Annotated in this window: 34 protein-coding genes, 12 pseudogenes and 1 other annotated feature; of the genes and pseudogenes, 26 read left to right on the forward strand and 20 right to left on the reverse strand. The window is 55.8% G+C overall.

Annotated elements, in window-relative coordinates; genetic code table 11:
- The 7 genes and pseudogenes from DWB67_RS14680 to DWB67_RS14710 all read right to left on the reverse strand — a co-directional run.
- Positions 1–402: transposase (locus DWB67_RS14680; RefSeq protein WP_147385941.1), on the reverse strand; the 402-nt coding region annotated here is incomplete at its 3' end.
- Between the two features lie 185 nt (positions 403–587).
- A complete protein-coding gene (locus DWB67_RS14685; protein ID WP_119808355.1) occupies positions 588–1,013 on the reverse strand; it encodes a hypothetical protein in 426 nt (141 codons plus the stop codon).
- A gap of 118 nt (positions 1,014–1,131) precedes the next feature.
- Positions 1,132–1,934, reverse strand: a pseudogene (locus tag DWB67_RS14690) (IS5 family transposase).
- A gap of 450 nt (positions 1,935–2,384) precedes the next feature.
- Entirely contained in the window at positions 2,385–2,786 is a 402-nt protein-coding gene (locus DWB67_RS14695) for a RidA family protein (protein WP_119808356.1), read from the reverse strand.
- A gap of 121 nt (positions 2,787–2,907) precedes the next feature.
- Positions 2,908–3,708, reverse strand: a complete 801-nt coding sequence (locus DWB67_RS14700) for an FCD domain-containing protein (RefSeq protein WP_119808357.1) — start codon at positions 3,706–3,708, stop codon at positions 2,908–2,910.
- Entirely contained in the window at positions 3,705–5,492 is a 1,788-nt protein-coding gene (locus DWB67_RS14705) for a glycoside hydrolase family 2 protein (RefSeq protein WP_119808358.1), read from the reverse strand. The genes DWB67_RS14700 and DWB67_RS14705 overlap by 4 nt, the downstream gene beginning before the upstream one ends.
- 16 nt (positions 5,493–5,508) lie before the next feature.
- Positions 5,509–6,489, reverse strand: a complete 981-nt coding sequence (locus DWB67_RS14710) for a TRAP transporter substrate-binding protein (protein WP_255418695.1) — start codon at positions 6,487–6,489, stop codon at positions 5,509–5,511.
- A 220-nt stretch (positions 6,490–6,709) separates the two neighbouring features.
- On the opposite strand from DWB67_RS14710, the gene DWB67_RS14715 reads away from it, so the two are divergent.
- The 4 genes and pseudogenes from DWB67_RS14715 to DWB67_RS18655 form a co-directional block, all read left to right on the forward strand.
- Positions 6,710–7,231 (forward strand): TRAP transporter small permease, encoded by a 522-nt coding sequence (locus DWB67_RS14715; protein ID WP_119808359.1) that lies wholly within the window; start codon positions 6,710–6,712, stop codon positions 7,229–7,231.
- On the forward strand, positions 7,228–8,532 hold the full coding sequence (locus DWB67_RS14720; RefSeq protein WP_119808360.1) for a TRAP transporter large permease: 1,305 nt from the start codon (positions 7,228–7,230) through the stop codon (positions 8,530–8,532). The genes DWB67_RS14715 and DWB67_RS14720 overlap by 4 nt, the downstream gene beginning before the upstream one ends.
- Position 8,533: 1 nt before the next feature.
- Positions 8,534–10,921 (forward strand): glycoside hydrolase family 31 protein, encoded by a 2,388-nt coding sequence (locus DWB67_RS14725; protein WP_119808361.1) that lies wholly within the window; start codon positions 8,534–8,536, stop codon positions 10,919–10,921.
- Between the two features lie 191 nt (positions 10,922–11,112).
- Positions 11,113–11,238: pseudogene (locus DWB67_RS18655) on the forward strand (IS6 family transposase); the annotation flags it as partial.
- A gap of 85 nt (positions 11,239–11,323) precedes the next feature.
- Here the strand turns inward: DWB67_RS18655 and DWB67_RS14735 are convergent.
- A pseudogene (locus DWB67_RS14735) lies at positions 11,324–11,807 on the reverse strand (transposase); the annotation flags it as partial.
- On the opposite strand from DWB67_RS14735, the pseudogene DWB67_RS18195 reads away from it, so the two are divergent.
- Positions 11,802–11,963: pseudogene (locus DWB67_RS18195) on the forward strand (IS3 family transposase); the annotation flags it as partial. The pseudogenes DWB67_RS14735 and DWB67_RS18195 sit on opposite strands and share 6 nt — an antisense overlap.
- A gap of 218 nt (positions 11,964–12,181) precedes the next feature.
- Here DWB67_RS18195 and DWB67_RS14740 read toward each other — a convergent pair.
- Complete coding sequence (locus DWB67_RS14740; protein ID WP_119808362.1) at positions 12,182–13,540, reverse strand: HAMP domain-containing sensor histidine kinase; 1,359 nt, start codon at positions 13,538–13,540, stop codon at positions 12,182–12,184.
- Complete coding sequence (locus DWB67_RS14745) at positions 13,518–14,201, reverse strand: response regulator transcription factor (protein WP_119808363.1); 684 nt, start codon at positions 14,199–14,201, stop codon at positions 13,518–13,520. The genes DWB67_RS14740 and DWB67_RS14745 overlap by 23 nt, the downstream gene beginning before the upstream one ends.
- Before the next feature lie 185 nt (positions 14,202–14,386).
- Between DWB67_RS14745 and DWB67_RS14750 the strand changes: the two genes are divergently transcribed.
- From DWB67_RS14750 to DWB67_RS14760, 3 genes are all read left to right on the forward strand, one after another.
- Positions 14,387–15,028 (forward strand): PEBP family protein, encoded by a 642-nt coding sequence (locus tag DWB67_RS14750; RefSeq protein WP_119808382.1) that lies wholly within the window; start codon positions 14,387–14,389, stop codon positions 15,026–15,028.
- Between the two features lie 79 nt (positions 15,029–15,107).
- On the forward strand, positions 15,108–16,118 hold the full coding sequence (locus DWB67_RS14755; RefSeq protein WP_119808364.1) for a YHYH protein: 1,011 nt from the start codon (positions 15,108–15,110) through the stop codon (positions 16,116–16,118).
- A gap of 44 nt (positions 16,119–16,162) precedes the next feature.
- Positions 16,163–16,678: a YbhB/YbcL family Raf kinase inhibitor-like protein gene (locus DWB67_RS14760; protein ID WP_182911599.1), complete on the forward strand. Its 516-nt coding sequence runs from the start codon at positions 16,163–16,165 to the stop codon at positions 16,676–16,678.
- Positions 16,679–16,698: 20 nt separating this feature from the next.
- Here DWB67_RS14760 and DWB67_RS14765 read toward each other — a convergent pair.
- A pseudogene (locus DWB67_RS14765) lies at positions 16,699–17,633 on the reverse strand (IS5 family transposase).
- Positions 17,634–17,748: 115 nt separating this feature from the next.
- On the opposite strand from DWB67_RS14765, the pseudogene DWB67_RS18410 reads away from it, so the two are divergent.
- From DWB67_RS18410 to DWB67_RS14790, 5 genes and pseudogenes are all read left to right on the forward strand, one after another.
- Positions 17,749–17,853: pseudogene (locus tag DWB67_RS18410) on the forward strand (IS6 family transposase); the annotation flags it as partial.
- Positions 17,854–18,192: 339 nt separating this feature from the next.
- On the forward strand, positions 18,193–19,284 hold the full coding sequence (locus DWB67_RS14775; protein ID WP_119808366.1) for a PotD/PotF family extracellular solute-binding protein: 1,092 nt from the start codon (positions 18,193–18,195) through the stop codon (positions 19,282–19,284).
- Positions 19,285–19,314: 30 nt separating this feature from the next.
- Positions 19,315–20,166, forward strand: coding sequence for an ABC transporter permease (locus tag DWB67_RS14780; protein WP_119808367.1), 852 nt, complete (start codon positions 19,315–19,317; stop codon positions 20,164–20,166).
- 1 nt (position 20,167) lies between these two features.
- On the forward strand, positions 20,168–21,010 hold the full coding sequence (locus tag DWB67_RS14785) for an ABC transporter permease (protein ID WP_119808368.1): 843 nt from the start codon (positions 20,168–20,170) through the stop codon (positions 21,008–21,010).
- Positions 21,011–21,024: 14 nt separating this feature from the next.
- Positions 21,025–22,083: an ABC transporter ATP-binding protein gene (locus tag DWB67_RS14790; protein WP_220475148.1), complete on the forward strand. Its 1,059-nt coding sequence runs from the start codon at positions 21,025–21,027 to the stop codon at positions 22,081–22,083.
- 54 nt (positions 22,084–22,137) lie between these two features.
- On the opposite strand, the gene speB is transcribed toward DWB67_RS14790, so the two are convergent.
- Complete coding sequence (speB, locus tag DWB67_RS14795; protein WP_119808369.1) at positions 22,138–23,190, reverse strand: agmatinase; 1,053 nt, start codon at positions 23,188–23,190, stop codon at positions 22,138–22,140.
- 68 nt (positions 23,191–23,258) lie between these two features.
- Between speB and DWB67_RS14800 the strand changes: the two genes are divergently transcribed.
- The 3 genes and pseudogenes from DWB67_RS14800 (at position 23,259) to DWB67_RS14810 (ending at position 26,353) form a co-directional block, all read left to right on the forward strand.
- Entirely contained in the window at positions 23,259–24,230 is a 972-nt protein-coding gene (locus tag DWB67_RS14800) for a LysR family transcriptional regulator (RefSeq protein WP_119808370.1), read from the forward strand.
- A gap of 73 nt (positions 24,231–24,303) precedes the next feature.
- A pseudogene (locus DWB67_RS14805) lies at positions 24,304–25,411 on the forward strand (IS3 family transposase); the annotation flags it as partial.
- Positions 25,412–25,599: 188 nt separating this feature from the next.
- A pseudogene (locus tag DWB67_RS14810) lies at positions 25,600–26,353 on the forward strand (IS5 family transposase).
- A gap of 219 nt (positions 26,354–26,572) precedes the next feature.
- Here DWB67_RS14810 and DWB67_RS18415 read toward each other — a convergent pair.
- The 4 genes from DWB67_RS18415 to DWB67_RS18420 all read right to left on the reverse strand — a co-directional run bounded on the left by DWB67_RS18415 (position 26,573) and on the right by DWB67_RS18420 (position 28,654).
- Positions 26,573–26,689, reverse strand: a complete 117-nt coding sequence (locus DWB67_RS18415) for a transposase domain-containing protein (protein WP_255418696.1) — start codon at positions 26,687–26,689, stop codon at positions 26,573–26,575.
- A complete protein-coding gene (locus tag DWB67_RS14815) occupies positions 26,686–28,098 on the reverse strand; it encodes an IS66 family transposase (RefSeq protein ID WP_255418698.1) in 1,413 nt (470 codons plus the stop codon). The genes DWB67_RS18415 and DWB67_RS14815 overlap by 4 nt, the downstream gene beginning before the upstream one ends.
- Before the next feature lie 77 nt (positions 28,099–28,175).
- Positions 28,176–28,523, reverse strand: coding sequence for an IS66 family insertion sequence element accessory protein TnpB (tnpB, locus tag DWB67_RS14820; protein WP_119808371.1), 348 nt, complete (start codon positions 28,521–28,523; stop codon positions 28,176–28,178).
- Complete coding sequence (locus tag DWB67_RS18420; protein WP_182911601.1) at positions 28,520–28,654, reverse strand: oxidoreductase; 135 nt, start codon at positions 28,652–28,654, stop codon at positions 28,520–28,522. Before DWB67_RS18420 ends, tnpB begins: the two co-directional genes overlap by 4 nt.
- Before the next feature lie 275 nt (positions 28,655–28,929).
- Here DWB67_RS18420 and DWB67_RS14825 point away from each other — a divergent pair.
- A pseudogene (locus tag DWB67_RS14825) lies at positions 28,930–30,282 on the forward strand (IS1182 family transposase).
- A 369-nt stretch (positions 30,283–30,651) separates the two neighbouring features.
- On the opposite strand, the gene DWB67_RS14830 reads toward DWB67_RS14825, so the two are convergent.
- Complete coding sequence (locus tag DWB67_RS14830; RefSeq protein WP_119808372.1) at positions 30,652–31,671, reverse strand: LacI family DNA-binding transcriptional regulator; 1,020 nt, start codon at positions 31,669–31,671, stop codon at positions 30,652–30,654.
- A 145-nt stretch (positions 31,672–31,816) separates the two neighbouring features.
- Between DWB67_RS14830 and DWB67_RS14835 the strand changes: the two genes are divergently transcribed.
- From DWB67_RS14835 to DWB67_RS14870, 8 genes are all read left to right on the forward strand, one after another.
- A complete protein-coding gene (locus DWB67_RS14835) occupies positions 31,817–33,049 on the forward strand; it encodes an ABC transporter substrate-binding protein (protein WP_119808373.1) in 1,233 nt (410 codons plus the stop codon).
- 79 nt (positions 33,050–33,128) lie between these two features.
- The gene (locus tag DWB67_RS14840; RefSeq protein WP_119808374.1) at positions 33,129–34,055 is read left to right on the forward strand and encodes a carbohydrate ABC transporter permease; all 927 of its coding nucleotides are present in this window, start codon (positions 33,129–33,131) and stop codon (positions 34,053–34,055) included.
- Between the two features lie 4 nt (positions 34,056–34,059).
- Positions 34,060–34,941, forward strand: a complete 882-nt coding sequence (locus tag DWB67_RS14845) for a carbohydrate ABC transporter permease (RefSeq protein ID WP_119808384.1) — start codon at positions 34,060–34,062, stop codon at positions 34,939–34,941.
- An 8-nt stretch (positions 34,942–34,949) separates the two neighbouring features.
- The gene (locus DWB67_RS14850) at positions 34,950–36,029 is read left to right on the forward strand and encodes an ABC transporter ATP-binding protein (protein WP_119808375.1); all 1,080 of its coding nucleotides are present in this window, start codon (positions 34,950–34,952) and stop codon (positions 36,027–36,029) included.
- A gap of 16 nt (positions 36,030–36,045) precedes the next feature.
- A complete protein-coding gene (locus DWB67_RS14855) occupies positions 36,046–36,810 on the forward strand; it encodes a sugar phosphate isomerase/epimerase (protein ID WP_119808376.1) in 765 nt (254 codons plus the stop codon).
- Positions 36,803–37,924: a Gfo/Idh/MocA family protein gene (locus DWB67_RS14860; protein WP_119808377.1), complete on the forward strand. Its 1,122-nt coding sequence runs from the start codon at positions 36,803–36,805 to the stop codon at positions 37,922–37,924. The genes DWB67_RS14855 and DWB67_RS14860 overlap by 8 nt, the downstream gene beginning before the upstream one ends.
- 17 nt (positions 37,925–37,941) lie before the next feature.
- Positions 37,942–38,997: a sugar phosphate isomerase/epimerase gene (locus DWB67_RS14865; protein ID WP_119808378.1), complete on the forward strand. Its 1,056-nt coding sequence runs from the start codon at positions 37,942–37,944 to the stop codon at positions 38,995–38,997.
- Between the two features lies 1 nt (position 38,998).
- Positions 38,999–40,126 carry a Gfo/Idh/MocA family protein gene (locus DWB67_RS14870; protein WP_119808379.1) on the forward strand — a complete coding sequence of 376 codons (1,128 nt, stop codon included), beginning with the start codon at positions 38,999–39,001 and terminating at the stop codon, positions 40,124–40,126.
- Between the two features lie 368 nt (positions 40,127–40,494).
- On the opposite strand, the pseudogene DWB67_RS14875 reads toward DWB67_RS14870, so the two are convergent.
- Together DWB67_RS14875 and DWB67_RS14880 are read right to left on the reverse strand one after the other, a co-directional pair.
- Positions 40,495–41,258, reverse strand: a pseudogene (locus DWB67_RS14875) (IS3 family transposase); the annotation flags it as partial.
- Positions 40,855–40,971 (reverse strand) — a sequence feature (AL1L pseudoknot). (Overlaps the previous pseudogene by 117 nt.)
- A 53-nt stretch (positions 41,259–41,311) precedes the next feature.
- A pseudogene (locus DWB67_RS14880) lies at positions 41,312–41,877 on the reverse strand (IS5 family transposase); the annotation flags it as partial.
- A 115-nt stretch (positions 41,878–41,992) separates the two neighbouring features.
- Between DWB67_RS14880 and DWB67_RS14885 the strand changes: the two are divergent.
- Positions 41,993–43,122: pseudogene (locus tag DWB67_RS14885) on the forward strand (IS110 family transposase).
- Between the two features lie 183 nt (positions 43,123–43,305).
- Here the strand turns inward: DWB67_RS14885 and DWB67_RS18200 are convergent.
- A partial coding sequence (locus DWB67_RS18200) for a hypothetical protein (protein WP_220475149.1) occupies positions 43,306–43,510 on the reverse strand: 205 nt, incomplete at its 5' end.

The raw sequence follows: 43,510 nt of genomic DNA on the forward strand, positions 1-43,510 counted from the left end.
GCTATCCACGAGCAGATGCAGCGGCCCCTTGGAACCACGATACGGGATCGTCACGTTCAAGGTCTTCTGGCGACGTGACAGAGTGCTGAAATCCGGCACGGACCAGCCGAGCCCGGACAGTTCGAGCAAGCTCGCCACGAAACCGCGTGCCATTGTTCTCGGACCAATGGCGAACAACGGCACGCCTTGGCGGAGCGGCAGCCCGAGGAGGGTCTTAAGAGTGAGGCAGGCCTGGATCGCAGCGTCGCTATAGGCCTGCTGACGACCGCGACGCCCCGACGGAATGGCTTCCCACTGCATCGAGGGATCAAACCAAACGGTCAGTGATCCGCGCTGCCTCAGCGCCTGATTGTAACTTTTCCAGTTGGTGGTCTTGTAGGTCGTCTTCGGAGGTCTGCTCATGCCTTCGAGCTACTACACTGGATTCGCAAGGTGAATCCCTCATCCCTTTGTGCAACAACGCCCTGCTATGTCGCCACTTTGATGTGCTCATGCCAACCGTAGGTCTGCGAAAGCATCCAGTTTGGAGGTTCACCGGGCGGATCAAAATGGGTCAATACGGAGCCATCCTGATCCACCTGATGTTATCAGGCAGATTTTACGTGTTCCCGTGATGAATCCAGTGAAAATAGCGTGTCTTCTTTGCGGGCAATGAACAGACCTAAAACTGCGCCCATAATTGGCAGGCCAGCCATGAACAGCAGGTTAGAACCCTCTGCCATTGGCATCAAGATGTGTCCCGCGGTCGCGATTGTGCTGCCGCCATGTATCAGAACAGCCGCGCCATATGTCACGGTTTTGAAAAGGCCAGTAATTATTGCCAGTGATAAAAGTACCTGAAGGACGCCAAGTATCATTGCCACAGAACCGGCAAGTGCACCAATACCATAGAACTTGGAAAATACCGCTGCGACATGATCCGTATTCAGTATTTTGTCCAGCCCCCAAACTAATAGAAATAGTCCGAACGTAACCCTGATCAGCAAGAGGGCGATTTTAACATTGGATTGCATAAGTATTCCTAATTTTCTTTGTAATCGAGGTTACCGGTGCCCATGTGGCCGGTGGGCTATTCGCGATCCAAAAGCGATCCGTTACGCAGAACCTGAGATTAATTTAATATTTTTTAGGTCACGTTGACAAATAGCGGATCCAGAGCCGGATGGATGTGATGTCTACGAAACCAAGAAAGCTCTCGGCGGTCTTCTCGTAACGGGTGGCAACACGTCGGGCGTTTTTCAGCTTGTTAAATCATCTTTCGACAAGGTTGCGCAGAGCATAGAGCGCGTGGTCTACACCGACGCGCATCTTGCGGGATTTACGCATGGGGATCTGGGTCAGAACGTCCCGCGCCTACATCTTTTTACGAATGCTGTCAGCATCGTTGCCCCTGTCCGCGAGCATCACGCTTGGCGCCGGCAAGTTGTTGGTCATGACCGGATCGAAACCATTGTAATCGGATGCTTGGCCTGGCGAGATCTCGGTTCTCATCGGCAAGCCAACCGCGTTGACGCGGAGATGAATTTTGGTCGTAAAGTGGGAGGTGGTCCAGAAAACGATCCGCTGGATCATTTTCCCACAAGACGGTCTTGAGCGTCCGAAACCCTGACGCGAAGTCCCACTTTAGCACCCGCTGGCTAATGGTGTCCGGGGATCGCGGTGCTACCAACCATTTGCAGGGCATCTGGTGCAGCCACGCTCTTGTTCAGGGCATCCATGATCTACTCCCAGAAACCTGCCAGTGTCAGCGCCGGAACTGTCGGGAAACACTGGACCACTTGCCAAATTCCTCCGGCAGATCGCGCCATGGCGAGCCAGTTCTGGCAATCCAGAAAACCCATTAATAACAAGGCGGTGATGGTTAGTTTGCGTCCGTTCGGTGCGCTGACAGTGCGAATGAAATGTTCAAAAAACATCCACTCTTCGTCCGACATGAGGTTTCGTGGCAGGCTGGTTCCTTTTGCAGATACCAGCTTGAATCACATCCATTCCCCGCCGTGAATCCCTTTTGTCAACATGTCCTAGTATGCCGGATAACTGCATAGTACTTGCTGACAACGCAGACTTTGCGCAGCTGTCGGTCAGGCTGCCATTGTTGGGGGGCTAAGTAAGCGAAGGCTTGGGGCGCCTCTCTAACGAAAGCGTTTCGTGTCAGTTATATGTTACAAAGGACCTTAGGTGGAGTGGCAAGTATCCGACCCAGAAAACGTCTGCTGTTCAGATATGCAGCCATCGCATGCTGTGAGTATAAACATGTGCTTTGACTCAAATGCGCAAGGCGCTGCTGTTACTTTATCAAAAGAGGGATTAGACTAAAGTTCTAAACCGGTTGTTCGCCGATTTTCATCTACTGCCACATATTTGCGCGTGATCGGGTGGATCATTTATTCGTCTACCAGCGGCTTCCATGCCAACACATCGATCTCGACTTTCGCATCTACCATCAGCCGTGATTCTACCGTCGAACGGGCAGGTGGGTTGGGGCCGAAATGCTTTGCGAAAACCGCATTGAATGATGAAAAATCACGTGCATCATCCAGCCAGCAATTGACTTTGACGATATCTTCCATACCGCAGCCTGCAAGGGCCAGAACCTGTCTGATATTAGCAATGACCTGTTCGGTCTGGGTGACGATGCCACCTGTTACGACCTCTCCGTCTACAGTCGGCACCTGCCCTGAAATGTGGACATAGTCACCGGCGCGTACGGCCTTGGCAAATGGGCGCTTGGTCCCTCCGGCTTGGGTATCGGCGGTATCGTAGCGGATAATACGTTGTTGGTTCATAGCTGTCCTGCAAGGGTTGGATAAGTGACCCTCTCATATAACAAAGTAATGGTTCAACAAGTATCAAGTCCGACCATATATCCATGTCAGGGTGCGTTAGGCTCCCGAAGCCCTTTGCAAGCTATGACCGGTCACCTTTGGTATTGCGGCCTAACGATGGCCTGTCCGCAGCAGGCGATTGAAAGGCTTGAGAAGTACGGGCCGTCGGGAAAAGAAAGCCGTCGAATGCGGGGTCATCGGCGTCCGACAACTGCATCAGTGTGGCGCTAACGTTCGACAAGTGGTGACGCATCGCTTGCTGTGAACGCTGGCTGTCGCGTGCGCGCAATGCGTCCAGAATGGCTCGATGGTCGTCCAGCCAGCAGTTGCGATAAGTATCGTCAAAGATCCGGCTGTGCAGTTGTGCCCACATCCTGCTTTTATCGCGCCTGTCCCAGAGGTCTGCGACCAGTTTGACCAGGACGCCATTCTGGGTGGCCTCGGCGATCAACAGGTGAAAGCGGCGGTCCCCCTGATAGTCATTGTCACCGGCGCTGATGCACCGACGTTCTTCGTCCAGCGCTTCGCGCATGGCGATAATGTCGGCTTTCGTGACGGTTGCTGCGGCCAGTCCGGCGACGGCGCTTTCCAGAACCATCCGCGCCTCGAGCAGTTCGAAAGGGCCGATGTCATCGACGGTCAGATCGGGTTGCCGCTGCGTGGCACCCAACAGATAGACACCCGACCCCTGACGGACCTGAACGAGCCCCTCGACCTCAAGCATGATGATGGCATCGCGAACCAAGCTGCGCCCCACGTCCAGACGCAAGGCAATCTGGCGTTCGGTCAACAGCCGGTCGCCGGTCTGAAACCCCTCGGTTCGGATCAATTCGCGCAATTCGGCTGCGACATCCTGATAGCGGCGCTGAGAAACTGTGTTCATTCCCGATCCTTCACAGCGCGTTCCGCATAGAATTCGGCCAGCACATCGAATGCCGCTTTCCGTGTCGTTTTGTCCGATGCGATCAATCCCTTACGGTTCCAGCCACGCTGGAAGATGCCCTGACGGCGTTCGGTGCGGAAATCATAAAGGATCCAAGGAGACATGCCTTTGACATAGTCCAGCTTGGCCAGCGTCGTGGTTTGCTTGCGATAGATTTCAGCCTGATAGCTTTCGGAAAACAAACCGCTTTCCGGCCCGTGTTCCGTGATATCCGCATCAGCGCCGGTTTCGGATATGACGACGGGGCGGTCGGGGGCCGAATTGCGCCCGATCTGTTCCAGATCGTCGAAATCCTCATCGTACCAGCCGTAATATTCGTTGATCCCGATGATATCCAGATGCCGGGTCAGGCGATCCTCGATCCGCAGGGTGTGGTGGTTCACAAGACATGCCGCGGCGATCAGGCGTGTCGGGTCCATCTGGCGGGCCGTGGCTGCCAGACCGGACATGAAATCAAGGCGGGCATCGGTGTCGGCATTCTCGTTCCCGACGGACCAGATAATCACCGAGGCACGGTTACGGTCCCGCCGGATCAGTTCGGCCAACTGGTTTGTTGCGTCTGCACGGGTCGCGGGATTGGCAAAGTCGATGGCCCAATATACCGGAATTTCAGCCCAGATCAGAATGCCGCATTCATCTGCCATCTGCACCGCGCGTTCGTGATGCGGGTAATGGGCAAAGCGCATAAAGTTGCAGTTCAGGTCACGCGCATGGTCGAAACGGCGGCGCAGATCAGCCTCGGACGTCACCTTGCCCAGATGTTCGTCATCTTCGTGAACGGCGATGCCACGCAACCAGACCGGTTCACCGTTCAGCAGGATTTCTGTTCCACGGCGCTGGATCTGGCGAAAGCCGATGCGGTCGCTGACCTGATCGTCGCCTGCGGTCAGCGTCACATCGTAAAGATGCGGGTCGTCCGTCGACCAAAGCTGCGGCTTTGCAGGAATGCTGATGTGTCCAAAGCCGTCTTTCACCGGAACGTTGACCGTGACCAGACCAGCGATCGTCAATGTCGCGCTGGTTGCGCCTTCGATTTGAACCTGCACGTCGATGTGGTCATAGCTGTCTTTGGCCAGCGACACGACCAGATCGCGGATAACGGTTTTCGGCGTCCGGTAAAGGGAGACTTCGCGATAGATGCCGCCGTAATTGAACCAGTCGGTGTTCTGCATCGGCACGCGATCAGACTGACGGCGATTGTCGACAAACAGCATCAGCCAGTTGTCACCGGACTTAATATGATCGGTCAATTCGACAAAAAACGGCGTCGATGCGCCCAGATGGCTGCCCAGATATTCGCCGTTCAGGAACACCTTGCAATCATAACTGGCAGCACCGATCCGCAGGAACAGCCGCCCATCGGCATCGGGCTGCACATCCAGTTTGCGTGTATACCACGACCCGCCTTCAAAGAAATACCACCGGTCGCGCAGCATCTGCCAGCAGGACGGAACGGCGACGCGTTCGCCCATATGGGGGTCGTAGTCCCAAGGCTCGGACCGGTCGGCGGGCAATGCGGGTTGCATTTCGAACCACTTCTGACGCAGGCCCGTGTCCAGCAGGTCGACGCAGAAGTTCCAATCCCCGTCCAGCGAAAGCGCCTTGCGGCCGCCGGTAAAGATCATTCCTTCGTGGGTCAGGTTCCGCAGATCATATGCGGAACCATAAGCCTCGTCGTGGAGGGCCGCCAAGGCGTTTTCGGCAAGTTCTGAACGTTCCAGCATGGCGGCCCCCTTTCGCTTATTCCGCTTCGGCGCGGATCTGTTCGATCAGCGTCGCAAGTTCGGGATTGTTGGCCGTGGCCTCGTCATACATCGGCTGCACGGCGGCGATGAAGGGTTCCTTGTCGACCTCATGGACCTCTACGCCCATTTCGGACTTGGCTTCCTCGATGGCGGCATTGGAGGCTTTCTTCCATTCAGCGCTGTGGAAGGTCATGGATTCACGCGCTGCCGTCGACAGGGCGGTTTTTTCATCCTCCGTCAGGCCGTCCCATGCGCAGGTCGAAATAAAGACCACCGAAGGGATCATCGTATGTTCATCCAGCGAGAAATGCTTGGACACTTCGCCGTGGCGGGCGGTGGTCAAAGCGGTGGGGTTGTTTTCCGCACCATCGACGACGCCCTGTTGCAGTGCCGAATAGAGTTCGCCCCACCCGATGGGCGTCGGGTTTGCGCCCAATAGTTCCACCATCCGCACAGCCGAAGGGCTGGGCTGGACGCGGATTTTCAGGCCCTTCAGGTCGTCGGGGGTATTGATGGCCTTGTTGGTATAGAATGACCGCGCGCCTTCGGTGTAATAGGCCAGACCGCGCATGCCGGATTCAGCTGCCTTGTCCAAAATGGACTGGCCGATCTCTCCGGTGATGATCTTGTCGAAATGTTCTTCGCTTTGGAACATATAGGGCAGGTTGAAGGCCGCGTATACCGGCGCAAAGGCTTCCAGTTCCGAGGTGTTGGATTTCGCCATATCCAGCGAACAGTTTTGCACCTGTTCCGTGGATTCGCGCTGTGACCCCAGCTGGCCGTTGGGATAGATGCGGATCTTCAGCGATCCGTCCGTCGCTTCCTCGACCTTATCGGCCATCATCTGCATCGAGATATGGACGGGATGGTCTTCGGGGTTGTTATGGTTCAGGCGCAGGGTCTTAGCGTCTGCTGCGGCGCTGAATGCGAATGTGGACAGCGCAGTTGTTGCCGCCAGAACTTTCAACATGGTCATCGGTATTCCTCCCTCGGGGTCGTGGAAGGCCCTGATCGGAACCTACCGCGATTTGTCATAGCCGGATTTGGGCCACCAATTCCCATAGTTGTCAACCAAAATTGGAAATTGGTTGACCAAATTGTCCAAGCCCTGCATCTTGCACCGTATCAAAGGGGCATGACCCCGCCCGAGGAGGAGGGACCGCCGTGGCAGTGATTACATTCGAAAGGGTGCCGTCATGATAAGACGTGCAGCCGACAACCTGCTGCGTGCAGGTATTATGGCCGTGTTTCTGGTGTTGCTGGTCTGTGTCGTCTGGCAGGTGGTCAGCCGATATGTTCTTGGCACGCCATCCACCACGACGGATGAACTGGCGCGATTCCTGTTCATGTGGCTGGCCTTGACGGGCGGGGCCTATACCTATGGCCAAGGCCGCCATCTGGCCATTGACCTGTTGCCGCTATCGTTGAATGGGCGTCCCCGCCTGCTGGTCGAGGCATTGATTACCCTGCTGATCGCTGCATTTGCCGGATTGGTCATGGTCTGGGGGGGCGGGCAACTGATGCTGAAGACGCTCGTATCGGGTCAGATATCGCCAGCGCTGCAGGTGCCGATGGGCTGGGTCTATGGTGCCGTTCCGGTATCGGGGCTGATCATTCTGGCCTATGCCGCCGGAAATCTGGTCCTCAACTGGGCGGGCAAACAGGTCCTAACCGCGCCTGACGATCCCGAAGCCACCAGACACGAGGTTGCGTCATGAACTGGGCTGCTGTCGTTTTGTTTTCGTCCTTCGGGGCGATGATGGTGATCGGCGTTCCGATTGCCTTTTCTATCGGGATCGCCGCGTCGCTGACCTTCCTGTTATTCATGTCCTTCGACCAGACGATCTTTATCGTCGCCCAGCAGATGGCATCAGGACTGGACAGCTTTACGCTGCTGGCGATCCCGTTCTTTATTCTGGCAGGCAATATTATGAACCGCGGCGGCATCGCACTGCGGTTGATCGAATTCGCCAAGGTTCTGGGCGGTCGCTTGCCCGGTTCGTTGGCGCATTGCAACGTCATCGCGAATATGATGTTCGGTTCAATCTCGGGTTCGGCTGTGGCATCTGCGGCGGCGGTGGGTGGCGTGATGGCCCCCTTGCAGCGCAAAGAGGGATATGACCCTGCCTATTCCGCCGCTGTCAACATCGCGTCCAGCCCGACGGGGTTGCTAATCCCGCCCTCGACCACGCTGATCGTCTATTCGCTGATCACGGGCGGGACCTCGATTTCGGCGCTGTTTGTGGCGGGATATCTGCCCGGTGCCTTGCTGGGTCTGGGATTGATGCTGGTTGCCGGTATCATTGCCAAAAAGCGCGGGTATCCGGTGTCCGAACGCCCCGCATGGGACGAGGTGCGCCATCGCACGCTGGATGCGATCCTGCCGCTGGGGCTGGTGCTGGTCATCATGGGCGGCATTATCGGCGGCGTTTTCACCGCAACCGAGGCTTCGGCTGCCGCCGTTGTCTATTCACTGATCCTTGCACTGTTCTGGTATCGCGAAATCGGACTGCGTGATCTGCCGAAAATCCTGATGGAAAGCGCGGTCACGACTACGATCGTTCTGCTGATGATCGGGACCTCGATCGCGATGTCACGGGCCATGGCCTATGGTGATATTCCCTTCGCGCTGTCGGATTATCTGCTGATGCTGTCGGACAATCCGCTGGTTATTCTGCTGGTGATCAATCTGGCTTTGCTGGTCATCGGCACCTTCATGGATATGACCCCTGCGTTGCTGATCTTCACGCCGATCTTCCTGCCCGTCGTCAGTGATCTGGGGATGGATCCGGTGCATTTCGGCATCATGATGACCTTCAACCTGTCGATCGGCATCTGCACACCACCCGTCGGATCAGCGCTGTTTATCGGGTGTTCGGTGGGGAAAGTGCCGATTTCCCGCGTCATCAAGCCGCTTCTGCCGTTCTATGCGGTGATGGTCGGGTTGCTGCTGTTGGTCACCTTTGTGCCCGAAATCAGTCTGGCTTTGCCGCAATGGCTTCTAGGTTACGGAAATTAATATGAAAACGCTTAAGAATTGGGAATTTCTGGACCGTCAGGCCGCGATGATCCGTCTTGGCGTCGAGGGTAATCGCGAATTGCGTCTGACCGTGCTGGAACATGACCTGATCCGCGTATCGCTGGTCGGTGCGAAGGGCTGGCGTCAGGGGCGCACATGGTCCATCGCCCCGCAGCAGGATGTGCCCTTCGAAGGCCGAAGCCGCGATCTGGTCGACGGTTTCACCTGTCCCGACTTTACGGTGATCCAAGGTGATAACGAAGTGGTCCTGCAGACCGAGGCTTTGCGGGTGATGATCCGCAAGCCCTTGCAGTTGGTCTGGCAGGCGCGCCTTTGCGATACATGGGAAACTTTCGCCAGCGAACGTCCGACGGGTGCCTATATGGCCGGAACCCGCGATCACTCACATGCCCATTTCTTGCTGCGCGATCCCGCCGAACGTGTTTACGGATTGGGCGAAAAGGCGGGCGATCTTGAACGTTCGGGTCGCCGGTTCGAGATGCGCAATCTGGACGCGATGGGCTATGATGCGGAATCCACGGACCCGCTGTACAAGCATATTCCCTTTACCATGACCCGTACGCCAAACGCTGGATCATGGTCGATCTTCTATGACAACCTTGCTAGCTGCTGGTTCGATCTGGGGAATGAACTGGACAATTACCACCGTCCCTACCGCGCCTATCGGGCGGCGGACGGCGATCTGGATTACTATATGTCATGGTCGCCCGATCTGGCCGGTCTGACCCGCAGGCAGGTCTGGCTGACGGGGGGGACGGCTTTTCCGCCGCGTTGGGCGCTTGGATATTCCGGTTCGACCATGTCCTATACCGATGCACCCGACGCACAGGATCAGGTGCAGGGCTTTCTGGACAAGATCACCGAACACGATCTGCCCTGCGACAGTTTCCAGATGTCATCGGGCTATACCTCGATCGGGGACAAGCGCTATGTCTTTAACTGGAATACGGATAAATTCCCCGACATCGACGCCATGGCCGCGCAATACGCCGAACGTCAGGTCCATCTGATTGCCAATATCAAACCCTGCCTTTTGCAGGATCACCCCCGTTATCACGATGTGGCATCCGCTGGACTGTTCATTCGCGACAGCCAAAGCGATGCGCCGGAAAAATCCGTTTTCTGGGACGACGAAGGATCACATCTGGATTTCACCAACCCCGATACGGTGTCATGGTGGAAAGACAATATCTCCAGCCAGCTGTTGGCGCATGGCATCGGGTCGACGTGGAACGACAACAACGAATATGAAATCTGGGATGCGGCCGCGCAATGCGACGGTTTTGGAACCCCGATCGAGGTTTGCCTGATCCGCCCCTTGCAGCCGGTCTTGATGACGCGCGCCTCGCGCGATGCGCAAGTCGAATATGCGCCGGACCAGCGCCCCTATCTGATCAGCCGTTCGGGTGCGCCGGGCATCCAGCGTTATGCGCAGACGTGGACGGGTGACAACCGGACCGACTGGAAAACCATCCGCTATAACAACCGGATGGGGCTTGGGCTTTCCATGTCAGGGATCTTCAATATCGGCCATGATGTTGGCGGTTTCTCCGGTGACCGACCGTTGCCGGAACTGTTCCTGCGGTGGGTCCAGAACGGCATTTTCTATCCGCGCTTCACCATCCATTCATGGAACGACGATGCGACCGTGAACGAGCCGTGGATGTATCCACAGATCCTTCCGCAGATCCGCGCGGCTTTGGAATTACGGTATCGGTTGGTGCCCTATCTTTACACCTGTCTCTATCAGGCGGTGATCGACCATCAGCCAATACTGCGCCCGACGTTGCTGGACCACGAAGATGATCCGGCCTGCTTCGCTGAAAACGACGAATTCATGCTGGGCCGTGACCTTCTGGTCGCAACTGTCGTTGAACAGGGCGCGAACATCCGCACCCTATGGCTGCCGCAGAACGGCAGCGGATGGTATGATTTTCATAGTGGCGCGTGGTATGAGGGAGGCCGGTCAATCACCGTCGACGTAAATCTGGACAGCATCCCTCTTTTCGTTCGGGCAGGTGCAGTTTTGCCACTAGCAGCAGGTACAATGCGGGCCGAACCTTCTGCCGATGATACCCGTGAATTGGCAATCTTCCCACCGTCGGGAAATTTCGCTGATCATAGCGTTCTTTATGAAGATGACGGTAGGACTTCTAAGGCTTTGGATGGGGCGCACTGGCTGCTGGCAATTGATATAAGCGGAACCGAGACAACAATCGACATCACACTTCGCTTTACCGGAAAAGCCAAACCTTTGCTCAACAGGCTAGCTGTTGCCCTGGCAACCGAAGATATACGCACGTTGACAATAAACGGTGTAAAATGCACCGAGATTTCGATTGCCGAAATCCCGCATAGGACTTCTTGAGGTCAGCGTCTTATAGGTTCAAATATTGTCCATGTGGGCATGGGTGCGATTTGCATTCCATGCCCTAAAAAGTTTGTCTATTTGTGGGCTTGAACCTGCCAAGGAGTACGGCTCTCAATTATCGCATTAGCGATTGTGACCAGCCTTCTGGCGATCGCGGTGATAATTAGTTTATACGGTTTGCGACGCTCTTTAAGACGTTTCACTCAGCCCAAGCGACACTTGCCGGAATAAAAACAGCCCACATGATCCGCAAAGGCAAGTTTGGAGATAACAACCTCAGACCAACCCAGCAGTTCGCCGCATTGGCAGTCTGATATCATCAAAATCTGCACTAACATAACTCACAGTAAACTTGCGACACTACCTTCCGGCGAGCTAAACTATAGTATTTGCTTCATGTCAGGCGGCGGCTTTCAGACGTTGATTGTGGGTATCATAGGCCTCACTGGGCGTCAGCAGCCCATGCGAAGAGTGTGGGCGTTTTTCGTTGTAGTATGTGATCCAGGCGCCAGTCCCCTTGCGGGCTTCCGAGCCGACCTCGAATGCGTTCAGGTAGAAGCATTTGTATTTTAATAATCGCCAGAGCCGTTCGATCATGCGGTTGTCGATCTAACGACCATGCCCGTCCATCGAGATCGTCATCGATGCATCAAGCAGGACTTCGGTGAAATCGGTTCTGGTGAACTGGCTACCTTGACGTCGCATGGCCTCTCGAACCGATGGCGCGACAATGCTCCATGTTGAAAATCTCCGGCGGTCCGTATCGAAGCAGGGCTTCTTTCAAAGCCTCTATGCAAAACCCGTCATCCATGGAGTTCGATAGCCGCCAGCTGAGCACTTTTCTGCTGTACCAGTCCATGACCGCCACCAGGTACAGAAAACCATCAAAGCTGAATTGATTTGGCGACTGTCATGGGAAACCCCCTGACAAGCCGAGACGGCAATTTTTGAATACATCAATGGGCTCTATAACCCGCGGCGACGCCATTCGGAACTGGGATGGAAAAGCCCCGTCGCTTTCGAACGAAAGGTGGCCTAAACGATCACGTGGAGTGGCACCAAAGCGTGACAGGTCTAATCTGGCTCATGCGCGGATATTGACCACTACAATTGCTGCCCTGCTGCGCGAGATTAAAGCTACGCGCAGCGGGCTATTGCTCACACTACGCCGGTCTGCGTAACACAAACCGGTCTCCGGTCGCGGCTGAATGAAAGGTTAGTGCAGGTCACGTGTAGCAAAATTTTTGACATTAGTAGTTACGATATACTCGGCAAGGTTACCTGAACCAAAAGCCCTGTACCGGATTCGTTGTTCTTATTATTGGCGAACTCAAGTTTTCCTGAATGAATTTCGGCAATGGTTTTAGCTAATGAAAGACCCAAACCTACACCCTCGCTTTTCCGACTACACTCTAGCCGATATAAGGGTTGCGTAATCCGCGTGAATTCCTCGGGCGGAATGCCCGGTCCGTCATCGGCAACGCCGATACCTTGCCCCTTGGCAATCAATCTGATCGTGCAGCCATCGGGCGTATGTCTGATCGCGTTTTCAAGCAGATTTGCCATCAGCTGGATCAGTAGTACACGGTCGCCGCGAATGGTAATCGAAGAGTGAATATCGGTAACAAACACACGGCCCGAACTTTCGATAACAGGGCCGTATATCTGGGCGATTTCATCGGCCAGCTTCCCCAGATCAATCGGTAAAAACGTAGCCCGCGCGGTTCCCGTTTCTAATTTGGCTATCCGTAAGAAGGCGTCAAAAATTTCAATTATGCTGTCCGTTTGTGACATTGCAGCCTCGACATGCTCCTTGCTGCTGGTTTCATCGTACAGCGCGCGATCCAAGCGAATACGCAACCGGGTCAGAGGCGTCCTTAGATCATGGGCGATATTGCTTGCGAAATCGCGTGACTGACGGATCAGGCTGTTCAGTTGCGACAGCGTGGCATCAAGCTGTCGTGACAAGTCAGCCAGATCGTCCTGTCGGGCTGTCTGACCCATCCGTGCGGTCAGATTGCCCGCACCAAAATTGCTGAGTGTCAATGCCATCGCGGAAATGCGGCGCTGTGTGCGAAGCCCCAGATAAATTCCAATAAGCAGTGCCGAAATTGCAGCGCCGAGCCCGACAAAGCCCATCGTTCGCAGCATAATCTGCAAAAAATCATCCTGACGGCGCAGATCGGTTCCGACGATCAACTGACCGTCTTTGACGTTGCCGACCATGAACATCCACTTTCCTGACGGGTCGTCCAACCATTCGGCATCCTGAACCGCTGTGCTGGGGCTGTCCCCAAAACGCCAATTCACGTCCAGTGTATTATACATACCGGATTTGATTGTCGGGCCTGAGGTCCGGAATTCAATTCGCTCATTCTTGCTAAGGGGATAGCGGGTCGGATCGAAATTAAAGCGATTGATATCATCCCGCACCTCGGCAAAGCGGCTGGTCAGTTCATCCTCGATCCGTATCTGCCATTCATGTTCAAAGGCCGTAACGGCAATAGACCCTGCCACGAACATCAAGACCAGAAAGGTCAAGGTTATCGTCGCAGCCTGCCGCAAGGCCGACATACGGTACAGCCGCTTGAGATCAGTAAGCTGGTTCAAAAACATAACCAGCCCCGCGTTTTGTTTTGATGACAGTATCGCCGAACGGCTTTTCGATTTTGGCGCGCAGTCGGCTGATATGTGTTTCAACGACGCTGGTTGTTGGATCAAAATGAATGTCCCACACCTTTTCCAGCAGCATAGTGCGTGTCAAAACCCGCCCGTTGGAACACACAAACACCTCTAGCAGGCGAAATTCCTTTGGGTTCAGATCGATCTGCTGCCCCTGACGCATGCAGCGCTGTCGCAGCAGGTCCAGATGGATATCGCCGGCAACCAGTTGGGTTTTATCCGCCTGGGTTAGGGTGCTGTTGCGCCTCCCAAGCGCTGCGACCCGCGCGTCCAGCTCGGAAAACACAAAGGGTTTTGAAAGATAATCGTCCGCCCCAGCGTGCAAACCCTCGACACGGTCGTCGACATCACCAAGGGCGGTCAGCAAAAGCACGGGTGTTCCGATTTTGGCGGCCCTAATGGCGCGCAGAACCGACAATCCGTCCAGACCGGGGGTCATGCGGTCCAAAATCAGCAGGTCATAGGATTGGGTCATTGCAGCGGTCATCGCATCGCGTCCGTCATCCAGCCAGTCGACGACATGACCGGACCGGTTCAACCCGTCCCGGACCCATGTTGCGATCTCTGCATCGTCTTCCAGCAACAGGATTTTCATCGCGCCATTCCATTTCAGGGCCGTCTTTGCACAACCCTCCGTATAGCTGCTGAAAGGTTCGGGCGATAACGGTCTTATATTACAAATTTGTAAGTTTCGGATCAGCTTGCCGCAAGGTCGCGTTGTTATGTGAAACCACAGCTATGGCGCCTTCCGAACTGCGTCAGGGAATAAAGGATCTGATCATGAAAACCTCTCTAGCCGCGATCTGTGCACTAACGATGCTTGCAACCACCGCGCAGGCGGAAACCTTTTCGGCAGATGTCTGGGTCGACAACTGGTTTGCGCTGAATGTGAACGGTGAACAGGTGATGGAAGACAGCGTTCCCATCACAACCGAACGGTCGTTCAACGCCGAGAGCTTTTCTTTCGAGGCCGAGCGTCCCTTTGTTCTGGCGCTGACAATGAAGGATTTCAAGGAAAACGATACCGGACTTGAATACATTGGCACCCGCCGCCAGCAAATGGGCGACGGCGGCGCGATCATGCAATTGCATGATGCAGCAGGGGATCTGGTGACCGTATCGGATTCCGACTGGCAGTGTCTTGTGGTCCATAAAGCGCCGCTGGACACCGCCTGTGCCGATGAAACCAATCCGGTTGCGGGCGAGGGGACGTGTGGCTTTGAAACAACCGAAATTCCTGAAGGCTGGGACACGGTTGATTTCGACGCATCCGAATGGCCCGACGCCACCATCCATGATGCAAAAGATGTCAGCCCTAAAGAAGGCTATGACGATGTTGAATGGGATGAAGCTGCCCAATTCATGTGGGGACCCGATCTGAAAACCGATAATACGATCCTGTGCCGCACGGTCGTCGAATAAGTCTTGGCAATTGCCACTGAAGATTTTTTTAAAACCAGCGGCATTCACGCGGCTGGTGATCAAACCGAAAGATTGCCAAATGAATACATCCCCTCGTTTTCCGCTTCGCGCGGGTGCGCTTGCGATCCTGCTGGGGTCGACCGCATTCCTTACAGCGGCCGCCCATGCGGACGAACCGGACATTGATCAGGTTCAGGCCCATTGTGACGCTGTCGTTAAATCAGTCGAGGATGCGGGATTTTCCGATAAGGTGGCCGTGACCTGCGAGGATGGAAAGGCAATCATTTCTTCGGACACATATCCGGATCACGAATTGATGACAGGCATTGTTGGTACCAATGAACAGGTGCCGGTGCCCGCGAAGGAATATGACGCTCCGATCCCGCTGAAACCTGAACTGGGTGATACGCCGCAAACCCGCGATGCGGCCCTCGGGGTGGCGGTCAATGGTGTGCCGATCTTTGACTATACTGGCGGAGGAGAGATGTCACAGGATGATCTGGCACATTATCAGGCCCAGCATGATACGTTCCAGACGCAGCAGCTGGACGTTTGCGGTGGCCATGCCGGACGAGGGGATGATTACCATTATCACATGAAACCGCGCTGCATGATCGAACAGATGCACAACGCGGGTGATGACGCCATTCTCGGGTGGGCCTTTGATGGATTTCCAATATATGGCGATAAAAACCCCGATGGTACGGTAATTGCCAAAGGCGTTCTGGATGTCTGTAACGGTCAGGCCGACGATAATTACGGCTATCGTTATCAAACGTCAGAAGAGGCACCGTATATCGTGCAGTGTTTGATGGGTAAGGTTGACGACCTTAAGGATTTGCCCCGTACGGCACCATTGACGAATGCTGCAACGGGGCAGGGGTCTAACCCGGGAAACCCGCCGAATGGTGGTGTCGAAAATCTGGTTTTTACACAGGATGAAGGCGGCAGTCGGAGCATGGATTACCGCTATGACGGCGAGGATTACTATATCCGCTATAGTCCCTCTGACCAAGCCGATTGCTATAACTTTGAAAGCCGCACCGTTACAAATGACGGTAAAGTCGAAACCGGAGAGTTCTGCCGATGACGCCGCGCCTTTATCAAACCGCCGTTCTGGGCACGTTTGCAGTCATGACGGCCATTGCCGGCCCTGCGGCCGCGCAAAACAGCTTCACCGTTGAAAGCCCGGCTTTTGTTGATGGCGGCAATTTGCCGGCTGATCTGAAATGTAAGCGTGACGGCGGGGATGGAATATCGCCGCCTTTGGAATGGTCAGGCGTTCCGGATGGTACGCAAGGCTTTGCTGTCGTGATGCAACATTATCCCCGTGGAACAATCGAGGGGCGCGATACACCCAGCCAGTATTGGTTGCTTTGGGATATCTCTGCCGATACCGGCATGATTGATCGGGGCAATCCGACCTCGATCGGGAATGAGGGGTCGGATAAGGATGGCAAGGAAACCGGATATACACCGCCATGCTCGCCCGGTACCGCCAAGCACGAATATAAGATCACGGTTTACGCTTTGGATAAAAATCTGGATGCCCTTCCTGATGAAGACGATATTTCGGTAGACTGGACAGCGATGATGGATGCCATTGCCGGCAATGTTATCAGCCAATCAAGCGTGACTTTTAAAAACTGATATCTGAGGCATGAAAATTTCTAATATGACGAGGCGATGTTGCACAAATCAACTGATGACCGTAGTTCCCCGTTTCCCGTACACACTAATTCAAGGGCTACAGTCACGGGGATGTCGAGGGCAGCGAAGCGCATGACTGCCGGACGGATCTGAACTTCGGCCACCTTGTGGTCGAAGTCCTGGGACATCAGCCTTTGTCCGAGCAGTTTCACGCAGTTTATATTTGTCTCCACCCTGCTACGTTGGTGGTAGCCGTTTCAATTCTGCCAAAGCCCTCGGCCAGGATGTTTTAACGTCCGCAGGATCTCCTTGCGCGCTCTGGCTCCTGCCGTGTCAGGCTTCCAGCGCCTCGCGGCGGGGCGGAGCGAAATGATTGCCGCGGCACCGCACTTGGTGCCAGCGTCGTGATAGACCCGCGTGTCGTAGCACCGTCCGCTGTAACGTCGGCGATCGCCTAATCCGGGGGCAGCTGGGCAAGCAGATCCGGGGAGCATGGGCGCGTCGCCGACATTGCTGGAGGTGACCTCGACTGCCCAGATATCCATAGTCTGTTCATCGACGCCGAGGTGGGTCTTGCGCCAGACCCTTCGTTTCGAACCGTCATGCTTGCGCATGTACCACTCGCCTTCGCCTTCCACCTTAATGCTGGTGCTGTTTACGAGCAGATGCTGCGGTCCCTTGGAACCGCGATACGGAATGGTGACGTTCAAGTCGTTTAGCGGCGTGCCCAGTGCTCAAATCCGGCACTTACCAGCCGAGCCCAGACAGTTCGAGCAAGCTTGCCACGAAACCGGTCGCTTGCCGGAGCGGCAGCTTGAGGAGGGTCTTGAGAGTGGAGGCAGGCCTTAATGTCAGCGTCGCTATAGGCCTGCTAACGGCCGCGATGCCCCGACGGAATGGCTTCCCACTGCATTGAGGGATCGAACCAGACGGTCAGTGATCCGCGCTGCTTCATCGCCTGATTGCGGCTTTTCCAGTCGGAGGTTTTGTAGGTCGTCGGCTTATACCTTCCGGCTAGTACATTGGATTCAGGAGATGATCCCTCGCCTCTTTGTCCAATAATCCTCCTACAGGTCAAATACCTCAATAATACTCTCGAGCGGGATCATCGCTTCATCAAGCGGATCACAGGACGGATGCAAAACTTCGAGGCGTTTCAATCAAAAGTTGCAACACAACCTCTGAGCCTATTGTTTAAGCAATTGTTCACTCGTCATTTACATCGGCAATCGCTATGATCTTTTTGCGACCAGAACGCTTAAAATACGAAACTCGCAAATTGTCATCGATAAGTATTTTTTATTTAATAAATAAAAACAACCATTTGTCACTTCCCTCGGTGACCCACTGTGCATTTTATGTGACGAATGTGCAGTAACTTCTCTCTAAGTTGTATAAATATGCAACTAACTTTGAGTTTATAGAAATTTATACAAAATCATGTTTCCCGATGCTTGGTTCAGCATGGGTGTGAGCGTTTGTCTTACGCGTTGAATCTTCTTGTAAGGAACATCATGAATATCAAGTACTCTCGACGAGCTGTCCTATCAACTGGTGCCGGGCTAGCGGCTGCGGTGGCCACGCCGTCAATTCTTCGCGCCTCGAGCAGTCAACCGCTTGCTGGAAAAGAACTGCGTCTGCTAACGTGGTCTGACAGCACTGGCGCTGCCGTTCTCGATCACATCGCAAAACCATTCGAGGCGAAAACCGGCGCACGCGTCATTGCCGACCGGACCGGATCTACCTCGGAAATGGTGGCAAAGCTGCGGGCGGCAGGGGATCGGCCACAATATGATGTAATCACTTTGGCAGGTGTGGGTGCAGTCGAGCTAGGTGGTGACGGGCTGCTTGCCAAGCCAGATCTTAACTTGCTGCCCAATCTGGAACAGGTCGATCCGCGGTTTCGAACCGGCGCTGACGGGTATGGTATTGGATATCTACTGTGGACGGGTGGCTTGATCTATAACACCAAAACCTTTGCCGAGCCGCCGACCTCCTATGCACAGATGTGGGATGCCTCGCACCAGAACCGGCTGTTCCTGCCTCCATCCACATGGACCGATGCGCTGGATACCATTTTTGCCACCGGAAAAATGTTGGGCGGTGATGGTACGAACGCGGATGAGGCTTTTGCCAAGCTGGCAGAACTGCGCAACAGCATCCTAACATTCGGTGAAAATCCGGCCCAACTGTCGGAACTGTTCCGTTCGGATGCGCTGGATCTGGGCGGCGTATATGCTCCGGCGTTCTATGCTAAAGAGCTGATGGACCCTGCAAATTCTAATATGGGGGCGACCTATGATTTGGATGAAGGCTTCTTTGCCGACCTGATGTATACGATCGTGCCCAAATCCAAACCGGGCGATGATGATGTTGTACATGCCTTCATCGACTTTACGCTGGATGCCGAAGTACAAGGCATGATGGCGGAAGCTGTGCTGAACGGTCCTATCAATCAGAATGCGGTTATGTCCGAGGCGGCTAAAGCCAGCCCCTTTATCATCAAGCCCGAACAGATGGGTGAAAAAACCATCGTGCACGACAAGACATTTATTGCCGATGTCCGCGAAACCTGGATCAACCGCTATAACCAGACGCTATCCTAAGCGCTTGATCACAGGCAAGGCAGCTTATCGATGAGTATCGGATTATCCCGCAAAAGGGCGCTGGCATTTTCTTTGCCAGCGCTATTGGCCATTACGCCCTTTCTGGGGGCGTGCTTTTACATCTTCCGGTTTTCCATTTCAGCGGAAACCGGAACGATCCAAGGCTTTTCGATCCGGCCCTATCTGGATCTGATGACCCCGTTTTTCGGACGCTCGGTCTGGTTGACGGTCAAGCTGGCTTTCATCGCCACCCTTATTGCGATGGTGCTGGCTGTGCCTTTGGCATTCGTGCTAACATCTTTGCGAAGCCCGCTGGCGCGGCGCTGTCTGACTGTCACGATCCTATTGCCGCTGATCCTGAACCTGCTGGTGCAAGCCTATGGCTGGATTTTGTTGCTGGGACCAAGCGGGGTTTTGAACACAACCTTGCGCGGATTGGGGATCATCGACCGCCCGCTGTTCCTACTGTTCAACGAAACAGGCGTGCTGTTGGGTCTGGTGCAAACCTCGCTACCCTTAGCGGTCTTTCCCATAGTCAGTTCTGTGCGTGGACTGTCGCAAGAGCATTTGGAGGCCGCCAGTTCGCTTGGTGCCTCGCAATGGCAGACGTTGCGCGACATTACATTGCCTTTGTTGCGGCCCGGGCTGCTGGGCGCTGCATCCATCGTCTTTGCCTTTAACGCCAGTGCCTTTGCCGTTCCGCTGCTATTGGGCGGGCGTCGGGTCCAGATGCTGGGCGTTGCCATACGTGACATGATATCGCCCTTGTTCAACTGGTCAGGTGCAGCGGCTGCGGGGATGATCTTGATCGGTATTACCCTGTTCGTTCTGGTCTTCACTTCATGGCTGGTGCGGATCACATCCCGGAATGTGAGGGACTGATATGCGCGTCGGACTTTTCCCTAATGAAGGTGGCGGTAGCTATCGTTTTGTCATCATGGCCTTGGCGGCCATCGGCGTCCTGATTTCATCCCTGCCGGTGATTATCGTTACGATCATGTCGTTTTCGGCGTCGGATAATACCGGATTTCCACCACAGGCACTATCACTTCGCTGGTATCAGGAAGTCATTGCCCTGTTCACCCAAGCGGACGGGTCCAGTGCACAATCAGTTGTCGATGCAACGCTGACGAGTCTGCTGGTCGCGGTGATCGTGATGTCAATATCGACATTGGTCTGTATTCCGCTGGCCTATGCTCTGACGCGGGGGGACCGGCGCATTCGCACGGGGATGGAACTGCTGTTCACGCTGCCTCTGGTATTTCCATTGGTGATCCTTGGTATTGCGTTCTTGCTGATTGCAGAAAGCCTGCGTCTTGATATCGGCATCTGGCGGATCGTCATCCCGCATATCGCATTGGTCCTGCCCTTTGTGCTACGCAACTGCCTTGGCGCAATGAGCGGTATCCACCCCGAAATCGAAGAGGCCGCCATTTCGCTTGGTGCGTCACCGTTACGGGCCATCTGGGACGTGGTTATTCCGTTGATGAAGGCGGGTATTCTGGCCGGCCTGATCTTTGCGCTGATCATCAGCTTCAACGAATTCACTATTACATTCTTCATGTACACGATTGATGTCAGCACTTTGCCCATCTGGATGTACAGCCGCACGGTATCGTCGCTTGACCCATCTACGCTGGCGCTTTCCGTGTTTATTATCTTCGCGGATATCGTGCTGATCGTGCTTGTAGACAAGCTGATCGCCGGTCGCGCCAGCCTCTTTTGAAAAGGCCATATCACGTGATCACTCGTAACGACCATTTACATATCGATGGCATTTCCAAGAATTTCGGCGATGTAAAAGCGCTGGCTGATATCGATCTGAAAATCCAACGCGGATCGTTTGTCTGCCTGCTGGGGCCATCCGGTTGCGGTAAAACGACCCTTTTGCGCATTATTGCAGGGTTCGAAACCGCAACGACGGGGCGGCTGTTGCTGGATGGTAATGACATTACCCAGCAGCCACCCCATAAGCGCGGCTTTGGTATGGTGTTCCAATCCTTGGCACTGTTTCCACATATGACCGTGGCGCAGAACATCGCCTATGGGCTGAAACTGCGTGGAATAAATGGCAAGGCGCGGCGTGAACGAGTTGATGAGTTGTTAAATGTCATCCAGCTGCCGCTGATCGCTGACAGACCCGTTTCGGCATTGTCGGGCGGCCAACGTCAAAGAGTTGCAATTGCGCGCGCATTGGCGATACAGCCGCCGCTGTTTTTGCTGGATGAACCTCTGTCCGCGCTGGATGCCAAATTGCGGGACTCCATGCAGATAGAGTTGCGCCAGCTGCAACAAAAATTCGGCGTTACCACAATTCTTGTCACACATGACCAGCACGAGGCGATGATGCTGGCCGACGAGCTGGTCGTTATGAAGGACGGGGCTATACGTCAATCGGCAGCCCCTGCGACGGTATACAGGCATCCGGCTGACAGCTTTGTGGCTGACTTTCTGGGCGCAGCTAATCTGGTTGATGCGGGTCAGGTCAGTGGCGGGGCGATCCAACTGCTTGGCCGCCCCATGTCAATACCATCAAAACATCCTGAAAACACGCATCTTCAGGCCGCGGTACGGGCAGAGCATATTACATTGAGACCGGCCGGCGCCTCAGATGGCAGCGCTGTCGGGACCATCTTGTTCATGCGCGATTTGGGCCCGTTGACCGAGTTGGTCGTAGATGTTGCTGGGGAAAACCTGCGGGTTCGCAGCACGAATGCTGCCAGTCAGGGGATGGCAGTGGGTTCAAAAGTTTCGGTCATCGTTGACCCTGAACATGTTTCAGTATTCGCGGCGAGCTAACAAAAAGCCGCGAATCGCTTTGATGAGCAGTTCATGGTCGACATGCAAGCCACTCTATTTCGGTTTCCGGAAAGGCGAAAATTGCATCAAGCTTAAAATCTCGAACAACATTTGCGCACCGTTCTGGGCAGTGTTTGTTGAAGGGTCATAGGCTGGTGCGACCTCGACTACATCGCCACCGACAAGATTTGCCCCCTTCATTCCGCGGATCAGTGCCAGCGTCTCGCGGGTGGTCAGGCCACCAACCTCGGGTGTGCCGGTTCCGGGGGCAAAGGCTGGATCAAGGCTGTCGATATCGAACGAAAAATAGGTGGGCCCGTCACCGATAACCTGACGTGCTTGGCGGATAATTTCGGGAATGCCTATTACGGTCACGTTAGCGGCTTCGATAACAGTCATTCCCGAAATTTCAGAAAATTCCCAAATGTATTTGGCTGCACCACGAATGCCGATCTGGATGGTGCGTTGCGGGTCCAAAGCGCCGTCCAGAACCGCGTTACGGAAAGGGCCGCCATGATGGAATTTTTCACCTTCGTATGATCCGCCGGTATCGCAATGCGCGTCGATATGGATCATCCCGACCGGGCCATCGGCGGCAACTGCCTTGAGGATCGGATGACTGATCGAGTGATCGCCGCCCACAGCCATCGGAATGACGCCCTGTGCCACAATGTTCGCGACAAATGTATGAATATCTGCATGACTTTGGGCAAGGTCAAAACGGCTTTGAAGGGGAACGTCACCGATATCGGCGACAGCCATTTCGTGCAGGGGCGCGCAATCCAGCGCGTCATTATAGGGACCGATACGTTCAATCGATCGCAGCGCCCGCGGTCCGAACCGCGACCCGTTGCGATTGGTGACACCAAGATCCATCGGCACGCCAAATAAGGCGACATCAAGATCGGATATGTCGGCACCTACCGGCATCGGGCGATGCAGCGCATCCAGCAATGTCGGCATACCGGAATAAGGTGCTGGGCGGCGCCCGCCATCCGAAAAAATCTTATCCGCGATACGTCTGTAGTTCGGATTTTGCAGTTCGCCACCATTTGCGGCAGCAAATGTTTCTCTCAGTTTCGTAAGCGCTTCTTGGGACCAGGCCATACAAAATCTCCTTTATCAGCCCTTTTGCTATCGCGTCTGGTTGGTCCGATTAAATTTGAACTTTAAGAATGGTTGTTTCATATGAGAGCAACAATCACGATCTAATGGGTACAGCGATGCCGCGCCGGAAAAAGTCATTCTCGGGCAATGTGAACGATGTCGATCTGCGGCTGATGCGGGTATTCAAGGCCGTGATCGAATGTGGGGGATTGTCCGCTGCACAGGCCGAACTAGGCGTAGGAAGGTCCACTATTTCGCGCCAGATTTCCGATCTGGAAACGAGACTCGGCATTCGCTTATGCCATCGCGGCCGCAGCGGGTTTTCCCTGACGCAACAAGGCAGCCAAGCATATAAGTATATTGATCAGTTCCTGATTTCTGCCGGAGAGTTTGCGTCAAACATCGCAAGCATCAGCAATATGATGGTGGGCAAGATTAAGATAGGCATGATCGACTTTACGCTGACCGATACTAATAACCCTCTAATCCCGACCATAAAACAATTCAAAGAGATAGCTCCCGACGTCACGGTGAACCTCATGACAGGCTCACCGAACGAGGTTGAGCGCGGCGTTATTGATGGCGATTTGCACATTGGCATCGTGCCTGATTACCAGCGCCATCCAAGTCTTGAATATGCCACGCTTTTTGAGGAGGAGGTCGGGCTTTTTTGCGGCAGTGAACATCCGTTATTTCAAGCGGTGCGGAAGAACCGGCCGGTGACTGAAAAAGAGATATATCAATACAAACTTGTCCATCGTGCGTATTTCGAATGTGATCGTTTGCGTCAGCGTAAGCAAAAGTTTCCAGTTGGCAGTACAGCCTATCAAACCGAAGCGGTGATGGCCCTGGTTCGGAGTGGTGTCTATTTAGGTTTTATGCCCCGACATTGCCAAACATTCATGGGCAATGAGTTGCACGAATTGATGCCAGATGTATTTGGATATTCCACCCCGATCTGCGCAGTTTGGAGGACAGATCGAAAACACTCTCAAATCATGCAGGATTTTTTGAAGATTTTGCGTGAGATAGGTGCCTAAAAAATGACGGCGACCTGAACCCCTAGAACTTTTCCAAACTTGTGTAGGGTCCGCCCAACAAAGGGACGGACAAATGAAGGCACGCTTCACTGACGAACAGATCATAGCGATGATCAAGGAGCAGGACGCTGGCGAGAGGGCTGCTGATGTATGTCGTCGGCATGGGATCAGCTCAGCAACGTTCTACAAATACAAATCGAAGTATGGCGGCGTGGAGCCGTCTGACGCGAAGCGCGTTGCGAGCGTTGGAAGACGAGAACGGCAAGCTGAAGAAGCTGTTGGCAGAACAGATGTTGGAGCGTGACCTTGTCCGCCATTGGTCCGAGGACAATGGTCGCGCGCAATGTTGCAAGACATCAACTCGAGAAAGTAGTGACGCCTGCTGTGAGGCGGGAAGCGGTGGTTCATCTGTGCGAAGCGCACGGTGTGAGCCAGCGGCGGGCGTGTGATGTGCTGCATATTGGTCGATCATTGGTGCGGTATCTGTCGCGTCGTGGCGATGACAATGATCTACGCGATACGATCAAGCGGGTGTCCACCGAACGGCGTCGGTTTGGTCGCCGCCGCATCCACGTGATGATTGTGCGTGAAGGTTTCGAGGTGAACCACAGACAGTGAGGCGCATCTACGCTTCAGGTGCGCCGCAGAGGCGGCAGGAAGCGTGCGTTGGGCACAAGGAAGCCGATGCGATGGCGCTGCGTGATGGCCCAAACCAGCGCTGGTCATTGGATTTCGTGTCTGACGCCCCGACGGATGGTCGCCGTTTTCGCATTCTGACGGTCGTTGACGACTTCAGTCGCGAGAACTTGGTACTGGTCGCAGATACATCTCTGTCGGGGCAAGGGGTTGCCCGAGAACTGGATCGCGCGATCGCCGAACGCGTCACGCCAAAGACGATTGTCTCGGACAACGGCACAGGGTTCACCAGCACGGCGATCCTCAAACGGGTTCAGGAAACTGGTGTTGATTGGCACTATATCGCACCAAGCAAGCCCCGGCAGAACGGATTCATCAAAAGCTTCAACGGCAAGTTGCGGGATAAATGCCTCGATAAAAGGCTGTTTGGTACATTGCGCGATGCCCGCAAAACGTTTGAGGAATGGCAGGAGCATTACAACTTGCACAGACCACATTCAGCATTAGGCAACCTCACCCTAATGGAATTTTGCAGAGAAACGAAATGGACAAGATGGCGGCCTCACGCCAAATATTTAACCCTAAGGACTACGCGCAAAACTGGAGCAGACTTGGGGCACAGTTCAAAATCATATCAATTACAGTGATTCGGATGAGCGTGTTAGGGCCCGTGGACAATCATACTTCCCATAGGTTTTGATTTCTGATTCAAATCTCCCAAACGGAGGTTGGGATGAACGAGCAGCGCTTTGTGGTGACGGATCGTGTGTGGCGGCGGCTTGAGCCGCATTTGCCGGGAAAAACCAGCGACGCGGGGGCTACGGCAAATGATAACCGTCTGTTTCTGGAAGCGGTGTTCTGGCGCGTTCGCACCGGGTCTCCATGGCGCGGCCGCCCGCCTTCGGCAACTGGAACAGCCAGTTCCGCCGCTTCCGCAGATGGGCGAAAGCAGGGGTTTTCGAGAGCCTTTTCACAGCCATGAGTGGTGACCCCGACCTTGAATATGCCCTCATCGACGGCACCATCGTTCAGGTTCACCAGAAGGCAACCGGCGCAAAAGGGGGACTCAGGCTCAGGCCATCGGACGCTCGCGTGGCGGTCTGACGACTAAAATCGTCGCGCTTGTGGATGCGCTCGGCGATCTGATCCGTTTCCTATTATTGCCCGGGCAGGCACATGACACAAAAGGCGTCGCGCCTCTGATCCGTAACGTTCCCTTCGGGGCTCTTCTGGCAGACAAAGCGTTTGACGCGAACTGGCTCCTGGACGAACTGGATGCACGTGGGGCATGCGCCGTGATCCCACCGAAATCAAACCGAAAGCAACAGCGCAACCACGACGCAGACGCTTACAAGTGGCGCCATATGGTTGAAAACTACTTCGCAAAGATCAAGGAATTCCGAGGTATAGCAACACGCTATGACAAGACCGATTGCAGCTACACCGCCAATTGGAACCTCGCCGCAGCCCTGATTGCTTCAAGATGAATGTCCACGGGCCCTAGTGAGATACGCGTTTTTTGAGGCCTGCCGTTCGAAGTTTTCGGAGCGCTCAATGTGGCTTGGTTGGTGGCGCGGATGCCCCTCCCGACGGCGCCGCGATGTGCAATTATGGTGAGTGTTAAAGTCATCACAAATGGAAAAAGCATCCATGTTCGAAATTACTCTCATCGGTTTCAACTGTATCCGTCCGGTTGAGGCGCGGTTTTAGGCGATTTCGGCCTGCCAGTTCCATGGCATGAGTTCGTCGATGCGATTAATCTTGTGATCAGGCAGGCGCTGGAGAACCCATGCGAGCCATGCCTCGGGGTCGACGTTGTTCATCTTGGTGGTCTCGATGAGCGCGTATGAAATGGCGGCAGCCTTCCCGCCGCCGGTTGACCCCATGAACAGATAGTTTTTCTGTCCAATGCGATGGGCCGGATCGACCACTCGCAGGTATTGTTGTCCAGCTCGAGACGCCCGTCGCCGAGATATCCGCGGGCCTTTGGCATACGGTTCAGCGCATAGTGGATCGCTTCAGCCAGCTTGGTTTTTCCGGAGATCTTGCGCAGTTGCGCCTGCAGCCGAAGCTCTAGTTCGTCGAAGACAGGCTTGGCCTTGACCTGCCACAGGGCCACGCGCTCTTCTGGGGATTTCCCCCGCACCTCCTTCTCGACAGCGTAAAGCTGCGCGATCTGTTTGATCGCTTGTCGGGCAATTGGAGAGCCGGTGCGCTCGAGCTCGTCGACGAACTTGCGGCGCACATAGACCATGCAGGCCTGTTCACTGGCTTTGCCCGTGCCGAACAGCCCATTGAACTTTGCATAGCCGTTGGCATGGACCGTGCCGGTATAGCCCGCGAGATGGTTGGCAGGGTGCTGGCCCTTCCGGTCGACGCTGAACTGATACCAGGCGCAGGGTGGTGCTGCCCCGCACCACGGGCGTTCGTCCCGGACATAACTCCAGAGGCGGGCAGTTTTGGTCTTTGTGGTGTTGGCGCGCACCTGCAGTTTTACGGGGGTGTCGTCCGCAAACAGGGCTGGTCCTGCCCGAACCAGTTTGCAGATGTGCCCGGCCATGGGTTCCAGCAGGGCCGTTATGCGCCCGACCCGGTTGCTCAGCGTGGAGCGATGCAGGTCCACGCCTTCGCGGGCGTAGATTTTGGATTGCCGTTCAAGCGGCAGGTGGTCGCAATATTTGCTGACCAGCATGTGCGACACCAGGCCGGGACCGGGCCGGCCGCGTTCGATCAGGCGGGAGGGCAGCGGAGCTTGGGCGAAGGCTTCACAGCAGGTGCAAGCCATGCGGGGCAGGATGAACCGGCGCACCACGAAGTGACCAAGGATGTAATCCAGTTCTTCGGTCACGTTCTCACCCACCTGGCGCAGGGTGCCGGCGCATCCAGCACATGCCTCACCGGGCGACAGGACCTCATTTTCCCGATCAAGGTGGTCTGGCAGCGGCTTGCGGCTGTGCTGGCGCTTGTTGGTTGGGGCCTCGTCATCGCCGGGCGACTGCTTGGTGTATTGATCCGCGGCAGCCTGCGCGATCTCGCCGTCTTCCGACAGGTCGAGAGCCAGTTGATCCATGGCCTCTGCCTTCGAACCCAAGCGTGCCTTGCGATGGCCGTGAAGTTCGGCCTTCAACTTCTCGATCTGGTAGGCTTGAGACTGGATATATTGGAGCATTTGCGCGCTGACACTGCGTAGCTCTTCAGGGTCTTCGGGCTGGGTTTTGAAGGCCTCCAGCATAGGAAAACTTATACCAGACTGGCCCATGGCAGGGAACGAAAAATAGCGGAAAACCCATGTTTTGTTGGGATCTATCCTTATTCCGCAACCAGCGGTCGCCAGGTCTTTTGTGGGGTCCGCCAGTCAATCCCTTCGAGCAGCATCGACAGCTGCGACGGGCTCAAGCTGATCTTGCCGTCCTTTGCCGCAGGCCAGACAAACCGGCCCCGCTCCAGCCGCTTGCTGAACAGGCAGGCCCCCTGACTGTTCCACCAAATGATCTTTAAAAGATCGCTACGGCGACCACGGAAGACGAACATGTAGCCTGAATACGGATCCTCGGCCAGAACCTGTTCAGCCTGTGCCGCCAGCGCATTGAAACCGCGGCGCATGTCCGTGACGCCGGCAGCCAGCCAAACCCGCGTGTTGCTTAGCACCGGGATCATTGCGCCAGTCCCTCGACCATCGCCACGATCGCCGACAGCGCGGTCGCACCCTCCACCAGAATGCGCCGACCATTACAAAGCGTAATGTTCACGCGCTGAACGGTGATGGCATCTGTCGAAGGAGTGGGCAAAATGGGCGCCGTTGGAGCGGAGTCCATGCCTGCAATCTGTAAAACGACAAACTACTTTGTGTTCCAGATGGTTTGATATCAGATACTTATGCTAATTCTTTTCAATAAACCTTTCCCATCTCGCCTAGGTAATATCCTTCATTTTAATCGCGGAAATGATTCATCTGCGATCGATAGATGCACCGGCGGAAAACGGCGTATTTCGTTGAAAAACTCTCATTGATTTGATGCCTGATCGCTGATTCACTTTCGGTAGTGAAGCTGGGGGATCTGCGATGTTGGGACCAAAACATGAGGCGCAAGGCGCGTTGTTTTATGAGTTCTCGATTGAGGATCATGTGCCCCAAGACCACTTGCTGCGCTCCGTTGATCGTTTCGTCGACCTGTCCGGCATTCGCCAGCATCTGGCCCCGTTTTACAGTAACGCCGGTCGCCCTTCCATTGATCCCGAGCGGCTGCTCCGCATGTTGCTGGTTGGCTATTGCCCGGGGATCCGGGCCGGGCGGCGGCTCTGCGAAGAGGTGCATCTGAACCTCGCCTATCGCTGGTTTTGTCGCTTTGACCTGATGGACCGCGTGCCGGATCATTCCACTTTCTCCAAGAACCGGCACGGCCGCTTTCGGGACAGCGACCTGCTGCGCCACCTGTTCGAGACCACTGTGGCGGGGTGCATTGCAGAGGGTCTGGTCAGCGGGCAGCGCTTCGCAGCGGACGCCAGTTTGATCGAAGCCGATGCCAACAAACAGAACTCGACGGCGAAGGAGGACTGGCACCGTGAAGCCATAAATCCAGCCGATGCGCCGCGGGCCGTTCGCGAATATCTCGAGGTTCTGGATGACGCCGCCTTTGGCGCAGCCACAACAGTTGAGCCCAAGTTCACGTCTCATTCAGACCCGTCCAGTCAGTGGACTGCAGCGCGCAAGGGCCCTGCGTTCTTTGCCTGTTCGACGAATTACTTGATCGATAGTGACAACGCCGTGATCGTCGATGTCGAAGCAACCCGGTCAATCAGGCAGGCCGGGGTCGGGTCCGTCCGCACGATGCTTGCCCGTGTAAAAGACATGTTCGATCTTCATCGCGAACGCATCATCGCGGATACCGCTTACGGCTCCGGCCCGATGCTCGGCTGGCTGGTGGATCGCAAGATCGCGCCACATATCCCGGTGATTGACAAAGCCGGGCGCACAGACGGCACATGGTCTCGCGCCGACTTTGAATGGGACGCTGGGAACAATCAATACATCTGCCCCGAGGGCGAAGCACTCAAGTAGTTCCGCCGCAACTACTCGGACCCGAACCGTGGCCCGTCCGGCAAGGGCGTCGCAAAATATCAGGCCCTGAAGCTGACCTGCCACGCCTGTCCATCAAAGCCCAAGTGCTGCCCGAATGCAGATGCGCGCAAGATCGCCCGCGAAATCGCGAAGACCGACCAATATGCCGTGTTGATGCGATTACGAAAGAAGGTCGAGATGCTCTTTGCTCACCTCAAGCGCATTCTGGGGCTGGGAAGGCTCCGATTACGCGGCCCGAACGGAGCAAATGACGAATTCCTGCTCGCCGCCACCGCCCAAAACCTTCGCAAATTGGCCAAGATCCTTCCCGCACCGCAGCAAATGCGAAACGCATGACAGGAAAGGCGCTCGCGCACTCATTGGCACCTGACTTTCGGCGCGAGCGAACCGTTGTTTCCAATAGAATGGATGGATTGCAGACCTTCGCTGCGGGCGAGAGACAGCGATGCGGCAAGTTAAAATGCCGACAACCAAGTGGCCTCGAGACCAGATCACGTTCTTCAGCGGCGCAAGTCATTTTCGAGCCCAAGTTACTAAATACTACACATGGCCCCGAATGTTGGCTTTGGGAATTGTCGATTGCGGCAGATCTCGAAAGCCATTCCCATTCCTGTAAATTATGGCATCAATTGCGGCTCGTCGCCTTAACAGATGTAGGTCAACATCCGGGACAAATCCAATATTGACATAGCTCCAAGGCTGTCATCACAGCGCGGCGGTGCTACCACGAACGATCAGTGACACGGGAATGATGGCCATGTGCTCTGCCCCCGCGTCATCGGGGCTTTCGAGTCGTTCCAAAAGCATGGTGGCGGCGGTCTGTCCCAGCAGCAATCGGTCCTGCCGTATCGAGGTCAGCGGCGGGATGAATTGTTCCGCGAGATCAATGTCATCAAAGCCCATGACGGAGACGTCCTCGGGCACCTTGAAATTGCGGCGCGACATTTCGGAGATGAACCCCATCGCAACCTGATCGGAGACGCAAAACATCGCCGTGGGGCGGTTTTCGAGCGCGATCCAAGCCTTCGCCGCCACACATCCCGCCGCGAGTGAGAAGTCACCTGGGATGAGCCATTCCGGCTGTTGCTCAAGGCCAAGCGCGATGATTTCCTGCACAAACGCCTCCTTGCGCGCCTGCATCAATACATTGCCTTCGGGGCCCGTCACATGACCGATCTTGCGATGGCCAATATCATGCAAATAGCGCACGGCGGCCTTCGTGCCGCGGCGATTTTCGCTACGCACAGAGGGGAATTCCGTCTCGTTAACCCATTCGCAGGCAAAGAGAATTCGCGTTGAATGCGCTGCCACTTTAAGGGATGAAATCACCTCGGCGTCCAAACCGCCATCGAGAATGATCATGCCATCGGCACGCGCATCATCGAGGTAATCAATCAATCTTTCGCCGCTGTCGTGAACCTGTTTAGTGCTGGCGATCAGCATCGAATAGCCCTTGCGCGACAGGTTCAAAGAGATCCCTTCCAAAATCGCCGAGAAGAACGGGTTTGCCAAATCCGGCAACAAAACCAAGACCGAATGGGCGCGCTGTGTCCGCAAGTTTCGCGCCGCGCGATTCACACGGTAGCCGCTGACCTCGACGGCATTTGACACGCGGATTCGCGTTGCTTCGGACACCATATCGGGATGCGATAACACACGAGAGACGGTGGCGGTGGACACCCCCGCAACGCGTGCAACGTCTTGAAGCGTTGAAGTTTTTGACATTGCCGGATTCTACCCTGATTTCGCTTTATGTAATCGATTGCAAATATTGTTGACAAGTCAAACGAACCCAATCCATGATGTAATCGATTGCAGGAGGTGGCGATCATAAGATCTCGCGGGTTTCCGCAGCTTCTGGGAGGAAGACATGTCAAAATTATTGAAGTCCTTGTTGGTCGGGACCGCACTGACCTGCGCGTCGGCGGCCTCGGCGACGGAATTGGAAGTGACGCATTGGTGGACGTCGGGCGGCGAGGCGGCGGCAGTCTCGGAGCTGGCATCTGCGTGGAACGCGACGGGCAATAGCTGGGTGGACGGCGCGATCGCAGGGTCCGGCAGCACGGCACGGCCGATCATCATCAGCCGGATTCTGGGCGGTGACCCGATGGCCGTCACGCAATTGAACCACGGCCGCCAAGCCGAAGAGCTAATTGAGGCGGGTTTGATGCTGGACCTGACGGATGTGGCCGAAGCGGGAAAATGGAAAGATGTAGTTGTCCCGCCTAACCTTCTTGATTCTTGCACAGTAGATGGCAAAATTTACTGTGTCCCGCTGAATATCCATTCGTGGCAATGGCTATGGTTGTCGAACAAGGCTTTTGCAGATGCGGGTGTACCGACCCCTGCAAACTGGGATGAATTTATCGCCGATGCCGACGCCCTGCGTGCGGCGGGCAAGGTGCCACTGGCTGTGGGCGCGCAGGGTTGGCAACAGGCAGGTGCTTTCGGGGTGATGTCGGTCGCGGTCGCCGGTAAGGACGCATGGCTGGCAGTGAATGTCGATAAAGATGCTGACATGGCTGCCGGGCCTGAATACGCCAAGGTATTCAATGCCGCCGTTGTGGCCCGCGACATGTCAAAAGGCGGCAATGTTCAGGACTGGAACCAGGCAACCAATATGGTCATCACGGGTGCCGCCGGTGGCCAGATTATGGGGGATTGGGCGCAGGGCGAATTCCAGATCGCGGGTCAAAAGGCCGGTGACGAATATGAATGTCTTCCCGGTCTGGGCGTCAGCGCGATGCTGGATACCGCAGGTGATGCCTTTTACTTCCCGCTGAACAAAGACCCCGAAATTACAGCCGCCCAAAAAGAACTGGCCGCCTTGATGATGAGCCCGGAAGTGCAGGTTGCCTTTAACCTTAAAAAGGGCTCGCTTCCTGTCCGCGGCGATATCGATATGAGCAGCGCGAATGAATGCATGCAAAAGGGACTGGAAATTCTGGCATCGGGCAACATCCTGCCCTCGGGCGACATGTCGCTTTCCGCCGATACACAGGCTCAACTGGAAGACCTGATGGCCGAATTCTGGTCAAGCGATGCGATGTCCTCGGCAGACGCACAAGAACGTTTTGCCGACATCATTGACAGCGCCGATTAGGCCGGATCGTCTTTGACCTGCCCTGACAGGGCAGGTCATTTCAGCGCTCTTCCACATATCCAGTCACAAGGGGATCACGATGTCCGTCGTTGATCATCGGACCGCTATTGCGGGTCCGGCGAAAGGAAAGCCGAACAGGCTGACCAAAAATCTCAGTTCAAAGGTCGCGGCGATCCCGATGATCCTGACGGCATTGGTGGTCTTTGTCGGCTGCACCATCTGGACGATTGTTTACTCCTTCACCAGTTCGCGCCTATTGCCAAAGGGCAACTTTGTCGGACTGGACCAATACGAGCGGCTTTGGGGCAGCAGCCGCTGGCTTATCTCCATCTCGAACCTGATGTGGTACGGGGTTTGCTCGCTGGTGCTGACCTTGGTCATCGGTTTTACGCTTGCTGCTCTGCTTGACCGTAAAATCCGGTTCGAAAATACATTCCGAAGCATCTTCCTGTTCCCGTTCGCCTTGTCATTCATTGTCACAGGACTGGTCTGGCAGTGGATTTTGAACCCCGATTACGGGCTGCAGGGCGTGGTGCGCAGCTGGGGGTGGGAAAGCTTCAGCTTCGATCCCCTCTATAACCCAGATATCGTGATTTTCGGCATTCTGATTGCGGGCATCTGGCAGGGATCGGGCCTGATCATGTGCATCATGCTGGCCGGCCTGCGCGGCATTGACGAAGATATCTGGAAAGCCGCCCGTGTTGACGGGATCGGTACGGTCAAAACCTATCTGGTGGTCATCATTCCGATGATGCGGCCAGTCTTTGTCACCTCGCTTGTGCTGATCGCGGCGGGGATCATCAAGCTCTATGATCTGGTCGTCGCACAAACTTCGGGGGGACCGGGACTCTCGTCCCAGGTCCCTGCAATGTATGTTTATGACTATATGTTCAAAGCACAAAACCTCGGTCAGGGCTTTGCCGCCTCGACGATGATGCTTTTGTCGGTGGTGATCATTTTGATCCCCTACATCTATCTGCAATTCAAGGGGACCAGCCGTGGATAACACGATGACAGGCCCACGCGGGCCAAAGCCAAAGCGCCGGTTCTCGCGCAACAATATCTTTATCTATGGAACACTTCTGCTGGTCAGCATCTACTATCTGCTGCCGCTTTACGTGATGGTCGTTACCTCGCTGAAGGGGATGCCCGAAATCCGCTTGGGGAATGTCTTCAGCCCGCCGGTCGAAATTACGTTCGAACCTTGGGTCAAGGCATGGTCGCAGGCCTGCACGGGAATCAATTGTGACGGCCTCAGCCGCGGCTTCTGGAATTCGGTCCGGATCCTGATCCCGTCGGTGACGCTGTCTATCGCAGTGGCGTCGGTCAACGGCTATGCCCTGTCGAACTGGAAGTTCAAAGGCTCCGAGGTGTTCTTTAACATCCTCATTCTGGGCGCGTTCATCCCCTATCAGATCATGCTCTATCCGATCGTGATCCTGCTGCGCGAACTGGGCCTCTATGGCGGGCTGACGGGGTTGGTCATGGTACATACGGTCTTTGGCATGCCGATCCTGACGCTGTTATTCCGCAACTATTTCTCCTCTATCCCGGACGAGCTGTTCAAGGCGGCGCGGGTCGACGGAGCGGGATTCTGGCGGATCTACTTCAAGATCATGATGCCGATGGCACTGCCGATCTTTGTGGTTGCGATCATCCTGCAGGTCACCGGTATCTGGAACGATTTCCTGTTCGGCGTGATCTACACGAAACCCGATCTTTATCCGATGACAGTGCAGCTGAACAACATCGTCAACTCGGTTCAGGGCGTCAAGGAATACAACGTCAATATGGCGGCGACGCTGCTTACGGGTCTGGTGCCTCTCGTCATTTATTTTGCCTCCGGCAAGCTCTTTGTCCGCGGCATCGCCGCAGGCGCAGTCAAAGGCTGATATCCCCCATGACATATTCGGTAGAAATCAAAAATCTCGACCTGAGTTTTGGCGCCGTGCAGGTTCTCAAGCAACTCAACATCGATATCCGCGAAGGCGAATTCCTTGTGCTGTTGGGGTCGTCGGGCTGCGGGAAGTCAACGCTTCTGAACTGCATCGCAGGCCTGTTGGAGGTGACCGACGGCCAGATCTTTATCAAGGGCAAGAACGTCACATGGGCTGAGCCGTCCGACCGCGGCATTGGCATGGTGTTCCAATCCTATGCGCTCTATCCGCAGATGACCGTGCGCGGAAATCTGTCATTCGGGCTGAAAAACGCCAGGATGCCCAAGGACGAAATCAACAAGCGCGTCGCCCGCGTGGCCGAAGTACTGCAGATCGAGGCGTTGCTTGACCGTAAGCCCGGTGCCCTTTCGGGCGGCCAACGACAGCGCGTTGCCATCGGTCGTGCACTTGTCCGCGAAGTGGACGTCTTTTTGTTCGACGAACCACTGTCCAACCTTGATGCCAAGCTGCGGACCGACTTGCGGGTCGAACTGAAGCGGCTGCATAAAAAGCTGAAGAACACGATGATCTATGTCACCCATGATCAGGTCGAGGCCATGACGCTGGCTGACCGTATCTCGATCATGCGGGGCGGGTTGATCGAACAGCTTGATCCGCCGGAAACCATCTATGCCAAGCCCTGCAACAAATACGTGGCCGAGTTTATCGGCTCACCCGCGATGAACCTGTTCAAGGGTGAACTGGCCGGAAACACCTTTCACTGTGACGGTTTCAGTATGGCGGTTGATGGTTATGAATTCGGTCCCGACGGTTCGCGCGACGGAGCGGCATGGCTGGGCATTCGTCCCGAACATATCGTCACAGCCGCCGCCGCGCAGGGGGCGACATATTCCGGCCCTGCCGAAATCGACATCGTCGAACCCATGGGGTCCGACACCCTCGTCTGGGCGGATTTTGCAGGGCAATCCGTCCGCGTACGTACCGAAGGCCAATCGGCATTAGAAGCCGGTCAGAGCCTGACAATCGGGTTCGACGCGTCGAACCTGCATCTTTTCGACATGACAACAGAGACACGTCTTTAATCTGGAAAGCTTTCACATGACTGTATCACTGCAATTGTATTCGATGCGCGATGTGGCGGATCAAATCGCACTTCTGGGCCAGCTTCCCGCAATGGGCATCAGCCGCGTCGAGGGCTATGGCGGCGTCTATGGCGACGCTGACGCCTATCGTGCCGCGATGGATGCCAATGGGGTAACAATGCCATCGGGCCATATGGGCCTGAACGATATCGAAGCCGATTTTGACGCCACCCTGCACATCGCCCGTACGATGGGCATGCAACGTGTCTTTGCGCCCTATCTTGAGGAAAAGGACCGCCCCGATACGGCTGCCGGATATATCGACTTTGCCAAGCGACTTAATACAATTGGGTTGCGCTATGCCGAACAGGGTATTTCCTTTGGTTGGCATAACCATGATTTCGAATTTGTGGCTTTGCCCGATGGTAGCATTCCAATGGATATCCTGCTGGACCACGCCCCCGATATTAAATGGGAAGCGGACCTTGCCTGGATCGTACGAGGCACCTGTGATCCGCTGGACTATATCGCCCGCTATGGCAGCCGCATCACGGCCATCCACGTCAAGGATATCGCGCCAACCGATACCAATGTCGATGAGGATGGTTGGGCTGATCTGGGCACAGGCACTTTGGACTGGGCGGCGTATCTTCGGGCCTGCCGCGCCCAATCACCCGACATGATCTATGCGCTAGAGCATGACAAACCACGCGACGCTGTGGCCTTTGCCCGCCGTTCCGCCACCGCATTCAATGCATTGTGGGAGAAGACGAATGACTAAGGGTCTGGGCGTTGGCATCATCGGATGCGGAAACATCTCGACGGCCTATCTGACGCTGGCTCCGATGTTCAAAGGTTATACGATCCTTGCCGTGGCCGATATCAATATGGCCAATGCACAGGCGCGCGGGGATGAATTCGGCGTGCGGGCCCATACGGTCGACGACATGCTTGCCGCACCCGATATCGACCTGATCATAAACCTGACAATCCCTTCTGTGCATGTCGACGTGTCACGTGCGATCCTGCAGGCAGGCAAGCATGTCTATTCGGAAAAGCCCTTTGTCCTCAGCCTGTCCGAAGCGACCGAGCTGGGCGAGTTGGCTGATGCCAAGGGCCTGCGGATCGGGTCGGCGCCGGATACCTTCCTTGGGGCAAGTCATCAGCTGGCGCGCAACCTGATCGACAGTGGTGCGATTGGCGATGTCTCATCCGGGACCGCTGTTGTGATGTCGCACGGGATGGAGGACTGGCATCCCAACCCCGATTTCTTCTTTCTGGAAGGGGGCGGTCCGATTCTGGATCTGGGGCCTTATTACATCTCGAATCTGGTCCAACTTCTAGGCCCGGTCAAAAAGGTCACTAGTTTCACGGGTATGGCCTCACCCACCCGTACCATTGCGAACGGACCGCGCAACGGTGAAACCATACCGGTCGAAACACCGACCACCATCCACGCTCTGCTTTCGTTTGAAAGCGGTGCGATCATCACCCTGCTGGCCAGCTGGGATGTCTGGAAAAGCGACCATCCGATCATGGAGCTTTACGGTTCCGAAGGGACAATGAACATCCCCGACCCGAACCGCTTTGGCGGCGATCTGACCATCACCGAACGCGACGGCGATCCTGTTGTGAAATCATGGGACCATCCCTTCGCAGTGCCGAATTTCGAAGAAATCTACGCCAATTACCGCGGTGCAGGACTGGCCGATATGGCACTGTCCATCACCGCAGGTCGCCCACACCGCTGCAACGCCGATTTCGCCACCCATGTCATCGAGGTGCTGACCTCGATCCTGACAGCGGGCGAAACCGGTCAGGTCATGACCATGCAGACAACCTGCATACGCCCTGATGTCTTGGGGCCGGACCAAGCACGGGCATTGCTGGCATAACGCAAACGGAGAAGAAGATGAGTCATTCCATTAAAGGCCCTGCGTTGTTTCTGGCGCAGTTTATTTCCGACGAAGCGCCATTTGATTGCTTGCCCGCCATTGCGGAATGGGCCGCGGGGCTGGGTTACAAAGGCGTGCAGATCCCGACATGGGACCCGCGAGTATTCGATCTGGACAAAGCCGCATCAAGCAAAACCTATTGCGATGAAATCAAAGGTATTTGCGCCGATCATGGCCTGACAATCACGGAACTGTCCTGCCACCTTCAAAGCCAGCTGGTGGCAGTTCATCCGGCCTATGATACCGCCTTTGATGCCTTTGCGCCGGACCATCTGCATGGCGACCCCGCCGCGCGGCAGGCATGGGCGGTCGATCAGGTCACTAAGGTCGCTAAGGCTTCGCAGCATCTTGGCCTGTCGGGGGCTGTCGGCTTTACCGGATCGCTGGCGTTTCCCTATCTGTACCCTTGGCCGCAACGCCCCGCAGGTCTGATCGACGAGGCGTTTACCGAACTGGCGCGGCGGTGGAAGCCGCTTCTGGATATCTATGACGATGCGGGTGTCGATTTCGGGTTCGAAATCCATCCCGGTGAGGATGTGTTTGACGGCACAACATTCGACCGCTTCCTTACGGCACTAGATGGTCATCCGCGCTGCAAGATCACCTATGATCCATCACATTTCCTGCTCCAGCAGATGGATTACTTGTCCTTCATCGACCTGTACCATGAGCGGATCAGCGCCTTTCACGTCAAAGACGCAGAGTTTAATCCGACGGGACGGCAAGGCGTCTATTCGGGTTACGCCGACTGGACAAATCGCGCGGGCCGCTTCCGCTCGCTTGGGGACGGGCAGGTCGATTTTCGCGGCATTTTCACCAAGCTCACGCAATACGGGTTTGACGGTTGGGCCGTGCTGGAATGGGAGTGCTGCTTGAAACATCCCGAGCAAGGGGCAGCAGAGGGCGCGCCCTTCATCGCCGATCATCTGATCCGCCGGACGGATAAAGCCTTTGATGATTTCGCAGGCGGCGCGTCAGACCGCGCGGCGCTTCGTAAAATGATGGGGTTCTGAGATGGCCCCGCTAAAACTTGGCATGGTGGGCGGTGGTCAGGGAGCTTTTATCGGCGGTGTCCACCGCATCGCGGCGCGGCTTGATGGCTGCTTTGATCTGGTGGCGGGGGCTTTTGCGTCCGATCCTGCCCGCGCGCACGCCTCAGCCGCCGCATTGGGCATCGCGGCAGAGCGGTCCTATGATGACTACCGCGCGATGGCATTGGCCGAGGCCGCGCGCCCCGACGGGATCGACGCAGTCGCCATTGTGACCCCCAACCATTTGCATGGCCCGATTGCCAAGGCTTTCTTGGCGCAGGGTATTCATGTCATCTGCGACAAGCCGATGACCGCAACCCTTGAACAGGCTGAGGCGCTGATGCAGGCCGCCAAAGCCTCAACCGCGTCGTTCTTTTTGACGCATAATTACACAGGCTATCCGATGATCCGGCAGGCGCGCCAGATGGTGACCGATGGGGCGTTGGGGGACATTCGGATCGTGCAGGCCGATTATTTGCAAGACTGGCTGAGCGATGCCCCCGCCGCCGATAATAAACAGGCGGCATGGCGTACCGACCCCGCGCAATCGGGTGGTGGTGCGATTGGCGATATTGGCACCCATGCCTATAATTTAGCCTGCTTTGTCACTGGGCTGCGCACACGGTCGCTCAGTGCATCCTTGCGATCGCATGTCGCTGGCCGGGCCGTGGATGACGATGCGCGCGTCACCTTGCAGTTTGAAGGCGGCGCGCGGGGCCATATCTGGGCCAGCCAAGTGGCCGTCGGAAACGAGAATAATCTGACCTTGGCAGTCTATGGCACGAAAGCATCCCTTCGCTGGGTGCAAGAAGATCCCAACGTGCTTTGGCTCTCCGAATTGGGCGAAGCCCCCCGCAAAATCACACGCGGCGGCCATGCGGCCCATCCCGCTGCTGCTGCCGTTACACGCATTCCCGCGGGCCATCCGGAGGGCTATCTGGAGGCCTTCGCAACCCTATACCGCGAGGCCGCAGACGCCATTTTGGCGCCGGATACACTGACGCCAAGCAGTGCGCTGATTGGTATTTCACAGGGTTTAGACGGGGTCCGCTTCGTCGACGCCTGTCAGCGATCATCAAACGACGGGGCCGCATGGATCGTGCTTGAATGAGGTCGCTTGACTTTGGCAATTTGTAAAAGCAGCCCTTGAATTATAACCGGCATAAAAGCACATTATCTCGCTGACCGTCGCTCCGGCCGACAAAATGCCGCGCGATGTTCGCATGTTAACAACTCGAAAGCCGCTCGGCAGCGTTTTGTGGCAAAGTGAACGGCCACAATGTACGGTGGTCTCGACACTTTAATCTTTAGGAAAAGAGGGAGTGTTTTGAATGAAGTATCGTCGCAGGATCTATTATTCAGCTGGACAGCGTGCCGAAATCTGAGATCGATGGCAGCGTGGGGAGTCGATGACAAAAAGCCACATAGAGTGAAGCATTGATCGCCAACGGTTCGAGGCCGATGCCGATGCCGAACACGCTGCCATGTCGACACGTAGGTAAAGTCGCTGACCCATAGCAGATTTGGGGCTGGTGCCCGTAATATACGGTTCACCTTGTGACGCGGACAGGGCGCTGACGTGTCAGTAACCGTTATTTTGACGACCCTTCCACGCACGGCACTACGGATGCCGATCTGTCTCATCAGTCGCTCCACCGTGCCGCGCGCGAGCTCAAAGCCCTTGCGCTTCAGTTGATGCCATGCCTTACAGACCCCGTAGAACTGGTAATTCTCATCTCGGACCCGTTGAATTTGCGGGAAAAGCTCTGGATCACGCTGATGCCGCGCCGAAGCTTTTGACGGATCAGCGAGGCATGCCAGGCGGTGGTAATATGTCGACGGTGCGATCGGCAGAACTCTGCAGATCGACTCGACGCCGTAGATAACGTGCTGCTCTCCAATGAAGGCGATTATCGCTTCGGTGGGCGGTCGAGTTCCGCCTGTGCAAAATATGCTGACGCCTTGCGCAGTATCTTGTTGGCTTGGCGCAGCTCGCGAACCTCACGTTCAAGCGCTTTGATCCGATCGCGTTCCTCGGTCGTCACGCCGTTCCGCATGTCACTGTCCTTCTCGGCCTGTTTGACCCATTCGCTCAAGGTCTGGGAAATGCGGCCGATCTTGAGTGCAATAGCCGCAATCGCGCCGGCCTGCGTTTCATATGAACCTTGATGTTCAAACACTATCCGGACCGCCCGCGCGATGATTTCTGGCAAGTAGCGATTTGCCATTTTTCCTTTTGTCATACCCGTCATCCCTATTTAGGTTGACGTTCTCCGACAGACTCAGGGCGCTTCACTTTTGACGTCCGCAATATCTTGTGTTGTGCCCGGGCTCTGGCGCTGTCCGGCTTCCATGGCATGGCATGGCATGGCATGGCATGGCTTTGCGGCGGGACGGAGTTATTGCGGCGGCACCGCGCCCGATTACAGCGTCGTGGCAGGCGCGCGTGTCGTAGCACCGTCGGCTGTAATGGTAGCGATCTCCTGATCCGGCGAGATCTGGGCAAGCAGGTCCGGGAGCATCGGCGCGTCGTTAACATTGCTCGCGGTGACCTCGACCGGCTGGATTTCCAACGTTTCCTCGTCTATCCTCAGGTGGATATTACGACAGAACCTTCGTTTCGAGACGCCATGCTTGCGTGTGTGCCACTCGTCGTCACCTTCAATCTTGACTGCCGGTTCTGTCTACGAGCAGGTGCAGCCGCGCCTTGGAGGCGCGATACAGGATCGTTACGTTCAAGGTTTTCTGGCGGCATGACAGAGTGCTGAAATCCGGCACGGACCAGCCAAGTTCGGACAGTTTGCGCAGGATCGCCAGGAAACAGGTCGAGTGTCGGAGTGGCAGCCCGAGGAGGGTCTTTAGACCCCATGATCGCCGTGTGAGCTGACTGGTTCGGCGGCCTCTCCCGCGGCATTCTCCGTTCGAGGGTTGCGCCAGATGGGCTGGCGCTGAGCCTCAGGAATGGGGGAGAGACCACATGCAGGATAGCACATTCATTGGGCTTGATGTCCACAAGGCGACGATTTCGGTCGCCGTCGCGCAAGGTGAGCGCGGGGGCGAAGTGCGCCATTGGGGAACGATCCCACATCGGCCGGTCCACATCAGGAAGTTGGTCGAGAAATTGGGTGTTCACGGATCCCGTTTGTATTTTTGCTATAAGGCCGGGCCATGCGGCTATGGTCTGCACCGCCAGCTTATCGGGTTGGGACACGACTGCATTGTGGTTGCGCCGTCACTCATTCCCGTAAAGGCGGGCGATCGGGTGAAGACCGACCGCCGCGACGCGGTGATGCTGGCAAAGCTGCATAGGGGGGTGAGTTGACGGCAGTCTGGGTGCCAGATGCCGCCCATGAAGCAATGCGCGATCTGGTCCGGGCGCGGGCGACAGCTGTGCGCGTCACCGGTAAGGCGCGGCAGCATCTCCAAGGTTTCCTGCTCCGCCACGGTCGAATTTATCCCGGCAAGAAGGGCTGGACAAAGGCCTATCGGCGCTGGCTGACGACAGTCCGCTTCGAGCACCCGGCGCAGCAAATTGTGCTTCAGGATTATATCCATGCCGTGACCGACGCCGAGGCCAGGATCGAGCGGCTGACCGGGCAGATCGCCGATCTTTTGCCAAGCTGGAGCCTCGCACCGGTGGTTGAAGCGATCCAAGCGATGCGCGGTGTCGCCTTCATTGTTGCCGTGACCGTGGTGGCCGAGGTCGGGGATTTCCACCGGTTCGACAATCCCCGGCAGCTGATGGCCTATCTGGGGCTCACACCCTCGGAGCATTCCAGCGGCGCCAGCGTGCGTCGGGGCGGAATCACCAAGGCGGGCGGCGGGCTTGCACGGCGCGTGCTGATTGAGGGCGCGTGGAGTTATCGCATGCAAGCGCGCGTCAGTCGCAAGCTTCACGACAGAATCGAGAATCTGCCCCAGGCCGCGCGTGACATCGCTTGGAAGGGGCAGTTGCGGATGTGCCATCGCTACCGCCATCTGGTTGCCGCGGGTAAGCCCAAGGTGGTCGTGACAACGGCTATCGCTCGCGAGATGATCGGCTTCATATGGGCTATCGCCAGAGCAGTGACGGCCACGCCCATCGAGAACGTCGGCTGCCGAGGCTGAAAGAACAAGAAGCGCCCCGATCACGCCGACGCGCAAGGTTGGGGACGGAACGCGGTGGGGAACCCTCGTGCCCTGTTATGAGCCGACGAAGTCGACGCTCGCCACTTAGAACGAGGCAGCCCCAGGACGAAACCACGGTCATGCGGTAGCCAACCCGCGTATGAGAGCTTGCTCAACCGTCGTCTAAGTTCCGTCTCCTACCTTGCGCGTCCACATCACACTGCGCCCGGTGACGCCGGAATAATCGCCCTGAAACAAATCCTTGACAGCGATCATGAGAGCAGGCTGCTGAAATAGTCCCGCTTTGATAGTAAGTTGAGAACATGATTCACTCGCCACACGACAATGTCGGGGGGGAAGATGCGTGGGACGGATGAAAAGAGCGGGT

Origin of the sequence: Paracoccus sp. JM45, assembly GCF_003590715.1 — a bacterium.
Taxonomy (GTDB): domain Bacteria; phylum Pseudomonadota; class Alphaproteobacteria; order Rhodobacterales; family Rhodobacteraceae; genus Paracoccus.

Bases quoted from the DNA above. Each gene is read 5' to 3' on its own strand.
- DWB67_RS14685 (WP_119808355.1), bottom strand. From the start codon at position 1,013: ATGCAATCCAATGTTAAAATCGCCCTCTTGCTGATCAGGGTTACGTTC.
- DWB67_RS14695 (WP_119808356.1), bottom strand. From the start codon at position 2,786: ATGAACCAACAACGTATTATCCGCTACGATACCGCCGATACCCAAGCC.
- DWB67_RS14700 (WP_119808357.1), bottom strand. From the start codon at position 3,708: ATGAACACAGTTTCTCAGCGCCGCTATCAGGATGTCGCAGCCGAATTG.
- DWB67_RS14705 (WP_119808358.1), bottom strand. From the start codon at position 5,492: ATGCTGGAACGTTCAGAACTTGCCGAAAACGCCTTGGCGGCCCTCCAC.
- DWB67_RS14710 (WP_255418695.1), bottom strand. From the start codon at position 6,489: ATGACCATGTTGAAAGTTCTGGCGGCAACAACTGCGCTGTCCACATTC.
- DWB67_RS14715 (WP_119808359.1), top strand. From the start codon at position 6,710: ATGATAAGACGTGCAGCCGACAACCTGCTGCGTGCAGGTATTATGGCC.
- DWB67_RS14720 (WP_119808360.1), top strand. From the start codon at position 7,228: ATGAACTGGGCTGCTGTCGTTTTGTTTTCGTCCTTCGGGGCGATGATG.
- DWB67_RS14725 (WP_119808361.1), top strand. From the start codon at position 8,534: ATGAAAACGCTTAAGAATTGGGAATTTCTGGACCGTCAGGCCGCGATG.
- DWB67_RS14740 (WP_119808362.1), bottom strand. From the start codon at position 13,540: ATGTTTTTGAACCAGCTTACTGATCTCAAGCGGCTGTACCGTATGTCG.
- DWB67_RS14745 (WP_119808363.1), bottom strand. From the start codon at position 14,201: ATGAAAATCCTGTTGCTGGAAGACGATGCAGAGATCGCAACATGGGTC.
- DWB67_RS14750 (WP_119808382.1), top strand. From the start codon at position 14,387: ATGAAAACCTCTCTAGCCGCGATCTGTGCACTAACGATGCTTGCAACC.
- DWB67_RS14755 (WP_119808364.1), top strand. From the start codon at position 15,108: ATGAATACATCCCCTCGTTTTCCGCTTCGCGCGGGTGCGCTTGCGATC.
- DWB67_RS14760 (WP_182911599.1), top strand. From the start codon at position 16,163: ATGACGGCCATTGCCGGCCCTGCGGCCGCGCAAAACAGCTTCACCGTT.
- DWB67_RS14775 (WP_119808366.1), top strand. From the start codon at position 18,193: ATGAATATCAAGTACTCTCGACGAGCTGTCCTATCAACTGGTGCCGGG.
- DWB67_RS14780 (WP_119808367.1), top strand. From the start codon at position 19,315: ATGAGTATCGGATTATCCCGCAAAAGGGCGCTGGCATTTTCTTTGCCA.
- DWB67_RS14785 (WP_119808368.1), top strand. From the start codon at position 20,168: ATGCGCGTCGGACTTTTCCCTAATGAAGGTGGCGGTAGCTATCGTTTT.
- speB (WP_119808369.1), bottom strand. From the start codon at position 23,190: ATGGCCTGGTCCCAAGAAGCGCTTACGAAACTGAGAGAAACATTTGCT.
- DWB67_RS14800 (WP_119808370.1), top strand. From the start codon at position 23,259: ATGGTTGTTTCATATGAGAGCAACAATCACGATCTAATGGGTACAGCG.
- DWB67_RS18415 (WP_255418696.1), bottom strand. From the start codon at position 26,689: ATGAACAACGTCGACCCCGAGGCATGGCTCGCATGGGTTCTCCAGCGC.
- DWB67_RS14815 (WP_255418698.1), bottom strand. From the start codon at position 28,098: ATGCTGGAGGCCTTCAAAACCCAGCCCGAAGACCCTGAAGAGCTACGC.
- tnpB (WP_119808371.1), bottom strand. From the start codon at position 28,523: ATGATCCCGGTGCTAAGCAACACGCGGGTTTGGCTGGCTGCCGGCGTC.
- DWB67_RS14830 (WP_119808372.1), bottom strand. From the start codon at position 31,671: ATGTCAAAAACTTCAACGCTTCAAGACGTTGCACGCGTTGCGGGGGTG.
- DWB67_RS14835 (WP_119808373.1), top strand. From the start codon at position 31,817: ATGTCAAAATTATTGAAGTCCTTGTTGGTCGGGACCGCACTGACCTGC.
- DWB67_RS14840 (WP_119808374.1), top strand. From the start codon at position 33,129: ATGTCCGTCGTTGATCATCGGACCGCTATTGCGGGTCCGGCGAAAGGA.
- DWB67_RS14845 (WP_119808384.1), top strand. From the start codon at position 34,060: ATGACAGGCCCACGCGGGCCAAAGCCAAAGCGCCGGTTCTCGCGCAAC.
- DWB67_RS14850 (WP_119808375.1), top strand. From the start codon at position 34,950: ATGACATATTCGGTAGAAATCAAAAATCTCGACCTGAGTTTTGGCGCC.
- DWB67_RS14855 (WP_119808376.1), top strand. From the start codon at position 36,046: ATGACTGTATCACTGCAATTGTATTCGATGCGCGATGTGGCGGATCAA.
- DWB67_RS14860 (WP_119808377.1), top strand. From the start codon at position 36,803: ATGACTAAGGGTCTGGGCGTTGGCATCATCGGATGCGGAAACATCTCG.
- DWB67_RS14865 (WP_119808378.1), top strand. From the start codon at position 37,942: ATGAGTCATTCCATTAAAGGCCCTGCGTTGTTTCTGGCGCAGTTTATT.
- DWB67_RS14870 (WP_119808379.1), top strand. From the start codon at position 38,999: ATGGCCCCGCTAAAACTTGGCATGGTGGGCGGTGGTCAGGGAGCTTTT.